Genomic DNA, 55,500 nt, shown 5'->3' on the forward strand with positions numbered 1-55,500 from the left:
CCTTGATAATGGCGATGTAATCTCTGAGGGACAGCTCGTAGTCAGACTTCATGGGGCCACCTGCCTGAAGTTCAGATGTCGGGGTACCTGTACGTCAACGTCAAACCAACGATCGTAGCGGTCGCATCAGCTTCGCGGTCCTGCTGCCGTTCCTTGTACATCAGCGACAGGCGCAGGTCCCAATACGGCGAAAATTCGCGGCTGGCCCACACGCTGTAAGTCTGCAACGTGTTGGGTGACTGGCCTTTGCTGTCCTGCCAGGCAGCGTCGGCTCCCACCCGGGTCAACTCGGTAAGCGCGTAACTCCACACGCCACGCACCTGGTCCAGCTCGGCAAAGCCACCCTCGGCGCTGGCCACCGTGCTGCGCTCGGCGGTAAAACTGGCATCGGCACGGGTACCGGTGTACAGCAATGCAACACCCCCCTCCCCGCGTCGGCCGCCCTCGTCCCCCGACACCTGGTTGACGCCAATGTGCGCGTCGGCACTCAGGCCTTCGGCAAGTTGGTACTTGATGCCCACTGCCGGGGTGTAGCTGTTGGAAGCGGTAGCGGTCAGGTCTTGCTCAGGCTCGTAGCGGCGGGCACCAAAGCGGGTATAGACATCGGCCCGTTCGCTCCAGGCGTAAGTCCAGGTAAAGACGTTCGCCAGTTCGTCGTAACCCGTCAGCGTACTGATGTCATAACGGGCACGGTTGTAGGTCGTTTCGTTGCTCAAGGTGCTGCGCTCGGTCACCGCCTGGCTCCAGTTGCCAGTCAGGGTGTAGAGCTTCTGGGTACCGTCGGTGGTGATGACGCCGGTGTCCAGCACCGTCCCCGACAGCGTCGAGCTTTCGTTATAGCGCGCCAAAAGGCCGAAACGCCCACGCTCGGTGGTGCGCTGCCAGCCTAGGCTGATATCGGGGTCTTCACGGTCATCGACCACATCCGTGTCGGACGAGCGCAACACATTCATGCCCAGCCCCAACCTCAACTCGTCACGGTCGAAAGTACCGATCAGGGTGTAATCGGGCGCAATGATCGTCCGCGTTACGCCCTTCTCCCCCGACGACAGCAGCAAAGGGTTGCTGTCGTATTCGACGGTTGTCGGTACCACCACCGTAGACTGCCAATTTGCCGCCAGGACCGACTCCGTAAACGGCAAGACCAAGATTGCCGTTGCAATGCTAGTTGTTCTAAGAAGAGGCATTAAGTGTTCTTATTAAAGGCAAGATCAAGGGACGACCAGCGTATCGCCAGCCTGAAGTTGGATGTTGGTGGACATGTCCCGCCCAGACACCAGGTCCTTATATCGCACGGGCAGGATTTTTTGGGAAGCGCCGGTACCGCGAACCACCTTGATTTCGCTTTCGTCGGCAAACTTGTCCAGGCCGCCAGACATGCTCAAGGCCTGCAACACTGCAGTAGGGCCTGCCATTTGCACGGGGCCGGGCTTGATCACTTTGCCTTGAACATAAACCAGGTTGCCGGCGATGCTCTTGACGACAACGCTGACATTAGGATCGGGCAGGAATTTTTCCAGTTTGGCAGCCACTTGTTTTTCGACTGCCGTTACATCAAGACCGGCGACATCGATGCGCCCGGCCAGTGGGAAGGTGATACTGCCATCGGGAAGTACGGTGGCTTCTTGACGCAGGCTGTCTTCCTGCCACACCGAAACCATCACGACATCGCCAGGGCTGAGCAGGTAGGTGGAACTGGTCTGATCGGCGTAGCCCGCACCGGACCACACTGACAGCATGCAGAACGCGGCAAATATTGAACGCACCATGAGGGTCCCTCCGGCCAAATGGCCCGACAAAGAGCACTGAATGAGAACAACACACCAACTCTCGCTCCGCTTCGCGGCGTAACCGTGCCGCGATGGCCTCGACCTTCCTGGAGGCCCTTACCTTGACGCTGTGCAGCCTGGGTTGCGATGCCCGGTAACCGTGGACCTTCACGGGGTACTGGGAATATAGCAACGGTTGGGAAATTGACAAGCCAGGTACGGAGCCAATGGCATTACCCGTCAAACAACAAGCTTCAGATTTTTCGGCGGTTGGCCACCGCCACAAAACCCACCACAGCGAACGCGAAGAACCAGCCAGCGGTTGAAACAGGGATGATACTGTTCTGGCTGATATACGAATCCGCTGCGCGCGCAGCGCCGCTCAACAGCACCAGCAAGAACATCGATTTGATTATCAGAGTCGTGCGCATACGCCCTTCCTTTAAATAGGAAAATCAATGAGTTGGTGGCGAGGTGTGGTGGGAGATGTGGTGCTGTTGAATTGAGCTTATGGGCACAGTGACACTACGTCAATGATCCGACACCATAATAAAATTCAATGGGCATCCGGGCGATTCGTCAAAAAATCGGCAGGCAAAAAGTGTAAGGGAGTAGGTATAGCGAGATGTGAGCGTTTCACAGATGAGAAAGTGAACGGTTCAGGCAGGTCACGCGTGGCGACCCCAGGTGATTCACTCGTCGCCGTGGGGCACCACGACCAGCAACTGCGCCGGCTGGGCCCCTACAGCACGCAGCCGATGCGGCGTTTGCGCGCTGAAATGCTGGGGCCGCAGCGCGGCCCCGCCTTCATGGCATCACAGGTGGAACGTACTGCAGCGTGGTTCCCAGCGCCCACAGCAACACCAGCACCAATGGCACATGCACCAGCAACTGCACGAACGAGAAACCGATCAGGTCGCGTGCCTTGAGCCCCAGCACGCCCAGCAGCGGCAGCATGTAGAACGGGTTGATCAGGTTCGGCAAGGCTTCGGCAGCGTTGTAGATCTGCACGGCCCAACCCAGGTGGTACTGCAGGTCATTGGCCACCAACATCACGTAGGGCGCCTCGATGATCCACTTACCCCCGCCCGAAGGGATGAAGAAGCCCAGCACCGCCGAATACACACCCATCAGCAAGGCATAGGTGTCATGGGTGGCGATCTGGGTGAAGAACAGCGAAATGTGGTGGGCCAGGGTCTGCTCATCCACGCCCTTCACTTGAGTCAGAATGGCTGCAATCGAGCCATACAGCGGGAACTGGATCAGCACACCCGTGGTGGTCGGCACGGCACGTGCCACGGCGTCAAGAAAACTGCGCGGGCGCCAGTGCAGCAAGGCACCGAGCATGATGAACAGCAGGTTATAGGTGTTCAGGCCGGAGATCGCGGTAATCGCCGGTTTGGTAGCGAACTCCTGGTACAGCCAGCCGGCAGCGAGGGCCACCAACAGCAGGATCAGGATCGGGCTGTACTCCAGCCACTCACCCGGGCGGGTGCGTTGCGGCGCAGGGGGTGCCGTGAAACTGGGATCGACACCGCAGTCTTCAGCGCTGCGCGCGCTGTTCGGGCCAGGGGCGGTGGCATAGGCGATTACCAGCGAGACAATCACCAGCGCCGCCAGCATCACCCCGGACTGCCAGAGGAAGATGGTTTCGGTGAACGGAATCACCCCGGTAATCGACAGGATCGACGGCGGCAAGCTGGCCGGGTTGGCCTGCAACTGCGCTGCCGATGATGACAGGCCCAGCGCCCACACTGCGCCCAGGCCCAGGTAGGCGGCTGCGCCAGCGGCGCGGTAGTCCATCTTGAGGTCGGTGCGCCGCGCGAGGGCGCGGACCAGCAAGCCACCAAAGACCAGTGACAGCCCCCAGTTGAGCAAGGAGGCCAGCATTGAGATCAGCGCGACCCAGCACACTGCCGAACGGCCATTGGCGGGGATGCGCGCCAGGCGGTCGATCAGCCGTGCGGCGGGTGGGGAGCTGGCCACCACATAGCCACCGATGACCACGAAAGCCATCTGCATGGTGAACGGGATCAGGCTCCAGAAACCATCGCCAAAGGCCTTGGCGGTGTCGGTGGGTTTGGCCCCCATTGCCAGTGCGCCAATGCACACCAGCAGTACCGCCAAGGCGGCGAATACCCAGGAATCGGGGAACCAGCGTTCGGCCCAGTTGGAGCAGCGCAAGGCAAAGCGCGCGGAACGGCTGTCTTGGATTTCAGCGGCCACAGTGGCATTCCTTTTATTGGTTTTATGAGGTGAAGCAGTATTGCCAGGCAACACAAAAACCCTGTGGGAGCGGGTTTACCTGCAAATGCGGTGGTCAATGTACCGTCGCATCCGCGGGTGAACCCGCCCCCACAGGGCAAGATCGGGTGAAGCCTTAGAAAGTCATTTCCTTGACATCATCCGGCACGATCAACTTGCCGGCGGTCTTCTCGATGATCTCCTCGACGCTTACCCCCGGTGCGGTTTCGCGCAGGATGAAGGCGCCGTTTTCGATTTCCAGGTAGGCCAGGTCGGTCAGCACCTTGCGGATGCAGCCGGCGCCGGTCAGCGGCAGGCTGCACTGCGGCAACAGCTTGGACTCGCCATCCTTGGACGCGTGGGTCATGGTGACGATGATATTGTCGGCACCCGCTACCAGGTCCATGGCCCCGCCCATGCCCTTGACCAGTTTGCCCGGGATCATCCACGAGGCGATGTTGCCCTGCACATCCACCTCGAACGCACCGAGTACGGTCAGGTCAACATGGCCGCCACGGATCATGGCGAACGACTGCGCCGAGTCGAATATCGAGGCGCCGCGGCGGGCGGTGACGGTTTGCTTGCCGGCGTTGATCATGTCGGGATCGAGGGTGCTTTCGGTGGGGAATTCGCCCATGCCGAGCAGGCCGTTTTCCGATTGCAGCATCACATCCATGTCGGCGGGTACGTAGTTGGCCACCAGGGTCGGAATGCCGATGCCCAGGTTGACGTAATAGCCGTCCTTCAGTTCACGGGCGACGCGTTGTGCCATCTGTTCGCGGGTCAGTGCCATGGTCAGAGTCTCTTTGTTGTTCTGGTGGATGGCGCTCAGGCCTTGACGGTGCGCTTTTCGATGCGCTTTTCGAAGGTGCCGACGATGACACGGTCCACGTAGATGCCCGGGGTGTGGATTTCGCTGGGCAGCAGCACGCCGGGCTCGACGATCTCTTCCACTTCCACCACGGTGATTTTGCCGGCGGTGGCCGCCAGCGGGTTGAAGTTCTGCGCAGTGTTGCGGTACACCACGTTGCCGTAGTGGTCGGCCTTCCAGCCTTTGACGATGGCAAAGTCGCCGGTGATGGACTCTTCAAGGATGTACTTGCGGCCCTTGAACTCGCGCACTTCCTTGCCATCGGCGACCGGCGTGCCGTAGCCGGTGGCGGTGAAGAACGCCGGGATGCCGGCACCGCCCGCACGCATTTTCTCGGCCAGGGTGCCCTGCGGGGTCAGTTCCACTTCCAGTTCGCCGCTGAGCAGTTGGCGTTCGAACTCGGCGTTTTCGCCCACATAGGAGGCGATCATCTTGCGGATCTGCCGGTCTTCCAACAGCACGCCCAGGCCAAAGCCGTCCACGCCGCAGTTGTTGGAGACCACGGTCAGGCCCTTGACGCCGCGACGCTTGATTTCGTTGATGAGGTTTTCGGGGATACCGCACAGGCCGAAACCACCGGCCAGTACCGTCATGTTGTCGGTCAGGCCTTCAAGGGCCTGTTCATAGGTTGCAACGCGCTTGTCCAGTCCGGCCATGCTGATCCGCCTTTTGTAGTTGTTGAACCGACGAGGTTGTCGGTGAGCGTGTGTAACCATCTTCACCGCAAGCGACTGATTTGTTAATTTTGTTTTCGTCATCGATTGATAACTTTTACAAAACAAACAATAGGCCCGTCATGAACGTCAAGCAACTGCGCGCCTTTGTCGCCGTGGCCAAGTATCAGAGTTTCGCCCAGGCCGGTGAACACCTGCATGTGTCGCAACCGGCCCTGAGCCTGACCATCAAGGCCCTGGAAGAAAACCTCGGCGGTGCCCTGCTCAGCCGCACCACACGCAGTGTCAGCCTTACCGCCGAGGGCGAAGTGCTGCTGCCACTGGCACGGCGACTGCTGGCCGACTGGGACGACACCGAAGAAATGCTGCGCCAGCGCTTCACCCTGCAACTGGGCCGGGTATCGGTGGCGGCGATGCCGGCGTTTGCCGGCAACCTGCTGCCGCATTCGCTCAAGGTGTTTCGCCAGCGCTACCCCAAGGTCAATGTCACCGTGCATGACGTGATCAACGAACAGGTGCAGGAACTGGTGCGCCATCGGCGCGTCGAACTGGGCATCGGCTTCGAGCCGGACAACATCGACGGGCTGAACTTCCATCCGTTGTACATGGACCGCTTCGTCGCGGTGGTGCCCGCCGATTCGCCCCTGGCGCTGCTGCCCCAGGTGAGCTGGGCGCAACTGATGGCCGAGGACTTCGTGGCCCTGCAACGCCCCTCGGCCGTGCGCCTGCTGATGGAGCAGAATGTGGCCACCCAACATGGCAAGCTGGCCGTGGCCTTCGAAAGCCATCAGTTGGCGACCATTGGCCGCATGGTGGCCAGCGGCCTGGGGGTGAGTGCCGTGCCGGCACTGTGCATCAACCAGATGCAGGAACTGGGCGCGCGCTGCGTGACCTTGGTCGAGCCCACCGTCGAGCGGCGGATCGGCGTGATTGCCCTCAGCGAACACAAGCTTTCCACCGCAGCGCAGGCGCTGCTTGAGGTTGTACTTTCCAACACTCGGATCCCGGAGGTGACATGCGTTACGTGAAACTGGCAGGCAGGCGTGTTCCGGCCATCGGCCAGGGCACCTGGTACATGGGCGAAGACCCTGGGCGCAAGGCTGCGGAAGTGGCGGCCCTGCAACAGGGTATCGAGCTAGGCCTGAGCCTGATCGACACCGCCGAGATGTATGCCGAAGGCGGTGCGGAAGAGGTCGTCGGCCAGGCTATTGCCGGGCGCCGCGACCACGTGTTCCTGGTTAGCAAGGTCTACCCGCACAACGCCGGCCGACGCAGCATGGCCGCAGCCTGCGAACGCAGCCTTGCACGCCTGGGCACCGACTGCATCGACCTGTACCTGCTGCACTGGCGTGGCCAGCACCCGCTGGAGGAAACCGTCGAGGCCTTCGAGCGCCTGCGCGAGCAAGGCAAGATCAAACACTGGGGCGTGTCCAATTTCGACGTCGACGACCTGCGCGAACTGCACACCCCTGATTGCGCCACCAATCAGGTGCTTTACAACCCGGCCCAGCGGGGCATCGAGTTTGACCTGCTGCCATGGTGCGAAGCGCATGCACTGCCGACCATGGCCTACTGCCCGTTGGCCCAGGCCGGGCGGTTGCTGCAGCACCCTGTGCTGGCGGAAATCGCCACGCGCCATGGGGCCACACCGGCCCAGGTCAGCCTGGCCTGGGTAACCCGCCACGACGGCGTCATCGCCATTCCCAAAGCTGTGGCGCCGGCGCATGTTCAGCTGAACGCGGCGGCGGGTACGTTGAGCTTGACCCGCGAAGACCTGCGCGCGATCGACCAGGCTTTCCCGGCACCGTCACGCAAGCAGCGGTTGGCGATGGTCTAGCGAATTTTGCGCTGTGCTGTGAGGATGAGCGCCGTGCGGGCGCTCACGACCCATGGAGAAGTCATGGTGGCAAAGCAATCAGCCTAATGAAAGTCTCGGCTACGCACATCCAGCCCCTGCAACAGCGGGCTTACATCCTCCAGTCGCCGGGCGATCAGGTGCCTCACACCATTTTCCTGTTCCAGCCGCCCGCTGACCTTGAGCAGTTGCGAGCCGACCAGCGCCCGCCTTTGCCGCTCGGCAAGCTCGCGCCATACCACCACATTGACCATGCCGTGTTCGTCCTCCAGGGTCACGAAGGTTACCCCGCTGGCGGTCTGTGGCCGCTGCCGCCCCACCACCAGCCCGGCCACCGTGATGCTGTCGCCATGCTCGACGCTGTGCAGCTCGGCAGAACTGCGGCAACCCAGCGCGCGTAGCCGCGAACGCAACAAGGTCAACGGATGCGGCCCTAACGTAGTGCCCAAGGCGTGGTAATCAGCCACCAGATCCTCGCCCACCGTCGGCACCGGCAAGTTCACCGCCACCTCTGGCAAGGCCTGCACATCAGCGAACAGCGGCAGTTGCGCCTGCACCGCCGCCACCTGCCAGCGGGCCTGGTGCCGGTCGCTGGCCAAGGCCCGCAGCGCCCCACTGTCGGCCAGGTGGGCACGGGCGCGGGCATCCAGCCCGGCGCGCAGGCACAGGTCTTCGACGTCGCGCCACGGCCGCTGTGCCCTGGCCTGCTCCAGGCGCCTGACATCGGCTTCGGCCAACCCCCGCACCAGGCGCAAGCCCATGCGCAGGGCCAAGGTGCTTTGCGCATCTGGCTCAAGGGTGCAGTCCCACTCGCTGTGGCAAACATCCACTGGTCGGACCTCGATGCCTTGGCGTCGTGCCTCCTGCAACAGCTGGTCGGGGCTGTAGAAACCCATGGGCCAGCTGTTGACCAGCGCGCAGGTGAAAATCGCCGGTTCGTGGCATTTCAACCAACTGCTGGCATAGCACAGCAAGGCAAAGCTGGCCGCATGTGACTCCGGAAAGCCATAGCTGCCAAAGCCCTTGATCTGCTCGAAGATGCGTTCGGCAAACGCCAGGTCGTAACCATTGCGCAGCATGCCCTGTACCAGCCGCTCGCGGTGCGGCTCCAGGCCGCCGTGGCGCTTCCAGGCGGCCATGCTGCGACGCAACTGGTCGGCCTCACCCGGGCTGTAGTCGGCGGCGACCATGGCCAGCTCCATCACCTGCTCCTGAAACAGGGGCACCCCCAGGGTGCGCTCGAAGACTTCCTGAAGTTGCGGCGACGGGTAGGTCACCGGCTCCTGCTTCAGGCGCCGACGCAGGTACGGGTGCACCATGTCACCCTGGATCGGCCCAGGGCGGACGATGGCTACTTCGATCACCAGGTCATAGAACGTGTTGGGGCGCAGCCGCGGCAACATGGCCATTTGCGCGCGCGACTCGATCTGGAACACGCCCATGGTTTCGGCGCGGCTGATCATTGCGTAGGTGGCCGGGTCTTCGCTGGGGATGGTCGCGAGGGTCAACTGCCGGCCGCGGTGGCGCTGCAACAGGTCGAAGCAGCGGCGCAACGCGCTGAGCATGCCCAGGGCCAGTACATCGACCTTCAGCAGGCCGACCATGTCCAGATCGTCCTTGTCCCACTGGATCACCGTGCGCTCGGCCATGGCGGCATTCTCCACCGGGACCAGTTGGTCGAGCGGTTGCTGGGAGATGACAAAACCACCCGGATGCTGTGACAGGTGCCGAGGGAAGCCGATCAGCTCGCCGGCCAGCACCAGCACCCGCCGCAAGGACGGGTTGCCCGCGTCGAAACCGGCCTCGGCCAGGCGTTGCTCGTCGGGTATGCGGTCGCTCCAGCGGCCACAGCATTTGGCCAGGGCATCGACCTGATCCATCGGCAACCCCAGCACCCGCGCCACATCCCGTACTGCACCAGCGGCATGGTAGGTATTGACCACTGCAGTCAGCGCCGCCCGGTGCCGGCCATAACGGCGGAACACGTACTGGATCACTTCTTCGCGGCGGTCGTGCTCGAAATCCACATCGATGTCGGGCGGTTCGTTACGCTCGCGCGACAGGAAGCGCTCGAACAACAGGCGGTGCGCCATGGGGTCGAGTTCGGTGATACCCAGTACGAAGCACACCACCGAGTTGGCTGCAGAGCCGCGACCCTGGCACAGGATCCGCTGGCTGCGAGCAAAGGCGACAATATCGTGCACGGTCAGGAAGTAGCTTTCGTAACCCAGCTCTTCAATCAGCCCCAGCTCCTTGGCCAGTACCGCGCGCACCTTGTCGCTCGGCCCACCCGGCCAGCGCGAGGGCAAGCCCTGTTCGCACAGTTCACGCAACCAGCTTGCCGGGGTGTGCCCCTCGGGGACCAGTTCGCGGGGGTACTGGTAGTTCAGTTCGCTCAGGTCAAACTGGCAGCGCCGGGCAATGGCCAAGGTCTCGGCCAGCAGGTCGGGCGGATACAGCTCGGCCAGTTGCGCCTGGGTGCGCAGGTGCCGCTCGCCGTTGGCAAAAAGGAAGCGCCCGGCCTCGGCCACCTGGCAGTGCTGGCGGATGGCAGTCATGCAGTCCTGCAGGGCTCGGCGGCCACGTACATGCATATGCACATCGCCACAGGCCACGGCACGGATGCCCAACGCCGCTGCCAGCGCACGCTGCCGCTGCAGGCGTTGGCCATCGTCACTGCCGCGGTGCAAATGCACGGCCAGCCACAGGCGCTCGGCGAACACGCTGCGCAGCCACTGGCCGGTCGCCGTATCAGCGCTGTCATCGGCCACCCACAAGGCCAGCAAGCCTTGATGGTGCTGCAGCAGGTCATCACGCAACAGCTGGTACTCACCCTTTGCCGCCCGCCGCCGGCCCCGGGTGATCAATGCGCACAGGTTCTGGTAGCCGGTCAGGCTTTCAACCAGCAACACCAGCTTGGGGCCGTCGTGCAACTGCACTTCGCTGCCAACGATCAGCCGCATCTGGTGCGTTTTGGCAGACTGCCAGGCACGGACGATACCCGCCAGGGTGCATTCATCAGTGATGGCCAGGGCATCGTAGCCCTGCTCCTTTGCCCGTCGAAACAGCTCGTCAGCGCTCGACGCACCGCGCTGGAAGCTGAAATTGGACAGGCAATGCAGCTCGGCATAACCCGGAGTGCTCATGCGAACCAGCCCTGCAACCACAGCGGCCCCGCCTGGCCCAGGTCGCGATAGGCCCAACCGCGCAAGCCGTCCCGGGTTTCGATGCGGTAATAGTCGCGTCGCACGTCGCCGCCATCCCACCAGCCCGACTCGATGCGCTCCGCCAGGCCCTGTACCTGGTAACCGGCGTCATTCAGCGCCACCGGCGCCTGCAGCAACCAACCCGGGCGACTGCCCGGGGCAACCGGCATAGAGCCCTGGACACCCTGCTCTACCCGCTGCCAGGCGCATTCGGGGCGGTGGTCGGCTGCCGCGCACAAGCCTTTCACGGCCTCATCGCCCAGGCGCGCGCGCAACCGCTCACGCAATTGATCCCAGGGTTGCGCCTGTTGCGGCCGTGGGTCGAACAGCGCCTGGTGCTGCGGCACGAAGGCTGGCAAGTCCTCGGCGACCAGGCGCAGGTTGCGCACCGGTGCCGGGATGCGCAGGGGCTCCAGGCGCCCACGGGCCAGTTCGAACAGCATCGCGGCATCGCGTTCGGCCGCCAGCAAGCCCACCTTGAGCAAGGTATCCGGCCCCTCCACATGCTCCAGGTGCAGGCAGAAGCGCTGCACGCCGCAGTCGCGCCCGGCCAGGAATGCCGCCAGGTCGTTGAGCATTCGCCGCAGCGGGAATAACAGTGCCTGGTGCGATTCGACGTCGAAGTTCAGCTCCAGTCGCGTTTCGAAGCGGTCCGGTGGCTGATAGAAGTCCAACCCCAGGTTACGCAGCCCCAGCAACTGGTCGAGGTGAAGCTGCACCTGCGACGCAAAGCGCCTGGCCAGGGTATCGCGCGGCAAGGCCAGGACTTGGCCCAACTGCCGCAGGCCCATGCGGGCAAAGGCTTCGGTGGCCTCTGGCGGCAGGCCGACCCGGCTGATTGGCATGTGCAGCAGCGCTGCGCGGGTGGTGTCCGCGTCGCTCACGGCCAGCCCGTCGTGCGCATTGGCGAGCATGCGTGCCGCCACCGGGTTGCTGGCCAGCACAATGCGTTGACGCAGGCCGAGCTCGGCCAGTTCCTGGCGCAGGCGTGCTTGCAACAAGGGCCAGGAGCCGAACAGCTGCAGGCTGGAGCCTACTTCCAGCAGCAGTGCCCGTGGGTAATGCAGGCTGACCTGCGCGCTGAAACGGTAGGCCCAGGCTGCCAGCAGCTGCTGCATCTGGTCGATGCGGCCGGGGTCGGTCTCGACGCAGGTGAACCCATCCGCCAAAGCATGCGCTGCCGTCAGGGTTTGCCCGGCCCGCAGGCCAAGTGCCGCCGCAGCTGGGTTGACTGCCTGTAACACGCGCCGTTGGGTCGGCCCGCCAATGAGCACCAAAGGCGTATCGGGATCGTCGCGTTCACGCAGGACGGTGTCCAGCGCCAGCTGCGGCAGCAGGATGCAGGCCCAGAGCATGTTGCATCAGCCCCGCACCGGGCAGGCGATGGGCAGCGCTGGCGCCATGCCGCCGCGGCTTTTCAGCACGCGCCATTGCGCCGGGCGGGTGTCGACGGCAATGCGCAGGGCTGCCGGTGACGGGTTGTGCGCAGCCTGTTGCGGCCTGCAGGCAAAGGCCAGGGCCTGGCCGGTTTCGGCGGCCACCTGCAAGCGCCGCAGGGCACGGTCGTCGGCACGTTCCGGCCAGCACAGCACGGCGGCGCAACTGCCCGAGCGCAGGCACTGTTCGGCAGCCCAAAGGGCATCGGCAGGTTCAGCGTCCACCTGCACCAACCAGCGAAGGTCTACCCCCGCTGCCTGCCAGGCCGGGGCATAAGGAATGAAAGGCGGCGCCACCAGCACCACCCGGCTGGCTTCAGCGCTCAGCCTGGCCAGGGTTGGCCAGAGCAGCTGCAATTCGCCACACCCTGGGCTGGCCAGCAACAATTCGCTCAGTGCTGATGCCGGCCAGCCGCCTTCCGGCAAACGTTCGTCGAGCGCAGCATGGCCGGTCGGCTGCAACCCGAGTGGCCGCGCCTGGGCCTGCCGGCCGCGCCATATCCGGCGCTGGTCAAGCAGCCGGTCGAGGTCGACCACCGCGCCCATCAGTCGCGCCTCAGCAAGCCGCAGAACACGCCTTCGATGAAGAACTCCTGCTCTGGCTGCACATCGATGGGGGCATAGGCCGGGTTGCGGGGCAACAGTCGGTAATGCTTGCCCTGGCGTTGCAGGCGCTTGATGGTCACTTCGCCGTCCAGGCGGGCAACCACGACCTGCCCGTCGCGGGCATCTGCCTGCTGCAGGATACCGACCAAATCACCGTCGAAGATGCCGTCGTCGATCATCGAGTCGCCACGCACCTTCAACAGGTAGTCGGGGGTACGCCGGAACAGGCTGGGGTCGAGCAGCAGCTGCTCGTGGATGTCGACGTCAGGGCCGATGGGGGCGCCTGCCGCCACCTGGCCCAGCACCGGCACTTCGAGGATTTCTGGCCGGCGCAGCGGTGCCGCCAGGCGAATGCCCCGCGCCTGGTTCGGCGTGACATCGATGTAGCCGGCCTGGCACAAGGCCGTGATGTGCTTGCGGGCGACGCTGCGCGAGGCAAAACCGAAGCGCGTGGCGATATCGGCCAGGCTCGGCGGCTGGCCGTGATCGGCGATACGCTCACGGATGAATTCGAAGATGGCGCGGCGTTTGGGGGTAAGGTTGTCCATGGAGCACATTTGTACTCCTTTCGAGGCGTGCTGAACAGCCCCCTTTGTCGTCAGCTTTCGCTATGATCCCCAGGCCTGTATTTTCTTGATCTGGATACCCGATGCTGACTGCCCTGCTGTTCGACCTGGATGGAACCCTGACCGACACCGACACTTTGCACCTGGAGGCCTTTCGCCAACTGCTACGGGAGCAGGACGGCCGCGAGCTGAGCCAGGCACAGTTCGATGCCCAGGTGAGCGGCCGCGCCAATGGTGAACTGTTCGCCGAGCTGTTCAGTGGCGCCAGTCGCGAACAATGCCTGGCCCTGGCCGACCGCAAGGAGGCACTGTTCCGCGACATGTCGCCCTCATTGCAACCGCTGCCGGGCCTGTTGCGCCTGCTGGAGTACGCCCAGACGCGCGCCATCGGCATGTGCGTGGTCACCAACGCACCGCGGCTGAACGCCGAGCACATGCTCAAGGCCATGGGCCTGGGCCAGCGCTTCGAGCATGTGCTGGTGGCCGAGGAACTGGCCCGGCCCAAGCCAGACCCGCTGCCCTACCTTACCGGCCTGCAGCGGCTGGGTGCCGAGGCCCGACAGGCGCTGGCTTTCGAGGATTCTCTGCCGGGCGTGGCGGCAGCCAGTGGCGCGGGGATCTTCACCGTGGGCGTTGCCACCACGCAGACGCCGGAGCGACTACTCGCCGCGGGTGCGCAGCGGGTGATACAGGACTTTACCGACCCAGCGCTATGGGCGTTGATCGAGTCCATGCAGTGAGCCTTCGGGGCCTCTTTGCCGCCCCAGGTTTTCACCTCAACAGGCAAGATTCTGCAATTGCCCACGCTCAGGCCGCCCCATGCTGATCGACGAAGAACTGACCCTCAAAAAACTGGACACCTTCCTCGCGTTCATGCGCACCGGCAACCTTGGCCGCGCCGCCGCCGAACTGTCCACCAGCGCCGTCAGCGTGCACCGCGCCATCCATTCACTGGAAAGCGCGCTGCGCTGCCCGCTGTTCAAGCACGAAGGCCGCCAGCTGATCCCGCTGGAAAGTGCCTACGTACTGGAAAAGAAAGCTCGCCAGCTGATCCAGGACGCTGAACAGATGGTGCGCCAGACCCGCGAAGCCGCCGGTTTCTATGCCGAGCGTTTCCGCCTGGGCGCACTCTACTCGCTCACGGTGAAAACCGTGCCCAAACTGGTCATGGGCCTGAAACTGCGCCGCAGTGAACTCAACATCGACCTGACCCTGGGTTCCAACGTCGACCTGCTGCAGCGCCTGAAGAACCACGAGCTGGAAGCCGTCCTCGTTTCCCTCGACGAAAGTGTCAGCGACCCGGCCTGCGAACAACTGCCGCTGTTCTCCGACGACATCTACCTCGCCGTGCCCACCGACTCGCCCTTCGCCGGGCAGGCCGAAGTGGATCTGGCCGACCTCGCCGACTCCACCTTCATCACCCTCACCCAAGGCTTCGCGACTCATCGCGATGGCGCACGGGTGTTCCAGCAAGCTGGTTTCGAACCGAAGGTGGCCATGCAGGTGAACGATATCTTCACCTTGCTGAGCATGGTCAGCTCGGGGGTTGGCTTTGCCTTGCTGCCCGGGCGCATCGCGGCGGTGTACGAAAACCGCGTCAGGTTGATCGCCTTGCAGCCGCAATATCGCCTGCAGCAGCATATCGGCGTGGTATTTCTGAAGGCGCGGGAGCGGGAGCCGAACCTGCTGGCATTGTTGGCGGAATGCCGCATGTACAGCCTGGAACGCTGAGCTGCCGTGCAGCCTGACGCCCGTGCAGCCATACCGCCAATGCCGCCAGCCCGGCAGGCAGCAGCAGCGCAGCGAAAACCTGGGAGAAGCTCCAGCCCAGCGCCAGCATCTGCGCCCCGGCAAAGGCACTGAGCACGGCGCCGATGCGACCGATGCCACTCATCCAACTGGCCCCGGTCGCCCGCGCTTGGGTTGGATAAAAGGCCGCTGCCAACGCATTCATGCCAACACTTGCGCCATTCAGGCCAAAGCCCACGGCGCTGGCAACCACGCACAGCCAGGCGAAGTCTGTGGCCACCTGGCCAATGGCAAAAATCACCGCACCGCTGAACAGGAAGGTCAGCACCAGCACCCGCTGTGCCGGGTAACGATCCATCGCCCAACCCACCGTAACAGCCCCCAGCGGCCCGCCGATCTGGAAACAGGCCGTGACGATGGCTGCTTCGGACACCGAAAAGCCACCGCCCTCCTTCACCAGCGTCGGCAGCCAACCACTGAACAGATACACCAGGAACAACGCCAGCACGTAGCCGACCCAGAGCATGCAAGTACCAAAGCGATACTGGGGCGACAGGACAGTACCGATCGCACCGCCCGCCGGCAGGCCTTTGCCGGGCATGACAAAGGTACTGTCCGCGTTGACCTGCCCTGGCGCCAGGCGGCGAACGATGTCCAGGATACGTTGGCGATTCGCGCCTTTGCTGACCAGGAAGGTCACCGATTCGGGCAGGCGCCAGTACAGCAGCGGCAAGACCAATAGCGGCAATGCCCCGCCCATTGCCAGCACGCTGCGCCAGCCCAGGTTGGGGATCATCCAGGCGCTGACGAAGCCCCCAAACGCCGCGCCCATGGAGAAGCCGCAGAACGCCAGCGTGATCAACAGCGAGCGGCTGCGTGCCGGGGCATATTCACTGACCAGCGTGCTGGCATTGGGCATGGCCGCCCCCAGCCCCAGGCCGGTGAGAAAACGCAGCGTCACCAAGGTTTCCAGATTGGGGGAAAAGGCTGAGGCCAAGGTGAATGAACCAAACAGCAGGACGCTGCACAGTAACACCGCCTTGCGCCCATGGCGGTCAGCCAAAGGACCCGCGACCAGCGCGCCGAGGGCCAGGCCGATCAAGGCAGCGCTCAATACCGGGCCTAGGCTTTGCGCACCCAGGTTCCAGTCACTTTTCAGTTGCGGGGCAATGAAGCCGATGATGGCCACGTCCAGGCCATCAAGGGCAATGATCAGAAAGCCAAGGAACACCACCCATTTCTGGTAGCGGCCGATGGGTTGCCGATCGATCAGCTGGCGCACGTCAAGCGGGTTGTTCATGGGTATCACCTGTTGTTGTTTTTATGGGGGTGTATCGGGGCCGCGTTGCGGCCCAACCGCCAGCACACGCAACATCACCGCCGACTGAGGCTGGTCAGGTGCGCGGGCCTGATGATCCGCGTTTCCTGCGCCACCACCAGGTCGCGGGTGGCATGCAGGTACGCGGCAAAGTCCGGGTCGGCGTCGCGCGCGGCACTGCGCTTTTCAAAGTCATCGAGGCTGTCGTAGCCCCACAAGTGCACCACCTGGTTCAGCGGGCCGATGCTGCTGGTATAGAACCCCAGTGGTGGGCCGAGATGGCGTAGCAGAATCGGCATCGCCAACCGGTCGAAAGCGTCGAGAAAAGCCGCCATGCCACGCGGGCGGATGGTGTAGATGCGGTGGTCAACCACAGGCTTGTCCATCACGCCACCTCCTGCGCGTTGCCCACCGCTGCCAACCCTTGCTCGACACCTGCCAGGTGGCGCCCGGTGATGTAGCCAAAGGTCATGATCGGCCCCAGGGTGATACCCGCCCCGGGGTAGTTCCCCCCCATGATGCTGGCGCGGTCGTTACCTACGGCATACAGGCCATCGATGGCCTGGCCGTCGGCCGCCAGCACTTCGCCAACCACGCTGGTGCGTAGCCCGTCGAATGTGCCAAGGTCGCCCATGATCACCTTCACGGCAAAGTACGGCCCCTCAGCCACCGGTGCCACGCAGGGGTTCGGCTGCTGCTGCGGGTCGGCCAGGTAGCGGTTGAAGCTAGTGCTGCCCCGCCCGAACTGGCGGTCTTCACCGTGAACTGCTCCGAGGTTGTAAGCGCGCACGGTCTGCTCCAACCCTTGTGCATCGATCCCGGCCTTGGCGGCCAGCTCGGCCAGGGTCTTGCCCTTGAGCAGGTAGCCGTTGCGCAACAACGGCCCCAGCGGCATCGGCGCAGGCTTGGCGTAACCCAGGCCGTACTTGGTCAAGGTGCGGCGGTCGCACACCAGCCACATAGCCGTTTCCGCCTGACCTTCACAGGCCCCGATCAGCGCTGCGCCCACGTCATGGTAGGAATTCGACTCGTTGGTGAAACGCCGGCCCGAACGTAGCACACCGATCACACCGGGTTTGTAACGGTCCAGCAAATGCGGAAAGGCTATATGCCGCCCGCCTGCCACCGGCACCTTCGACACGGGCATCCACGCGGCGGGTGCCTGCAGACGGATATCGACCCTGGCCCCCAACGCCTCGGCCATCCGCGCACCATCACCGGTATTGCCCGCCGGCACCGGAGAAAAATGCTCGCCGCCACGCCGCACATGTGGGTAGGCCTGGCGCAGCCGTTGCACATCGTGGGAGAACCCACCACAGGCCAGCACCACCCCACGCCGGGCCTGGATGCACAGCTCGCTGCCGGCCTGCTCGGCCAAGGCACCTACCACGCGGCCACCTTCTTGCAGCAACCTCCGCGCCGGGGTACCCGTCAGGATTGGTATCCCCAGGTCCAGCGCCGAACGCACCAGCCGCGCCGCCAGGGCATTACCGCTGGTAACCTGGGTGCCACGGCGGTACAGGGCCAGCTCCTTCACATGAGTCATCAGGCGCTTGGCTACATACAGGAACGAGGTGAACGAACGGGTAGCATTGAAGAAGTGCTTGAGGTCGGCATTCGAGGAATTGAACATCATGCCGATGAAGGTGATGGTTTTCAGCGGCGGGCGCAGGCGTGCCATGTCCTGGCCGAGACCGCGAATGTCATAGGGGGCGGCCAGTATCGAACGGCCAACGTCAACGCCTCCTTCGACCTGCGGGTGATAGTCGGGGTATAGCGTAGGCACGAACTTCACGGCCGTCTCGCGCTCGAAAAACGCCACCATTTGTGGGGCGTACTGCAAGAATGCCTCGACACCCTCAGCATCGAAGCACGCGCCTGCTTCGTTGCGCAGGTAGGTCATGGCCGCCGCGTGGCTGTCGCTACCGCCGTGCGGGTTGCCTGGCACCCAGAGCACGCCGCCGGAAAATGCCGTGGTGCCGCCGAAGCAGTCGTCCTTTTCGATGACAACCACCTCCAGGCCAAGTTTTTTCGCCGTGATCGCGGTCGTCAGGCCACCGGCCCCTGCACCTATCACCAGCACATCGCAATGGCGCGTATTCATTGGCCTGCCCCCTCGAAACCCGGGCGCGGGATCAGGGCCATGGGCATGCTCTCCAGCCCGCCATCCACGGTCAGCTCAGCACCGTTGATATAGTCGGCGCGGCGGCTGGCCAGGAACAGCACAGCCTCGGCGATGTCTTGTGGTTCGCCGATGCGTTGATTGGCAGTCATGGCACTGCGTTGGCGCTCCACCGCTGGGTCGGCATAGAACGCCGCCGACAATGGCGTGCGAATCAACCCAGGGCACACCGCATTGCTGCGCACACCGCGCGGCCCCCATTCCACGGCAATCTGCCGTGACAGCATGCTGACGCCGGCTTTGGCCGCGCTGTAGGCGCCGCTGTTGGGCTGCGGATAATGGGCAGCAATCGAGGCCACGTGCACCATGCGGCCTTGGCCGCGGGCCAACATCGAGCGGCCAAAGGCCTGGGCGCATAACAGGTAGCCACTCAGGTTGACCGCGAGCACCTGGTTCCAGTGTTCAAGGCTCAACGTGTCCAGTGCGCCGGGGCGCAGCACGCTGGCATTGTTGACCAGTACATCGCAGCGCCCATGCAGCGCTTGTACCTGGGCGGCGGCCTGCTCCACGCTGGCCGGGTCGGCAATGTCACAGGCCAGGGCAGTGATTTCGCCGGCACTGTGCTCACCCATTGTGGCCGCCAGTTCGCGGCATTTGCCCAGGTCGCGGTCCAGCAGCACCACATGGGCCTGCTGCTCGACCAGCGCAGCAGCCAGCGCCGCACCTATGCCACCGGCCGCGCCGGTAATCACGCAGACGGCCGAATCCAGGCCCAGCCACTGAGAGGGAATCTTGTTGTTGTGCATGCAGCTCTCCAGAGTGTCGCTTGTTCTGGGCCACAGCCTATGGCCGGCAGGCACATCGACAGAATGGACAAAACCTGCAACCCGCACCACATTCCGGTCAATTTTTCCCCGACGCCCTGAAGGTTGCGTGTCGCTGTGGCACAGTGGCCCTGTAGCGGACAGAACAATTACAACAACATGAACAAGATCCCCACTTACGCCCTGTACGGTGAAGCCGCGCAGCCGGTATGGCACGAATCCCTGCATGTGGAGCAGATTTCCAAGCGCTCTGGCGCGCACAACTGGGAAATTGCCGCACACCGTCATGACGGCCTGCTGCAACTGCTGTACCTGCAAACCGGGGGCGGCGAGGTGCTGTTCGACAGTGACCGCCTGCAGGTGCAGGCGCCCTGCGTGGTGTATGTACCGGCGCAGGTGGTGCATGGTTTTCATTGGTCTGGACAGGTCGAAGGCCAAGTGATCACGGCTGCCCAGCACCCGCTGGAAGGCATCGCCCAGGTACTGGCACCCAGCCTCGGGGCGCAGCTGCGCAAGCCGCAGGTGATCGCCCTGCCGCGATGGCCAGCCGACGAAGACCCGCTGCTGCCGCTGTGCCGTGCCCTGCGCGAGGAGTACCACAATCGCGCCCGCGAGCATGTGGCCAGCAGCATGGCGCTGCTGCTGACGCTGGTGATTCAGGTACTGCGTCATGAGCCGCAGCTGCCACAGGCTGAGCTGCGCCCGGTGTCAAGACGCAGCCAGCAGTTGACCGCGTTTCGTGAGCTGGTCGACATGCACTATCGCGTGCATTGGCCACTGGCGCAGTACGCTGCAGAGCTGGGCATGACCCCGGCTACGCTGGGCCGGCTGTGCCAGGAGCACCTGGGCATGACGCCAATGAACGTGATCAATGCCCGGCTGGTGCTGGAGGCCAAACGCATGCTCGGGCATTCGAGCCTGAATGTGAAGGCAATCGCGCACGAGCTTGGGTTTGCCGATGTGGGCTATTTCAGCCGGTTCTTTCGCAAGCAGGCGGGGGTGAGCCCCAGCGGGTTTCGGGAAGGCCAGTGAATGATCAGGCCAAAGCCCGCTGCACCTCGCCCACGGTGCTCGCCAGGCTGTTCAGGTGCAGGTTCAGCACACGCTCGACCGGTGCCTGGTCCAGCGGCCAATGCAAGGCGATGCTCCCGGCCAGGCGCCCTTCGGCATGCACCGGCAAGGCGATGGCACGGATGAGGTGCGGCAGGCGCACCGGGTACTCCCAATGCCCTTCGGTGCGCTGGCCAAAGCCCTTGTGCGCCTCTTCCTCGATGGCGCGCAGCACGGTTTCGTCACCGACCCGCGCATGGGATGCCAGGCGCTTCACTTCATCCACCGCCAGCTCGCCCAGGCAGGCCCGCCCCATCGCCGAATGGAACAGGCTGGCATGGTGCCCGACGATTTGACAGGTGTGCGGGTACCGCTTGCGCAAGACCTGGGGGATGGCGCTTTCCATCACCTCCAGCCGCTCACCGTCGAAACACGACAGGTCCACCACCAGGCCAGTGCGCTCACTCAGCTCCAGCAGCAGTGGCGCAGCGCTTTCCACGAGGCGCCGCTTGAAACGCAGCTGGCGGTCGCCATACAGGCGACGCGCACTCAACCGGTAGCGCCGGTCACTCAGGCCACGGTACACCCAGCCTTGCTCCTGCAAAGTGGCGAGCATACGTGACACCGTAGCCTTGGGCAGCGCGGTCAGGTAATGCAGCTCTTCAAGGCCCAGTGCCTGGTGTTCGCCGAGCAGGTCGACGATGGCCAGGGCCCGTTCCACCGAACGCACGCCGCCATTGTCTGCCGTGATGCCCATGGGTATGACCTCCTTGTAGCGGGATGGTCAGAATAGCCAGCAAGATCCGCGCCTGCATGGCGCTTTCACGGCGCCTGCAGGCCCTGCGGCGGGCAGCGCGGCACCCAACGGGTGAGCTGCTCATGGGCGAATGCCAGCTGCAACACGGCGTGGTCAGCCTGGGCCGGGCCTATGATCTGAAGGCCCATGGGCAAGCCGGCCGCATTGAAGCCAACCGGCACGCTGATGCTCGGCAGGCCGGCCAGGGTCGGCCCGATCACGACCTCCATCCAGCGGTGATAGGTGTCCATCGTCTGCCCCCCGACCACCGTTGGCCAGGCCTGCTGTGCATCGAAAGGGAACACCTGGGCCGAGGGCAACAGCAGGAAATCGTAACGTTCGAACAACTTGGCCAGTGCCCGGTACCAGTCGCTGCGGTCCAGCGAGGCCTGGTACAGCGTCGCCGCACTCAGTTGCAAACCGCCCGCCACCTCCCACTGGGCTTCGGGCTTGAGCAGTGCCCGCTTTTTCGGGTCGGCATAGGCCCCGCCGAGGTTGCCGTGCACCAGGAAATGGCGGTGGGTCAGCCAGCATTGCCACAAACGGGCAAGGTCGAATGCAGGCTGGCAGGCCTCGACCCGACAACCCAGCTCGGTAAAGTCGGCCAGCGCTGCCTCACACAGGTTCATCACCCCGTCGTCCAGCGGCAGGTAGCCGTTGTAATCGCCCAGCCAGCCCACCCGTACGCCACGGCAGTCACGCTGCAGCCCGGCAGTAAAATCGCGCCGCCCTTCACTGAGCGACAAGGGCGCCCGCACGTCGACGCCGGCCTGGATCGACAGCAGGCGCGCCACGTCGGTCACACTGCGGCCCATTGGGCCCTCGGTAGCCAGCTGCTGCACGAACAGCTCCGGTGCCGGCCCGTGCGGCACCCGCCCCTGCGAAGGGCGCAGACCGAACACGTTGTTGAACGCTGCCGGGTTACGCAGCGAACCCATCATGTCGCTGCCGTCGGCTACCGGCAGCAGGCGCATGGCCAGGGCAGCCGCCGCCCCGCCGCTGCTGCCGCCCGCCACACGCTGGTGGTCGTAGGCGTTGGTGGTAGTGCCAAACAGCGTGTTGTAGGTCTGCGAGCCCAGGCCGAACTCGGGCACATTGGTCTTGCCCACGATCAGCGCCCCGCTCGCCCGTACCCGCGCCACACTGATCGCGTCATGCTCGGGAACCTGCTCGGCAAACAACGGCGACCCCATCGTGGTGCGCAGCCCGGCAGTGGCGGCCAGGTCCTTGATGGCCTGTGGCATGCCATGCATCCAGCCGCGCGAATGGCCCAGGGCCAGTTCGCGGTCGCGCTCGTCGGCCTCGGCCAGCAGCGCCTCGGCCGGGCGCATCGACACCAGCGCATTGACCTGCGGGTTGCAGCGCTCGATGTGCGCCAGGTAGGCCTGCATCACTTCCCGGCAGGACAGCTGGCGGGCATGGATGGATTGGGACAACGCCTCGGCGTCAAGGGCCACGATGGGGTCGATGGCTAGCGGCTTCACGGTTTCACTCCAAGGTTGAAGGCGGCAGGTTTGCCCGCACGGGGTGCTTCTTTCAGGCAATAAGTACCCAACAGGGTCAGAAGACAGGCAAACAATACGTAGAACGATGGCGCAACGGGGGTGCCGAGCACTTTCGTCAACCAGGTGACGATCAGCGGGGCGAAACCGCCGAACACCATTACCGCCACGTTATAGGCCACCGAAACACCCGTAGAGCGCACCTCGACCGGGAACTGCTCGGCCAAGGCAGTAGGTGCCGGGCCGAAGAACCCGCCGATGGCCGTGCACAGCAGCAGTTGCATGACCAGCAGTCGCTCCAGGGATGGCGCAGCGGCCACCCACACATACAGGGGGTAGACCATCACGAAGAACGCCAGGGTGAAAGCCATCAGCACCGGGCGTCGCCCCAGCCGGTCAGACAACGCTCCGGCCAAGGGAATGACGATGGTCATCAGCCCTACGGCAAGCATCTGTACCAGCAGCACCTGGTCCAGCGGCAGGCCGAGGCTCTTGTGGGCAAAGGTCGGCATGTTCACCAGCACCACGTAGAACGACACCGTCGCACCACAGGCCAGGCCCATCGACACCAGCAGGCTGCGCCGATGCTCACGCAGCACCTGCATCAGGCTCGGCGACTGGCCTTTGGCCTGGCGACGCGCCTCGATGAACTCCTCGGGGTCTTCCATGTGCTTGCGGATCCAGAGGCCAACCGGGCCGATCAGCAGGCCCAGCACGAACGGGATGCGCCAGCCCCAGCTGTCCAGCGTCTCGGGCGAGCACAGGTGGGTGACCAGCGCCACCATCGTCGCGCCGGAGAATACCGCCAGGCATTGCCCCACCAGTTGCCAGGAGCCATACAGGCCCTTGCGATGGGCCGGCGCGCTTTCCACCAGAAAGGCCGTGGCGCTGGCGTACTCACCGCCAGTGGCAAAGCCCTGCAGCATGCGCGCCACCACGATCAGCAGCGGCGCAGCCATGCCGATCGCCAGGTAGTCCGGAGCAAAGGCGATCATGGCGATCGACACGGTCATCAGGCGGATGATCATCTGCATGGCAGCCTTGCGGCCTCTGCGATCGGAATACATGCCCAGCAACACGCCACCCACCGGGCGCATGAAAAAGCCGACGCCGAAGGTGGCCAATGCCATCAGCAGCGAGGCGTATTCGTCGTCGGACGGGAAGAACTGCCGGGCGATGATGCTGGCCAGAAAGCCGTACACGATAAAGTCATACCATTCCAGGGCGTTGCCGATAACGGCGGCCACCACTTGCCGGGTACGCGACACGCCGGTGCTCGAAGTCTGCATAGGGAACACTCCACACAATGATTGGGTGATCGCCCGGGCGCGGTCGCGCCCAGGTTCCAGCGGCAGTCGTCAGAAAGAGGATCAGATGGGCGCAAGCCACCGCTCTGCCAGCGCGCACCAGTAGGCGGCGCCGGTCAGCAGGATGTCGTCATTGAAGTCGTAGGCCGGGTTGTGCACCATCGGCCGTGATACGCCGTTGCCGATGAACAGGTAGGCGCCCGGGCAGCGCTGCAGCATCCAAGCGAAGTCTTCGCTGCCCATCAGCTTGCGGGTGTTGCCATCCACCGCATCAGCCCCGAGCAACTCGACCCCTACCTGCATGGCGAAGGCGTTTTCCTCGGCATGGTTGACCAGCACCGGATAGGCCGGGCGGTGTTCGATACTGGCGCGGCAGCCAAAGCTTTCGGCTTGGCTGACGATGATCGCCCGCACCCGCGCCAGGGTCTGCGCCCGCACCTCGGCGTTGAGCGCGCGCAGGCTCAGGCGCAGCAGCGCCTGCTGAGGAATGACGTTGGCTGCTTCGCCGGCCTGCAACGCACCGACCGTGACCACCGCAGCTTCTTGTGCATCGATGTTGCGGGCGACCACGGTTTGCAGCGCCATTACCACACTGGCCGCCGCCACCAGCGGGTCGACGGTCAGGTGCGGCATCGAGCCATGGCCACCAACACCGTCGAGCGTGACGGTGAGCAGGTCCTGCGACGCCATCATCGGCCCCTCGCGAAAGCCCAGATGCCCGGCCGGCAACCCCGGCATGTTGTGCATGCCGAACAGGGCATCGCAGGGGAAACGCTCCAGCAAGCCGTCGGCCAGCATCGCCTCGGCGCCGCCCTGGCCCTCCTCGGCCGGCTGGAAGATCAGTGTCAGGGTGCCGTCGAACTGCCGGGTTGCCGCCAGGTAGCGTGCGGCGCCCAACAGCATGGTGGTGTGCCCGTCGTGGCCGCAGGCGTGCATGCAGCCTGGGTGCTGGCTGCTGTATGCCGCGCCCGTTGCTTCGTGGATGGGCAGCGCGTCCATGTCGGCGCGCAGGCCCAGGCGGCGTTGGCTGCTGCCATTGCGCAATACACCGACCACGCCTGTCTGGCCGATGCCCGTGTGCACCTCGTAGCCCCACGCCTCGAGCAACCGGGCAACCAGTGCCGAGGTACGGCTTTCTTCAAAGCCCAGTTCCGGGTGAGCGTGGATATCGTGACGGATTGCGTGCAGGTCGCTGGCCACATCGTTCAGCCAGGCCAGGATGTGCTGGTGTCGGGACATGCAGAGTCTCCTCGCGCGGGTGATTTCCCGTTCTTGTTGTTCGCCTTGAGATCACGACGTGGGGGGCAGGTCGTGCCAGGTCACAGGTTTGCGCGCGTAGCTCAAGAGCACAATTGAATATGGTTCCACCCTGTGGAACATGGCGTGATCCCGTACAGGCATCGCAATTACTGCTACCTTGGGCGGCTCAGCCAGCCAAGGACCGCGTCATGCCCACACGCTCAACCACACCAAGCGGTTTCGTCCGGGTGCGCGGTGCCCGTGAACACAACCTGAAGAACATCGATGTTGATATCCCCCGCGACGCCTTGGTGGTCTTCACCGGCGTGTCCGGCTCGGGGAAGTCTTCGTTGGCATTCTCCACCCTTTACGCCGAAGCCCAGCGCCGCTATTTCGAATCGGTGGCACCCTATGCCCGGCGCCTGATTGACCAAGTGGGTGTGCCAGACGTGGACAGTATCGAGGGCCTGCCGCCAGCGGTGGCCTTGCAGCAACAACGCGGCACGCCGAGTGCTCGTTCCTCGGTGGGTAGCGTGACCACCTTGTCCAGTTCGATCCGCATGCTCTATTCCCGCGCTGGCCACTACCCGGCAGGGCAAGCGCTGCTGTACGCCGAAGACTTTTCTCCAAACACGCCCCAAGGCGCTTGCCCGCAGTGCCATGGCCTGGGGCGTGTCTACGAGGTGACCGAAGCGACCATGGTCCCGGACCCGTCCCTGACCATCCGTGAGCGTGCAGTGGCCGCGTGGCCAATGGCCTGGCAAGGTCAGAACCTGCGCGACATCCTGGTCACGCTGGGCTATGACGTCGATATGCCTTGGCGCGATCTGCCTCAGGCGCAGCGCGACTGGATTCTGTTCACTGAAGATACCCCCACCGCCCCCGTGTATGCCGGCCTGACCCCGGCGCAAACCCGCGAAGCGCTCAAGCGCAAGCTGGAGCCCAGCTATCAAGGCACGTTCATGGGTGCCCGCCGTTACGTGCTGCATACCTTCATGCACTCGCAGAGCGCGCAGATGCGCAAGCGCGTGGCCCAGTACATGCGCCCCAGCCCCTGTCCGCTGTGCCAGGGCAAGCGCCTGAAGCGCGAGGCGCTGGGCGTGACCTTCGCCGGCCTGGACATCGCCGAGCTGTCGCAGCTGTCGTTGCAGGCGCTGGCGGATGTGTTCCGCAAGGTGGCGGCAGCGGACTACCTGACCCGAAAACAGGACCCGCTGACGGTAGAAAAGCGCCTGGCAGCCCAACGCATCGCCAACGAGTTGCTCGAACGCATCGATACCCTGCTCGAGCTTGGCCTGGGTTATCTGGCCTTGGAGCGCAGCACTCCGACCCTGTCTTCTGGTGAGCTGCAACGCCTGCGCCTGGCCACCCAGCTGAATTCACAGCTGTTCGGCGTGATCTACGTGCTCGACGAACCTTCGGCCGGTTTGCACCCCGCCGACAGCGAAGCACTGTTCGCAGCCCTGCAGCGCCTGAAGCACGCTGGCAACTCGGTGTATGTGGTGGAGCATGACCTGGACACCATGCGCCGCGCTGATTGGCTGGTGGATGTCGGGCCAGCGGCCGGTGAGCATGGCGGCACCATTCTGTACAGCGGGCCACCCGCAGGCCTGGCCGAGGTCGAGCCGTCACGCACTCGCGCCTACCTGTTCAGCGCGCCGGCCCGGACCACGCGTCAGCCCCGCCAGGCCCGCGACTGGCTGAAGCTTGAAGGCATCACCCGCAACAACCTGCACAACGTCAGCGCCGCCTTCCCGCTTGGCTGCTTTACCGCCGTTACCGGTATTTCCGGCTCGGGCAAGTCCAGCCTGGTCAGCCAGGCCCTGCTGGAACTGGTGGGCGCGCACCTGGGCCATGTCGAGCAACGGAGCGAGGCCGAAGCACAGAGCCTGGAAGACGCGCCGGAACAGGCCAGCAGCGGCCATGTGAGTGCGGGCCTTGGCAGCATCAAGCGCCTGGTGCAGGTCGACCAGAAGCCGATCGGCCGCACGCCCCGCTCCAACCTGGCCACCTACACTGGCCTGTTCGACCATGTACGCAAGCTATTCGCCGGCACCGAACACGCCAAAGCGCAAGGCTTCGATGCCGGGCGGTTTTCCTTCAACGTCGCCAAGGGCCGTTGCGCCAACTGCGAAGGCGAAGGTTTCGTCAGCGTCGAGTTGCTGTTCATGCCCAGTGTCTACGCACCCTGCCCGACCTGCCATGGCGCCCGCTACAACCCCGAAACCCTGGCGGTGAGCTGGCAGGGCATGAACATCGCGCAAGTGCTGCAGCTGACCGTCGAACAGGCACTGGCAGCATTTGCCGACCAGCCTCCCGTGCGGCGTTGCCTGCAGGTGCTGCAGGATATCGGCCTGGGTTACCTGCGCCTGGGCCAGCCTGCCACCGAACTGTCCGGTGGCGAAGCGCAGCGCATCAAGCTGGCGACCGAACTGCAGCGCACGGCCCGAGGGGCCACGCTGTATGTGCTGGATGAGCCTACCAACGGCTTGCACCCGCAGGACATCGACCGGCTGCTGGTGCAGCTCAACCACCTGGTCGAGGGGGGCCACAGCGTGGTGGTGGTCGAACATGACATGCGGGTGGTGGCGCAGAGTGACTGGGTGATCGATATTGGCCCGGGGGCTGGGGATTCCGGGGGCAAGGTGGTGGTCAGCGGCACCCCGCAGGTGGTCGCCAGGTGCAGGGCAAGCCGCACGGCCGAGTTTCTGGCCAAAGCGTTGTAGCGGGCGGCGCCCGATCTCGACCCCAGCACAAAAACCAAAGGACGCACCTAGCAGCACCAAGCGCCGCTAAAGTAAAGTCTGCCGATGGATAAATACGCCCCCCGCCAGTGGCTCCCCCACGAAAAGCCCAGCCTGCCAGGCTCCCCTTCCACGCCCCTGCATTCGCGAGCCAAGCGCCTGGCCTACGGCGTGGTCGGCCTGCTGGTGGCAATCACCGGTGGCCTGGGCAACGCGCTGGTCACCGCCAACCTGGTGTTCCTGCAAGGCGCCCTGGGTGCAACCACCGCGGAAATGGCCTGGCTGCCGGCCGCCTATGTGATGACCAACGTCTCCATCAACCTGCTGTTGGTGAAGTTCCGCCAACAGTTTGGCCTGCGTGCCTTCACCGAAGTGTTTCTGGTGCTGTACGTGCTGGTCACCTTCGCCCACCTGCTGGTCAACGACCTGAACTCTGCCATCGCCGTTCGCGCGGCCCACGGCATGGTCGGCGCGGCGCTCAGCTCGCTGGGGCTGTATTACATGATTCAGGCCTTCCCCGCGCAGTGGCGGCTCAAGGCCATGGTACTGGGCCTGGGCGCCTCGCAGCTGGCGCTACCGCTGGCACGGATCTTTTCCGAAGACCTTCTGCAAATCGCCGAATGGCGCGGGTTGTACCTGTTCGAGCTGGGCCTGGCACTCACCGCACTGGGTTGCGTACTGCTGCTGAAATTGCCGCCCGGTGACCGTTTTAAAACATTCGAACCCCTCGACTTCCTGACCTTCACCTTGATCGCCAGCGGTACCGCACTGCTCTGCGCCGTACTGTCACTGGGGCGCATCGACTGGTGGCTGGAGGCGCCGTGGATCGGCGTGGCACTGGCGGCGTCGATCGCGCTGGTCTTCAGCGGCCTGGCCATCGAGCACAATCGCCGCAACCCCTTGTTGATGACCCACTGGCTGGGCAGTGGCGCCATCATACGCCTGGCCCTGTGCGTGGTGCTGATCCGCATGGTGACCTCGGAACAGTCCACCGGCGCGGTCGGTTTCCTGCAGGCGCTGAACATGGGCAGCGAGCAGATGCGCACGCTGTACTGGATCATGCTGTTGGGCGCTGTCGCAGGCCTGGCCAGCAGCGCCCTCACCATCAACCCCAACCACTTGGTGATCCCGCTGTTCGTCTCGCTATTGGCCATGGCCGCCGGCGCCTTCATGGACAGCAGTTCCAGCAACCTCACACGCCCGGCTCAGATGTACTTGAGCCAGTTCCTGCTGGCCTTCGGCAGCACCTTCTTCCTCGGCCCATCGATGGCTCTGGGCATCAGCCATGTGCGCGCCAACCCGCGCAACCTGGTCAGTTTTTCGGTGTTGTTCGGCATCTGCAACAACCTCGGCGGCCTGATTGGTGCGGCGTTGCTGGGCACCTTCCAGACCTGGCGGGAAAAGTTTCACTCCAGCCACCTGATGGATCGCCTCAGCTACCTGGAACCCCTGGTCAATGCCCGCGTTCAAAGCGGGGGTGCCGGTTACGGCGGCATCATTGCCGACCCTGCCTTGCGCAGTGAAGCCGGCATGCGCCTGCTGGCCAGCGCTGCTACCCGTGAAGCGAACGTCATGGCCTACAACGATGTGTTCGTGCTGATTGGCAGCATCGCTATCCTGACCATGATCTGGATCTGTATCCGCAGCACCTGGCTCTGGCATGAGAAACGTCAGGCCACCCTTACCGAATCTACCCCCGGCGCGCCCACCCGATGACCGACGACACCCGCACCACGACCACCACCGCCATCGCTGAAACCCCGGAGGGCGTCACACCGCCCAGTGAACCAACCAGCCCGGTACGCACGCGGCGGGTACGCATCCTGTCATCCATCAGCTTCGCCGCCGTGGCCTTGGCCGGCATCCTGCTGGTGCTGTATGCCTGGCGCCTGCCGCCATTCAGCAGCGCCATCGAAAGCACCGAGAACGCCCTGGTGCGGGGCCAGGTGACCATCATCGGCCCGCAGCTCAGTGGCTACGTCGTCGATGTACCGGTGCATGACTTCCAGTTCGTCAAGGCCGGCGACCTGCTGGTGCAACTGGACGACCGTATCTACAAACAGCGCCTTGCCCAGGCCAGCGCCCAGCTGCAACAGCAGTTGGCGGCCCTGGCCAACAACCAGCAGCAGCGCAAAAGCGCCGAAGCCACCATTGCCCAGCGCCAGGCCGCCATCGGCGATGCTGCGGCCCAGGCGGCCAAGGCCAAGGCTGACCTCGGCCGCAACCAGGCGCTGGTCAACGATGGCTCGGTGTCGCGCCGCGACCTGGACCTGGCCCGTGCCAGTGCGGCCGCTGCCGTCGCCAGCCTGGCCCAGGCCAGGGCGGCGCTGGAAATCGCCCGCCAGGACCGTGAGACCGTGGTGGTCAACCGGGCCGCACTCGAGGCCTCGGTGGAGAACGCCAAGGCCGCCGTGGAGCTGGCACGCATCGACCTCGACAACACCCGCGTCACGGCCCCGCGCGATGGCCAGCTGGGGCAGATCGGCACCCGCCTGGGTGCTTATGTCAACTCCGGCGCGCAGCTCATGGCGCTGGTGCCCGACACCCTTTGGGTGATTGCCAACATGAAGGAAACCCAGATGGCCAATGTGCGTATCGGCCAGCCCGTGAGCTTTACCGTAGACGCGCTGAACCACCTGAAGCTACGGGGCCATGTGCAGCAGATTTCGCCGGCCACCGGCTCTGAATTCGCCTTGCTGCAGGCGGACAACGCCACTGGCAACTTCGTCAAGATCGCCCAGCGCATACCGGTGCGCATCACGGTGGATGCCGACCAGCCGACTGCCAGGCATCTGCGCCCAGGGATGTCGGTGGTGGTCAGTATCGACACCCGGGGCGAACAGTGATGTAACCCCGGCAGCCCCTACAGGGATGCCGTCGTGCCACGATTGCGCCGCTCTAACCCGTGGGTTTTAATCGCGCACGATCCGTCGCCAAGGAAGTTTCACCATGTACAGGAAGATCGTGCCACTGGCACTGCTGGCAACACTGGCCGGTTGCTCCGACAGCCAGGACACCATCAAGGCCAGTTTCCACAAGGCTGCCCAGGCCTCCCTGGATACCCGGTACCCACACTGTTTCGTCATCAGCTCGTTCCCTACCAAGACCCAGGACTTCGACGTGCACGGCACCAACAAGGCGTTGCACGCCCTGGCGCAGGTAGGCGTGGTCAGCGAGAAGGAAATTTCGCGCACCGAAATACCGGCCCGGCTGTGGTCGCCGGCACGCACGGATATCTACTACGCCTACGACCTGACCGATGAAGGCCGCAAATACTACAAGGCAGGCGCCGGGCTGTGCTTCGGCAAGGCGCAAGTGACGGCGATCGAGCAGTTCAGTGAGCCGAGCGAGGCAACCGGGCAGAAGCTGTCGAATGTGACCTATGCCTACAAGATCATCGAGTTGCCGGCGTGGGCCGCCAATGATCAGGTGAAGGCCAGCATCGCCGGCCTGGGCCAGGCGGTGGCCAGCAATGCTGCCCCGCTCAAGGAAACCCGAACCCTGGTGCTGACCAGCCAAGGCTGGGTGGATGACCAGTTGCTGGCCCAGTAGCCCGAAGCCTGTACCGGCACTACCGTCGGTACAGGCCTACATCCACCAGGCCAGGACCACCGGCAACCAGGCAAACGACAGCACCGTCGAGCACATCACCAGGTTCGCCACCTGCTCCGGTTCACGGTTGGCGCGCACCGCCATCAGGTAGTTGAAGACAGCCACCGGCATCGCCGATTGCACCACCAGCACTGCACGCTCAAGGCCGTCCATGCCCAGTGCCGCGCCCACCGCCCAGCCCACCGCAGCGCCCAGCCCGATACGCAACCCGCCCAGCAGCATGCCGCTGCCGACATGGCGCAGACGAATGCTGGCCAGCGACACCCCCAGTGTCAGCAGCATCAGCGGGATCGTCATGCCGCCCAGCAAGTCCGCCGTGTTGGCCAACCAGCGCGGGGGCTCGAAACCCAGGAAAATGATCGGCATGGCGCCGGCCAGGCTGAGCACGATGGGGTTGTGCAGCAATGCCTTGAGCGAAGCGGCGGTGCCGGAAATGGCCATGCCAATGGTGAACTGTACAATCGACAACGTCAGGAAGAAGGCTACGGCCAGCGCCAGGCCATGTTCACCGAAGGCGTACAGGCTGATCGGCAGGCCCATGTTGCCGGTGTTGGGGAACATGAAGGCCGGCAACAGCACCCGCCAGTGCATGCCCGAGGCACGGCACACCAGCAACGCGGCCAGGGCCATGCCCAAGGTGCACAGCAGGCAGGCCATGGCCATGCTGGTGAAGGCATTCGGGTCGAGTTCGGTGCGGCTCAGGGTGGACAGCACCAACGACGGGGTGCCGACCGTCATCACCAGCCGGGCGATGAAGTCGGTGGGGTAGGCCAGGCCCTTGCGGGCCCAGGCATAGCCGATGCCGGCGACAATGAACACCGGGGCCAGGACTGCGAACAGCGACGCGAACATGGAATGCCTTCCTTCGGGTAGGGCCTGCATTATGCAGCATCCCAAGGCCGCGCCTGCACAACCCGAACCGGCCGCAGGATGTCTGCCCAGGACACCTGCATGTCTTCCCCAGACTGCGGCGTCTCGTCGCATACCCAGGCCCCTTGGGCAAATGCTTGCAAGCCCGTAGAATCGCGCTTCCTTTTCGCCCGTCGCCTTGAACGGTGGCAACCGGCAGCAACGACAGAGTCCGTGCCTGAACACATGAACGCACATGTGAAATAGGCTCAACCCTCCCCGCCCGGCCCATTTCCCAAGGGCCCAGCGGTTGAGTCTTGCCCAGGTCGCATCCGTGCAGCTACTCGCCCCTTGTCGGGGTGAGCCCGTGTGCGCGTCCGAGAAGGCGCTCATTCCGCTCTTCCAACCAGAGGTACCTATGTCTCCGCGTTTGCTGGCCATGGCGCTGGCGCCCCTGCTCGGGCTGTTCATCATCGCCTTGGGCAACGGCTTCATGTCTTCGCTGACCACCCTGCGCCTGGGCGCTGCCGGTGAGTCTGCCACCACTATCGGGATCGTGTCGTCGACCTACTTCATCGGCCTGACCCTCGGCGCCATCTTCAACGACCGGTTGATCTTGCGCATCGGCCACATCCGCGCCTACACCAGCTTCGCCTCGCTGATCGCCGTGACTATCCTGCTGCAAGGGCTGTTCTACGACGTGACCTGGTGGTCGGTACTGCGCCTGATCAACGGCTGGGCCGCAGTGGGCGTGTTCCTGGTGATCGAAAGCTGGCTGCTACTGGCCGGTGACGCGAAAATCCGCGGGCGCTTGCTCGCGCTGTACATGATCGCCTTTTATGGCGCAGGGGTGATCGCCCAGGCTGGCCTGGGCGAAATCACTCAGCTGGGTGACACCGCCCCCTTCATGCTGGCCGGCGTGCTTGCTGCGCTGTCAGTGCTGCCCATCGTGATCCTGCCGCGGGTGTCACCGTTGCTTGACCAGGTCGAACCCCTCAAACCCCGCCAGTTGCTGGGCGTGGCCCCCTCAGGCCTGGTCGGCTGCTTCGGTTCGGGCGTGGCCATTGCCGGTATCTATGCCCTGCTGCCGCTGTACCTGCAACGTATTGGCCTGGAGGTGGGTGAGGTCGGCAACATGATGGCCTGGGTGATCCTTGGCGCGATGCTGCTGCAATACCCGGTCGGGCGCTGGTCCGACCGCAAGGACCGCCTCGATGTGCTGCTCGCCCTTGCCGGGTTGTGCGTTGTGCTGTCGCTCGTAACGGTATTCCTGCCATCGGACTCGTTCCTGCTGCCGGCCACGCTGTTCCTGCTGGGGGGCGGTGTGTTCACCCTGTACCCGGTAGCGGTCAGCCATGCAGCCGACCGGGCGCCGTCCGATGCCCTGGTGCCGATGATCCAGGGCCTGCTGCTGATCAACTCGCTGGGCTCGGCCATGGCACCGGTCGCTATCTCGCCAATGATGACCGAGTTTGGCGAGGCTGGGCTGTTCTGGGCGTTTGCCGTGGTCAACCTGGCCATGGTGTGCTTCTTCATGTGGCGCCGCGGCAAACGCCCGGCGGCAGAGCACCCGGCGCCGTTCACCGCTTCGACCACCTTCTCGCCCACCGGCGCCGAGTTGCGGGTGACCGAAGACCTGATGCATGCGGCGCAGGAGCATCCGCCGCTGGAGCCAGCCGAGCCATTGCAGGCCTCACGCAGCGAAACCCACTGAGCCAGGGGGCCGCTGTGCGGCCCTGGGCCAAACGACCACTCGTCGCCTGGAACGCACCCCGCCAGCAGCCCCTAGCCAAACGAATGACAGATCATCCGCAAAGGAGCCACCCCATGATCCGCATTCGTCCGCTCTCGCTGTGCCTGGCCCTGGCCTTGGCCTCCCTCACCGGCACCAGTTTTGCCGCTACCGACACCAACACTGATAGCCGCCCGCAAACCGACCAGTCCGGGGGCAAGACCGCCGGTGAAGGCAGCAGCGTCAACAGCCCCGGCAGCGGCAAAAGCAACGACGCGAGTGATACCGGTAGTAGCACCGATGCCGCCGATGGCGCCAGCGGGGGCTCCAACAGCACCGGCGAAGCCACCGGTTCCGGCGCCGGGCACACGGGCGGCACCGCCGAGGATCAGGACAGCCACTGAAGCGGGCCTGGGCTACACTGCGGTCCATCGCCCTGCCAAGGATTCGCCATGAACCTCACACCCTGGCTGCTCGCGGCCCTGCTGCCGTGCACTGCGCTGGCCGCCGGCAGCAACCAAGGCGCGTTGTCGATAAGCTCCTCATCGTTCACCGATGGCGGGGTCATTGCCCTGCAACAGGTCGGCCTGGACCCGGCCTGCGGTGCTGGCGAAGAACGTACTCCACAACTGAGCTGGGACAACCTGCCCGAGGGTACCCGGTCGCTGGCACTGATCATGTTCGATCCGGACGGTAGCAAGGGGCTCGGCGTGGTGCACTGGCTCGCCTACAACATCGACCCGGAGCACGAAGGGCTCAAGGAGGGGGCGGCCGGGCTTAGCGGGCAGTACGTGACTGTAGGCCGCAACTCGCGTGGCACCCTGAGCTACCGTGGCCCCTGCCCGCCCGCCGGCGACAACCCGCACCACTACGCACTGACCCTGATCGCCACCGACCTGCCGCTGGGTACGCTGCCCGAGGGCCTGGACCGCAGTGGCCTGCTGCAGTTGCTGCAAGGCCACGCGCTGGGCGCTCAGAGCCTGGTCGGGCGCTACGGCCATTGAACCAACTAGTACAAAAATAAATGATTCACCCCATCGCATTTATCCATTGAATGGCCCGTACCAACTGAAGTAAGCTCGGGCTCATTCACTGGAGAGCAACATGCCGAAACACACCTGCAACCACGCCAACAACACCGGTCGCCACCTGCGTCCTGTGCTGGCTGTTGCCGGCTGCGTGGCACCTGCCAGCTATTACTTTGGGTATTGGTTTAGCCACTAGGCGCCGATACCCATCCGGCGCCCACCTTCGAGGGGCCGCCGAACATGAGAATACTCAAACCCCCGGTCGGCTCCCCGACCGGGGGTTTTGCTTTTCCGGCCTTTGAACAACACCGATTCACATTGAGGACAGATTGATGAACTACGCCACTTATTACGACGCAAACACCTATGCCTGGCGATTTAGCCAATCCCGTTCGGGCCAGCCTGCCGCCTCCGATCGGTCTTCCACCGGTGGCAATGCAGCAGCCGATACGCACTCAACGATCTGTCGAACACCTCGATAGGGCCGACCGTGCGGGCCAGAACCCGCCGTCCGCCCAGGGAAAAACGCCATGCAAGCTTCCAGCCTCGCCCTGCCCCTGACCCAGCCGCAAGCGGCCAATACCACCGTCAGCAAGCGCCTGCCCAGCCCGCACCTGCTCAAGCAGCAAATGCCGCTGCCCAGCGAACTCAGCCAGCAAGTCCAAGCCCACCGCCGGGCCATCCGCGACATCCTTGAAGGTCGCGATCAGCGTTTGCTGGTCATCGTCGGCCCGTGCTCGATCCACGACCCACGCTCGGCCCTGGAATACGCCGACCGCCTGGCCGCCCTCAGCCGTGAAGTCGATGACAAACTGCTGCTGGTGATGCGCGCCTACGTCGAAAAACCGCGTACCACGGTGGGCTGGAAAGGCCTGGCCTACGACCCGCATCTGGATGGCAGCGATGACATGCATTCAGGGATCGCCCTGTCCCGAGGGCTGATGCTGAGCATGATCGAACGCGGCCTGCCGATCGCCACCGAGCTGCTGCAACCGGTAGCTGCCGGTTACTTCGATGACCTGCTGGCCTGGGCCGCGATCGGCGCGCGTACGACCGAATCGCAAATCCACCGCGAAATGGTCAGCGGCCTGGAACTGCCGGTCGGCTTCAAGAACGGCACCGACGGCGGCATTGCCATCGCCAGCGACGCCATGCGCAGCGCCGCGCACCCGCACCGCCACTTCGGTATGGATGCGCAGGGCCACCCGGCAATCATCGAAACCCTGGGCAACCCAGACACCCACCTGGTGCTGCGCGGCGGCCACAAGGGCCCGAACTACGATGCCACCAGCATCGCCATGGCCCGCCAGGCGCTGACCAAGGCCGGTTTGCAGGCCCGGATCATGGTCGACTGCAGCCACGCCAACAGCAACAAGGACCCGGCGCGCCAGCCTGCAGTGTTCACCGAGGTGCTGGAACAGCGCCTGGCTGGCGACCGCTCCCTGGTAGGGGTAATGATCGAGGGGCACCTGTTCGACGGTTGCCAGGCGCTGGGCAAGGGCGCGTTGAAGTACGGCGTATCGATCACCGACGGCTGCCTGGGCTGGGCGACGACCGAAACCCTGTTGCGCGAAGCGGCACAAAAACTGTAAGCCGATGGTTGCAAGCCTGGCGAGACAGACCCCGGACAAGTGCGCTAGGCTTGCCTTTTTACCCCAAGGAGCAGTACCCATGGCCCGTGCAACCGCCCGCCACATCCTCGTTGCCAGCGAAGACAAGTGCAACGAACTGAAAGCCCAGATCGAAGCAGGCGCCGACTTCGGCGAAGTCGCCAAAGCCAACTCCACCTGCCCATCCAGCCGCCAGGGCGGTGACCTGGGCTCGTTCGGCCCCGGCCAGATGGTCAAGGAGTTCGACACCGTGGTGTTCAGCGCCCCGGTCAACACCGTGCAGGGCCCGGTGAAGACCCAGTTCGGCTACCACCTGCTGGAAGTGACCAGCCGTCAGGACTGATTCACCCCTCCCGGTGATCAGCCCCCCTGTGGGAGCGGGTTTACCCGCGAAGAGGCCAGACCAGACAACCTCGTTGCCTGCTCCGACGCATTCGCGGGTAAACCCGCTCCCACAAGTATTGTGGGGGCTTGTATTTTCGTGCATGGGCTTTACGGTCCAGGCCGCTCCTACCCACGCCCTCACCGTCTACGGCGAAGCCCCCCGCTACCCCGCCAGCTTCCAGCATTTCGACTACGTCAACCCTGACGCCCCCAAAGGCGGCATCCTGCGCCGCTCGGCCATCGAGATCGGCCAGTTCGACCATGTCCTGCCGTACATCGATAAAGGCATCGGCGTCAGCGAGGTGGATGGCTTGCTATACGCGCCGCTGGCGGTGCGTTCATTCGACGAGCCTTACACCGTCTACGGCCTGATCGCCCGGCGCATGGAGCGCGGCCCTGGGGATGCCTGGCTGCGTTTCGACATCGACCCCCGCGCCACGTTCGCCGACGGCAAGCCCGTGCGCGCGCAGGATGTGCGCTTCACCTATGAACTGCTGATGAGCAAGGGCAGCCTCAAGTTTCGCACCCAGTTCGTCGACGTCACCGGGGTAACCGTAGAAAGCCCGCACAGCGTGCGCTTCGACTTCAGGCCCGAGCACGGTCGCACGCTGGCACTGGACCTTGCCAGCTTGCCGGTGCTGCCCGAGCACGACTGGCAGCAGCGCGACTTCGCCAACGGTGGCGGGTTTGACAAGCCGGTCGGCAGTGGGCCTTACCGCATCGGTCGGATCGACAACGGCCGCAGCATCACCTTTGAGCGCGACCCCACCTGGTGGGCGCGTGATCTACCGGCCAGCCGCGGTCGTTACAATTTTGCCAAGCTGCGCATCGAGTATTTCGGCGACACCGAAGTGGCCCGCCAGGTGCTCAAGGGCGGTGGTTACGACTACAACCGCGAGTTCTCAGCCACCGCCTACACCCTGGGCTACAACGGCGCACAACTGGACGACGGCCGCTTGCAACGCGCCCACCTGGGCCCGGCCAAACCGCAAGTGGCTCAGGGTTTTGTGTTCAACCTCGACCAGCCGCAGTTCAAGGATCGCCGTGTGCGGCAGGCGCTGGGTATGTTATGGGACTTCGAGTGGAGCAACCGGCAGATGATGCGCAACCTGTACATCCGCCAGCAAAGCGTGTTCTCCAATACCCCTTTGGCCGCTCGCCAGTTGCCGGATGCGGGTGAGTTGAAGCTGCTCGCCCCCTTGCGCGGCCAAGTGCCAGATGAAGTGTTCACCACGGTGTTCACGGCCCCGGTCACCGATGGCTCGGGGATCATCCGCAAGCAGCAGTTGCAGGCCCTGGCCCTGCTCGAACAAGCTGGCTGGCACCCCGATGGCGACCGCCTGGTCAACAGTGAAGGCGCGCCGCTGGCGTTCACCTTCCTCAATGGCCAGGCCGGCATGGAGCGCCTGCTACTGCCGTGGAAGCGCAACCTGGCCCAGATCGGCGTGACCCTGAATATCCGCAATGTCGACTCGGCGCAGTACGTCAACCGGCTGATGGCCCGCGATTACGACATGATCGTCACCGGCTACCCGGTCACCCTGTCGCCAGGTGCCGAGCTGTACAACTACTTTGGCTCGGCAGCCGCCCGCGACCCCGGTTCGAATAACCTGATGGTGCTGCAGGACCCGGCCGTGGACCGCCTGATCGACGGCCTGGTCCGTGCCAGTACCGAGGCCGACATGCTGCACCATGCCCATGCCCTGGACCGGGTCCTGCAATGGAACTACTACTGGATCCCCAACTACTACCCGCCGGGCAGCTCCACCGTCTGGTGGAACCGCTTCGGCCTGCCCAAGGTCCAGGCCACCTATGATGAAGGCCTGGACACCTGGTGGGAGGTCAGCCCTGCGGCGCTGACCAATGACCAAATGGCCGAACGCCGGAAATCAGCCCCATGACCAGCTACCTGCTGCGCCGCCTGCTGTTGATCATCCCGACCCTGCTGGCGATCCTGCTGGTCAATTTTGCCATTGTCCAGGCTGCGCCGGGCGGCCCGGTCGAACAAGCCGTGGCGCGCCTGCAAGGCATCGGCGGGAGCGCGCCGGGCGCACGGGCCGAGGTGGTCCATGGCGAATCGCGTGCCACCCGTGGGCTGGACCCGAAACTGATCGAAGAGATCAAGCGCCAGTACGGTTTTGACAAATCCGCCCCCGAACGCCTGTGGCTGATGCTCGGCCAGTACGCCCGGCTGGACTTCGGCGACAGCTTCTTCCGCGGCGCCAAGGTCACCGACCTGATCCTCGACAAGTTGCCGGTGACCTTGTCACTGGGTTTGTGGGCCACCCTGATCACCTACCTGGTGTCGATCCCGCTCGGCATCCGCAAGGCCGTGCGCCATGGCAGCCGCTTCGATGCCTGGAGCAGTGCATTGATCGTGATCGGCTACGCCTTGCCCTCGTTCCTGTTCGCCCTGCTGTTGATCGTGCTGTTCGCCGGTGGCACTTCGCTGAACTGGTTCCCGGTACGCGGCCTGGTCTCGGACAATTTCGACGAGCTCAGCCTGCTGGGCAAGGTCGCCGACTATTTCTGGCACCTGGTCCTGCCGGTCGGGGCATTGGTGATCGGCGGCTTCGCCACCCTCACCCTGCTGACCAAGAATGCCTTCCTCGACGAAATTTCCCGCCAGTACGTGGTCACCGCCCGGGCCAAGGGCCTCAGCGAGCGCCGGGTGTTGTATGGCCACGTCTTGCGTAACGCCATGCTGCTGGTGGTGGCCGGCCTGCCGCAGGCACTGATCACGGTGTTTTTCGCCGGTTCGTTGCTGATCGAGGTGATCTTCTCGCTGGATGGGCTGGGCCGGATGAGCTACGACGCCGCCGTATCGCGGGATTACCCGGTGGTGTTCGGCACCTTGTTCATCTTCACCCTGGCAGGTTTGCTGATCCGCTTGATCGGTGACCTGTCGTACACCCTGCTGGACCCGCGCATCGACTTCGACACGAGGGCGCACTGATGCTGTCGCCTGTCTCGCGCCGCCGCCTGCAACGCTTTCGTCGCAACCGCCTTGGCTGGATATCGCTGTGGCTGTTTGCCGGCTTGCTGGTACTGAGCATGGGCGCCGAGCTGGTGGCCAACGACAAGCCGCTGCTGCTGAGCTACAAGGGAGCACTGTATGTGCCTGCGCTCAAGCGTTATACCGAACAGCAGTTTGGCGGCCAGCTGCCCTTCCAGCCAGACTACCGCAGCACCTATGTCCGCCAGCTGATCGAGGGCCAGGGCGGCTGGATGCTGTTCGCCCCCATCCCGTTCAGCGCCGACACCCCCAACTACGACCTGCAAGTACCCACGCCCAGCCCGCCCAGCGCCAGCAACTGGCTGGGCACCGACGACCAGGGCCGCGATGTGCTGGCGCGGGTGCTGTATGGCACGCGGGTGTCATTGCTGTTCGCCTTCGCCTTGACCGTGGTCAGCGTGCTCATCGGCGTAACGGCGGGTGCCCTGCAGGGCTACCACGGCGGCTGGGTCGATCTGCTCGGTCAACGCTTGCTGGAGGTGTGGTCGGGGTTGCCGGTGCTGTACCTGCTGATCATCCTCAGCGGCTTCGTCGAGCCGGATTTCTGGTGGCTGTTGGGGATCATGGCGCTGTTCTCGTGGCTGACCCTGGTCGATGTGGTGCGCGCCGAGTTCCTCCGTGGGCGCAACCTGGAGTATGTGAAAGCGGCCAGGGCGCTGGGCTTGCCGGACAGCCAGGTGATGCTGCGGCACATCTTGCCCAATGCCCTGAATGCCACGCTGACGTATGTGCCGTTCATGCTCACGGGTGCGATTACCACGCTTACCGCGCTGGACTTTCTTGGTTTCGGGATGCCGGCCGGTAGCGCCTCGCTGGGTGAACTGGTGACCCAGGGCAAGCAGCACCTGGAAGCGCCCTGGCTGGGTTTTACCGCGTTTTTTGCACTGGCGCTGATCCTGTCACTGCTGGTGTTCATCGGGGATGCCCTGCGTGAAGCGTTTGACCCTCGCGGATGAGGATTCAGGCGCTGCACCGTGCATTTTGGTTTTACCCTGATCAAGACCCTGGCAGTGTGCGTGGTCATCGCCACGTTCTACGCCACAGGCATTGTCCAAGGAGCATTGCATGACCCTCAACGGCAAGACTGCACTCGTCACCGGTTCCACCAGCGGTATCGGCCTGGGTATCGCCCTGGTCCTGGCCCGGGCTGGCGCCAACATCGTACTCAATGGCTTTGGCGACCCGGCAGCGGCGCTGGCCGACATCGCCCGGCACGGGGTGAAGGTGATCCACCACCCGGCAGACCTGTCGGATGTAGCCCAGATCGAGGCACTGTTCGCCCTGGCCGAGCGTGAGTTCGGTGGTGTCGACATCCTGGTCAACAACGCGGGTATCCAGCATGTGGCGGCGGTCGAGCAATTCCCGGTGGAAAGCTGGGACAAGATCATTGCCCTCAACCTGTCTGCCGTTTTCCATGGCACGCGCCTGGCGCTGCCGGGCATGCGCACGCGCAACTGGGGTCGCATCATCAACATCGCCTCGGTACATGGCCTGGTCGGCTCGACCGGCAAGGCCGCTTATGTGGCGGCCAAACATGGCGTGGTCGGCCTGACCAAAGTGGTCGGCCTGGAAACCGCCGCCAGCCCGATCACCTGCAACGCCATCTGCCCGGGCTGGGTGCTCACCCCGCTGGTACAGAAGCAAATTGACGATCGTGCTGCCAACGGTGGCGACCCTCTGCAAGCTCAGCATGAGCTGCTGGCAGAGAAGCAACCGTCGCTGGCCTTCGTCACCCCTGAACACTTGGGTGAGCTGGTATTATTCCTGTGTAGCGAAGCCGGTAGCCAGGTTCGCGGCGCTGCCTGGAACGTTGATGGTGGCTGGTTGGCCCAGTGACGGGCGGCCTGGGCCTGGTGGTGGTTTCGCATTCGTTTATCTGCAAGGAGGCCTTATGCGCCCTACCCCAATCACCGCGATCCTGGCCCTCACCCTGGCGGCGGCTGCGCCCGCTTCAGCCGCCAGCCTGAAGGACGTCGCGCCTTACCCCGAGGCGGAAAAAGGCTTCACGCGCCAGGTCATCCACCTGCCGGCCCAGGCTGACGAATCGGCCTACCAACTGGAAATCCTCGCCGGCAAAACCCTGGAGGTGGACTGCAATCACCAGCGCCTGGGCGGCAGCCTCGAGGAACGTACACTGGAAGGCTGGGGCTACAACTACTACCGCCTGGACAAGGTCAGCGGCCCGGTCAGCACCCTGATGGCCTGCCCGGACAGCAAGAGGTCCAAAGCCTTCGTCCCGGTGGTTGGCGAAGGCTTCATGCTGCGTTACAACAGCAAGCTGCCCGTGGTGGTGTATGTGCCCAAGGACATCGAGGTGCGCTATCGCGTGTGGTCGGCATCGCAGGACGTGCAACAGGCTAACGTAGAGTAACGCGCAGCCCCCCGTGACCGGCGGGCGTCTACGCGACCCGCCCGCCCCGCAGGAGATTGCAAGGTTGTACGCCTGCGCTTTGGCGGTGGGATGCCGCTGGGCGCGGGATTAGGCATAATGCCCCCTTTTCTGCCCCAAGAAGCACAGGTACCCCAATGAAAGCCCAAGCCCGCCACATCCTGGTAAAGACCGCTGACGAAGCCGAAAAGCTCAAGCAGCGCATCGCCAACGGCGAGGCTTTCGACGTGCTGGCGAAAAAGTTCTCCACCTGCCCCTCGGGCAAGCGTGGTGGTGACCTGGGTGAAGTCCGCCCCGGGCAGATGGTCGGAGCCATCGACCAGGTCATTTTCAAGAAGCCGCTGCGCGTGGTACACGGGCCCATCAAAAGCAAGTTCGGCTACCACCTGGTGCAAACCTTTTACCGCGACTAACGCACTGGCCCTGTGCCACCTGACATTTTTGCCAGTTGTGGCCTTGACGCACACCTCTATACAACCCCGCTAACCCTGCGTGCGCTGTATGACGCGCGGGATTCTCTGGAGAATGGAGGCTTTCCCGATGCGTCTACGCCTGATGCTGACCCTTGGCTCACTCCCATTGCTGGGCATGGCCCTGCCTGCCGCTCAAGCGGCCTGTACCTTTACGCCCACCGCCGGTAACGATACGTACACCTGTGACAGCGGCAGTACACCCTCGCTGGTGGACACCAATGGCGATAACCGCCTGGTGTTCCCGGCATCCGGTAGCGGAACAATTGCCGGCGATGTCACCTTCGGTGCTGGCAAAGACAGCATCGACATGGCCGCCGGCAGTGTCGGTGGCAGTGTCACCCAGGGCTCTGGTATCGATGATTTCGTCATGAGCGGCGGCGTCATCGAAGGTAACCTCAACCAGGGCGATGGCCTGGACACTTTTCACATGAGCGGTGGCTGGATCAAAGGTACGTTCGACAGCGGCGACCATGCCGAAATGGACGGCGGTCGAATCGGCAACGTCAACATGCGCCTCGACGAGAACACCTTCATCATGCGGGGCGGCAGCGTGGACCGGAACGTCATCACCGCCTTCGACAAAGACTACGTGGAAATCTTCGACGGCAGCATCGGCGGCAACATCAGCGTCAGCGGCGGCGATGACCAGGTGTTGGTACATGGCGGCCAGGTAGGTGGGGATGTGTTACTGAGCACCGGCAATGACCGCTTCAGCTGGGACGGTGGTCGCATCGCCGGGCGAGTTGATGCCGGGCCGGGTGATGACAGGGCTTTGCTCAAAGGGCTCGACACTGAGGCGCTTGCCATCACCCTCGATGGCGGCGACGGTGACGACAGCCTCACCTTCGCGGCCAGCCAGGCAACGGGGGGCGCACGCTATGCGAACTGGGAGCGACTGGCGTTGAACGACAGCAGCCGGCTCGCACTGGATGACACGCTGGTGCTGGGTGACAGCAACAGCGGCACTGGCAGTATCGCCATCGACGCCAGCAGCACCATCACCTCGCGACAAGGCGCAATCACCCCGTTCGCCACGGGGGCGCGTGTCTCGGTCAGCAACGCTGGTACGCTCGACCTTACCAGCGGCAATGATGCCCAAGGCCGCCTGAACATCCAGGGCGACTACACCGGCAACAACGGCACCCTGCGCCTGAACAGCGTGCTGGCCGGTGATGGCGCCGCCTCCGACCGCCTGGTCGTCAGCCGCGGTGCCATTGGCGGCACCACCCAGCTGCTCATCAACAACCTCAATGGCGCTGGTGCAGCGACTGCTCAGAATGGCATCCAGGTGGTCGAAGCCCGTGATGGCGCCACCAGCACCACCACGGCCTTCGTCCAGACCCAGACCCTGTCGGCTGGGGCCTACGACTACCGGCTGTTCAAAGGGGGCGTGACCGCGGGCAGCGAAAACAGCTGGTACCTGCGCTCGACCCTGGTCGCAACTCCCGCCCCTGCCCCAGTGCCCGAACCGGGCGAGCCGACCCAGCCGACCGAACCGGGCGAGCCCCCCGTCATCGCCCCAGCCGTCACCCCACCGGTCGCGGCACCGGCACCCGGCCAGGCCGACCTGCCGGCTCCGGTACCCGGCGAAAGCCTGCCGCTGTATCGTCCGGAAGTGCCGGTGTATGCCGCTGCGCCAAGGGGCGCCGCGATCATCGCCCGCCAGGCACTGGGCACGTTCCACCAGCGCCAGGGCGACCAACAGTTAATGCAAGGCCAAGGCGCTCTGCCCGCCAGTTGGGGCCAGGCGTACGGCGGCACGCTGCGCCAGAAATGGAGCGGCACGGTCAGCCCGAGCCTGGATGGCGACCTGTACGGCTTCAAGGTTGGCCAGGACCTGTATGCCAAGGTTGGCGAAAGCGGTTATCGCCAGCACGTCGGTCTCTATGTCAGCCATAGCCGCCTGGACGCCGACGTCAAAGGGTTCGCGCTGGCCGTACAGGACCGCAGTGTCGGCGACCTGAAGCTCGAGGGCGACAGCGTTGGTGGCTACTGGACGCTGGTCGGGCCGCAAGGCGCGTACCTGGATGCCGTGGTGCAGTACACCCGCCTCGACGGCCGGGCCCGTTCCGAGCGGGGCGACAAGCTGAACATCGACGGCCATGCCGGGACCGCTTCGCTGGAGGCCGGGTACCCCATTGCCTTGTCCGAACGCTGGAGCCTGGAACCGCAGGCCCAGTTGGTTGCGCAAAAGGTCTCGCTCGACAGCGCCAACGACAGCGTCTCGCGCGTCAGCCATGATGCGCAGGTGGAGCTGACCGGCCGGCTGGGGATGCGCCTGGAGGGCACGTTCAAAGGGAGCAGCGACCGCCTGTTGCAGCCCTATGCGCAGGTCAACCTGTGGCACGGCGACGGTGGCCGCGACACCCTGACCTTCGATGACGTCGACAAGATCAAGACCGACTACCGCTACACCTCGGTACAACTGGAAAGCGGTGTAGTGGCGCAGGTCAATCCGGCGCTTAGCCTACAGGGCGGCGTGCAATACACCGCCAACCTGGACAGCCGCCAGCAGGAAGCCAGCGGCGTGAACCTGGGCCTGCGCTGGCAGTTCTAGCGACGCGCTGCCAGCAGACCGAGGCCGGCGCAGCCCAGCAGGGCGGCGCTGACCCGGTTGAACATGCGCCGTGGGCCAGGCTGGCTGAACCAGCGCTGCAGGTAGGCGCCCAGGCCGGAGTAGATAGCGATGGCCGCCCACTCCAGCAACAGGAACAGCACGCCCAGCCAGAGGAACTGCTCACCCACAGGGGTAGCACTGCCGACCGAAACGAACTGTGGCAGGAAGGCGGTGAAGATCAGGATAGCCTTGGGGTTGCCAGCCGCGACCCAGAATTCCTGACGTGCCAGGCGCCAGGTGCCGCGCGGGTGATCACCTGCGATCACGGCCTCACCGACCGGTGCGCGCCACAGCTGCCAGGCGATATAGAACAGGTAAGCCGCGCCTGCCACCTTGATGACCAGGAACAGGTATTCGCTTGTGTGCAGCACCACGGCCAGGCCCATGGCCGCCAGGGCAATCATGCCGCTGAAGGCCAGGATGCGCCCGCCGCCGGCCACGCAGGCGGTACGCAGGCCGTACCGGCTGGCGTTGTGCAGCGACAGCAGGTTGTTCGGCCCCGGCGCCATGTTCAGGGCAAAGCAGGCAGGGATGAAAAGCAGCAGGCTTGAAAGGTCCATTGTTGTTTTCCTCGTGCAACAGGCGTCTATTTCGGCGTTGCCGGGCCATGGGGTCAAGCTACAGCCAGCGACAAAAACTGTACGGGTACCTGGTAGCTGTTACGCTGGCACCGCCACCGAGGACCCTATGATGCCCCGTTCCCATGCCTTGATTTGGCGTGACCCAGCCCTGCCGCATGTCGAAAGCCGTCGCGCCTGCCACAGCCGCGCCTGCTACAAGGCCCACAGCCACCCAACATTTTCCATCGGCGCGGTGGACGCTGGCCTGAGCCATTTCAGCGGTGCGGGCGACGGGCAGGAGCGCTTGACACCCGGCACCCTGGTGCTGGTTCCGGCTCACCGTGTGCACGCCTGCAACCCTGCCCCTGGGCACGCGTGGAGCTATCAGATGCTGCATGTGGATGCCGCGTGGCTGACGCAATTGCGCCTGGAGTCGGGGTTGCGCGGTGCCGGGGCGGGCGAGCCAGCGCGTATCTGCCGGGAGCCCGGCGTGTACAGGCAGTTCTGTGAGCTGAACAGCTTGCTGTTTTCCGGCGCCAGCCACAGCGAGAAAGACGCCGCACTGATTGCCTTTCTAGGGGATTTGGACTATTCCGCACAGCCGCCGCTGCCGCCTGCGCCGGCATTGGCGGCGACGGCCTTGAGCGGGATGATCGCGCGGCTCGAAGGCCAGGACCCGGCGCAGCTCAGCCTGGAGCTTTTGGCACGGGGCGCCGGGCTTGGACGTTATCAGCTGATCCGTGCGTTTCGTGCGGCCACCGGATTTACCCCGCATGCCTTCCTCCTGAACGCGCGGATCAACCGTGGTCGGCAGCTGCTGGGTGAGGGGCAGGCCCTGGCGGATGTGGCCTGCCAGCTCGGGTTCGCCGACCAGAGCCATTTCCAGCGGGTGTTCAAGGCGCATGTGGGCGTAACGCCGGGGCAGTATCGGGGTTTACCTCGATAGGGCTGCGCAGCCGCCGCGCAACCCCATGCAATTTTCTTCAATACACCCAACCGGCCGGGCAGCAGACTGCGGTTTTCCCGCAGAGCAGCCCGGCCCATGCAACAGTTCCTGATCATCGCCCTCGCCCACTTCCTCGCCCTGCTCTCGCCAGGCCCGGACTTTTTCCTGGTCGCACGCACCTCGGTCAACAGCGGCTGGCGTATCGCCAGCGGCGCCTGCCTGGGGATCGCCCTGGCCAATGCCGCGTTCATCGCCATGGCCTTTGCCGGCCTGTCGGTACTGCAAGAGGGCAGCCTGCTGTTCACCACCTTGCAACTGGCCGGCGCCGCTTACTTGCTGTACATCGGCGTGCTGTTCCTGCGCCATGCCGGGCAGACCAGCCTGGGGGCAGTCGCCGGCAAGCAAGCGGTTCAGGGTTGGTGGCAAGGGTTTGCCATGGGTTTGCTGTCTGGCATCCTCAACCCCAAGAACGCGCTGTTCTATGCCAGCCTGGCCAGCATGGTCGCCAGTGCCAGCGTCGCCTGGAAAGCGACCTACGCCCTGTGGATGTTCGGGGTCGTGCTGCTGTGGGACCTGTTGGTGGCCATGGCCATCGGCAACCAGCGGGTACTTACGCGTTTCGCCCGCAGCCTGGCGTGGCTGGAGCGGGCCTCCGGGGTCATGCTGGTGCTGTTGGCGGTGGTGCTGCTGGGTCACCTGGCCCTGGGGTGACCAGCTGCAGGGTGCGCATGTCCATCAAGGTAAAATGCCCACTGGCCCAGCCACCGGTGTCCAGGTGCCAAACGTTACCCAGCAGCTTGGCCTCCCGCACCGGCGTGTGGCCAACCAGCAAGGCGCGCAGCCCCTGCACCGGCGCGCTATCCTCCACCTTCAGGCGTCGTCGCGACCACTGGCACACTTCCCTTACTTTGGGGTCGTCATGCAGTTCAAGCCAGTGTCGCAATTCGGCCCAATCGGCAAACGGGCTATCGGCATGCAGCAGGCCCACCAGCCCCGCCGCACTTTCAACCTCTATCGCAACCGGCAACTGCTCGAAGCGCTCGACGAAACCCAATTGCTCGCTGCGCGGCAGGTCAAGAAACCATCCGCCCCCTGCGGCGCGGTACATGTCCAGGTCGAGCCGCCCGCCGCGTACGCGGGTAATGGCCAGCGCCTCATGGTTTCCTTGCACGGCGTGGAACCACGGCTGCGCCAACCATTGCAGTGCCGCCCCGCTGTCCGGCCCACGGTCAACCAGGTCGCCCACGCTGAACAGGCGGTCTACGGCCGGATCGAAGCCCACCGCATCCAGGCATTGCTGCAGGCGCTGGAAGTGGCCATGGATATCGCCCACTGCAAGGTCCCTTCCGCGCAGGTTGGCCATCAGACGCCGAAACCGTCCCATTACAATCTTCCTCTGCTGGCGCCACCACGGCAGGGGTAAAATGAAGGCTCACGCAATCTGCCCCGGAGGTACATCATGCGTACCGCCTTCGTGTGTGCCGTGCTCTTGGCGCTGTCACTGGACAGCATGGCACAAGCTGCCCCGCCCGCGCAGGTCGAGGTGCGTTTCGACCACCCGGAAACATTCCGTGATGCCAGCCTCGACAGCCACGGATACGCCCGCGGCGCCGACGACTATGTCATGAAAACCCTTGGCCAATACCTGCAGAAGCTCGGCCAGCGCTATCTCCCCGCCGACGAACGACTGGTCATCGTGATCCGCGACATCGACCTGGCGGGGCGCTTCGAGCCATGGCACAGCCAGGCCTACGATGTACGCTTCATGCGCGAGATCACCTGGCCGACCATCGAGCTCAGCTACACCCTCAGCCAGCCAGGCAAGCCCGACCAGCAGGCTGAGGAACGCGTCAGCGACAAGATGTACCTGAGCCGCCCGGGCCGTGCTGCCAGCAGCAGCGACCGGCTGTTTGCGGAAAAGGCCATGCTCGACGACTGGTTCCGCCAACGCTTCGGCGCCCACGCGGCTTCCTGAAAAAGCCTTCACTGGAACAGGTGTTGGTGCCGATAGTATGCTCGGCCCTTCAACCTGTACCAGGGAATGGTCCACATGAAACTTTGCGCCGTACAACTGGCGTCGCTCAAAGGCGACTTGCCTGGCAACCTGCAGCGCCATCTGGCTTGCGTCGAGCAGGCAGCAGCACTGGGGGCCGAACTGGTGGTATTCCCCGAATTGTCGCTGACCGGTTATGAACCAGGCATCGCGCGCCAGGTCGCGTTGCCGATCACGTCCACACGTCTGGACCCGTTGCAGGCAGCCTGTGATCGCCTGGGCATTACCATTGCGGTGGGCCTGCCACTGCCATCACTCGACGGCATACGTATCGGCATGCCGATATTCAGCCCCGGCGCGCCGCGTCAGGCCTATACCAAGCGGCGCCTGCATGACGATGAGTTGCCTTGGTTCACCCCTGGTAACCAAGCCTTGCTGCTGACCGTGGGCCAGCACTGCATCGCACCTGCCATTTGCTACGAATCCATGTTCATGGCGCATGCTGCTGCGGCGCATGAACACGGCGCCGACCTGTACCTGGTCAGCGTGGCAAAAACCGCCAAGGGCATACACGAGGGATATGCGCATTACCCCGAGGTGGCGCGCGAGCTGGGCATGCCGGTACTGATGGCGAACTGCGTGGGGCCGGCCGACACGTTCATTGGCGCGGGCGGCTCGGCGGCCTGGGACAGCCAGGGCCGGTTGCTGGCCAGCCTGGATGACCAGAATGAAGGGCTGGTCATGCTCGACACCACCGCTGCCAGCGCAGTGGCCCTGCCCATGGCCCCGCACCCGGCATGATCTATCTGATTCTGGCGTTGCTCAGTTATGCCTGTACCTACTACCTGGTCGGCTTGATCATTCAGGGGCAACTGGCCGATGTGGCCGATGGCTTGCGCCACCGGCCCGATGCGCCCACGCCTGGCGAATACCTGCGCGAAGTCAGTGCCCATGCCAGGCGGGCCCACCGGCAATACACCCTGATGGCAGGCTCGGCGCTGGCGATCGTGGCCTGCCTGCTCGCCAGCGGGTTCGGCTGACGGCTTACAGGTCCAGTGCCAGGCTTTGCCGGCCCTCCAGCGCCAGCAGGTACTGCTTGGCCGCCAGGCCACCGGCAAAGCCGGTCAGGCTGCCCGACGCGCCGATGACACGGTGGCAGGGTGCGATGATCGAGATCGGGTTGCGGCCATTGGCAGCGCCCACCGCACGTACCGCGCTGGGGTTGCCGATCTGCCGGGCGATGTCGCCATAGCTACGGGTTTCGCCAAAGGGTATCGCCAGCAGCGCGGCCCACACCTGGCGCTGGAAGCCAGTGCCGGCAAAGTCCAGTGGCAACTCGAAACGCTGGCGCTTGCCGGCGAAGTATTCACCCAGTTGGCGAGCAGTTTCCAGCAGTACCGGGCACCCGTCGTCACGGTGCAGCGCGCCCAGGCGCACGCGGTTTTCCCGCTCCTCCTGCCACAGTACGGCAGCCAGGCAATTGCCGCGGGCCACCAGGGTCAGCGTACCGACCGGTGATTGCATGAAGGTGAATGCGCTGGACATCGGCGGGCTCCCGCAGGTTGCGATGAACCCACTGTACGCATCCACAGTCTTTCCTGCATCCGCTTTCTTGCTCAACCCATCGCGCAGCCGGCGATGCGTCGCGCCTGGCTCAGGTTGACCTTGGGGATCAACTCGGCGGGAATGCGCGAAGTCGCCGACAGGTTGTAGACATGAAAGTGCTCGTTGACCACCTCGCGGGCCATCAGCGTCAGCGAAGGCAGGATGCGGCTGTCCCAGTGCTGGTCAAGCCCGCAGGGCGAGCTTTGGCCCTGGTTGTTTTCATAGAAGCGCCCGGCGCTCTGGTCAAGGTCTACCCCCACCAGCAACACTTTTTCGAAGCCCAGGTGATAGGCCAGTTGCAAGGCCACATACGCCACCGTACGGGCATCGAAGAAACCCTGGGCAAGGTCCTTGCTGAAGGCAATCGAGCGGCTGCGTTTGCTCCACAGCGCGCGGTTGCAGACGCAACTGTCACCATGGCCGCGCAAACCGTCCAGCAGGCCCGGCGTTTCGGCTTTGTGCAACGCGTAACACTCAGTGGCTGCTGGCACTTCGATACCCGCATACTGCTCGGGCCACAGTGCCAGGCGTTCGCTGTCGCGCACGGCAGTGGCGAACAGGGCCGGCTGTTGTTCGCGGAAGCTCTTGTCGGTGCACACATAGAAGAACGGCTTGATGCCATGTTCGGCGGTCATGGCGACCGAGCCATTCATGGCGATGATGGGCAGATGCGCGAACTCGCGCAATGGGAAATGCTTGGCAGAAGCGCCCGAGGCCAGTATGACCACGGGGCCCTGCTGAGTATTACGACACGCCTCGAAACTGGAGAACGCCCCGCGTTCAGCACGTGGCTGCGACGGAAGTATGTTTATCAATGGCATCTTCAACAGCACAGTGCAAACCACAATCATGGCATCTTGAACTGGGCAGTGCAAACCGCAGTGGTGTGCCGTGTATATGCCGTGGCCGCTTTTACCCAACTTTACCAGGCTGGACGTTAATCAACCGCCAATTCCTTGATTGGCGGGATTTGTGGGTGATGAAGGCCGACAACCCCCAGCCAGGCGACGGACGGCCGCTGGCAACCCGTTATTTTCAGCGCCATCCAGCTGACCCGCCTGTCGAAGCCGTCAATTATTCATGAGCCAGCTTGATGCCTACCCAGGGTGAGACTAATACTTAAGTCTCTGCCTGGGGAGGCACGAAACATGCAACCAAGATTCGTTATCGTTCCCGCTGTGCCGATCGAAAAGGAGTCGTTCCGGATCGGCAGCCGGTATTACGCCGCGACTGTCTGTGGCGGGTTCGACATCTACGACAATCAAGCCAAGGAACGACTCAAACCCAGCTATCCGAGTCGGACGGATGCGCAGGTACAGTGTGAGCAGATGAACAGACGGGACAGGTGATCAACCGTCGGAGCGCCCACACGATGGGCGCCACGGTTCATTTACCTATTGACCTTGAAGTTGACTTCAAGCTTAGCCTTCTCCGGAACCTGGCCCACGCACTGCGTGGCAGCCCTTTTCCGGAGATCGCCATGACGCCGTTCCAGCCGCTGCACCTGCCCAATGGCAGTATCATTCCCAACCGCATCGCCAAGGCGGCGATGGAAGAGAACCTGGCCGACCCGGACCAGACCCCTTCCGACCAACTGTTGCGCCTGTACCAAGCCTGGGCCGAAGGCGGTGCCGGGCTGTTGCTGACCGGCAACGTGATGGTCGACCCCAGTGCCATGACTGGCCCTGGCGGGGTGGTGCTCGACGCCAGCCAGCCGCTGCAGCGTTTTCGCGAATGGGCGCGGATAGGCCGCGCCCACGGCGCGCAGTTCTGGATGCAGATCAACCACCCAGGGCGGCAGATGCAGGCCAACCTTGGCCAGCCCACCGTGGCGCCATCGGCCGTTGCCCTCGATATGGGCGGCTTGTCCCGGTTGTTCCCACTGCCCAGGGCGCTGGACGAGGTCGAGATCTCAGCCGTGATCCAGCGTTTCGCGCAGACCGCTGCACTGGCCGAACAGGCCGGCTTCAGTGGTGTGCAGATCCATGCCGCGCACGGCTACCTGCTGAGCCAGTTCCTGTCGCCCTTGAGCAACCAGCGCCAGGACCGCTGGGGTGGCAGCCTGGAAAACCGCGCACGACTACTGCTGGAAGTGGTCAGGGCCGTCCGCAAGGTGGTGTCACCCGGTTTTGGCGTGGCAGTGAAGCTGAATTCGGCAGACTTTCAGCGTGGTGGCTTCGAACCGGCGGATGCGCGCCAGGTGGTGGTGTGGCTGAATGAGTTGCCGGTGGACCTGGTGGAGCTCTCAGGCGGCAGCTACGAAGCACCGGCCATGCAGGGCGACGCACGCGATGGCCGCACCTTGGCGCGCGAAGCCTACTTCCTGGAGTTTGCCCGGGAAATCGCCGCCATCGCCAGGATGCCGGTCATGGTCACCGGCGGTATTCGCCGCCTGGCGGTGGTCGAACAGGTGCTCGCGAGCGGCGTGGCCATGGCCGGCATGGCCACGGCACTGGCTGTCGAGCCTGCCCTGCCCCGGCGCTGGCACAATGGCGAGACGACCGCCAGCGCTGGGCTGCAACCCATTCGCTGGAAACGCAAGGCACTGGCTGCCCTGGCCTACATGGCCCTGGTGAAGCTGCACATGCGCCGGCTGGCCGCAGGCAACAGGCCCAAGGCGCAGGCGTCGCCCCTGCGGGCCTTGCTGCTAGAGCAGACCTGCACCTGGCTGCGGGTAAGGCAGTACAGGCACAGGATGAAAAGCCGAGTCGGTTGAATAGAAACCGGGGCGCTCTGCGCCCCGATCGCGACGCAACCCCCGCCTGCCTCAGTCCAGGCATTCCTTGGCAGCCTGGCGCAGTTTGTCGCCAGACAGGAAGCTGCCCTTATAGAAGGTCGCGCGGCTACCCTCGCGAGCGTCGACCACGTCCAGCACATCGTCACTTGCCACGGCACTGGAGGCGGTCAGCCGATAGCCGTGGGCAATCGACTTTTGCGTGGCTTGGGGGGCCAGCGCCTGCCATTTTGGCAGGACACAGGCGGCGTACTGCTGGGGTGACTTTTTGGTTAGCTTGCTGGCAGTAGGTTTGCCTGGGGTTGCGCAGCCGGCAAGGCTGGTGATGAGTGCAGAAGCAATCCAGATACGAAAAATAGACATTTGCAATTGGCCGTCAAGAATAGGCTGCATTCTAGCGGGGGTTGCGCCAAGTTTCTAATCCACCAATGTCTTACTGCAACCTTTGCGCGCAATTCACATAAAAACGACCACCTGACGACACCGCGGCGAGTTCACTACAACCCTGAAACAGCCATTATTTGGTTCAACGTTGGGAACGAAATGAAGTTGCCCTGTTTCTGATTAGCAATAGCTCCAGGCAATGGCTGGCCAGCCTGGTGATTTCATCGACCCGCGCGCTCGTTTCCCAGGAGAATCCCATGCTGTGGTGGCTGGAACTACTCGCCCAATATGCAACCGCCACCGGCCTTGCCGTGTGCTGCATCTTCGTATTCTGGGCCTTTTGCCTGGCGTTCGGCAGCACCTACATGAAGCTGCTCTCAGTCCTGCTGGCCGCCATGTTGCTGCTGATTGCCGGGTTCCCGCATGGCGTGGACTTTGCGTTGGGCAAGCACCTGGTGCCTGGCGATACCAACGCCCTGCGGCTGTTCCTTGCCGATGCCTTGGGTGTCATCAGCGCGGTGATGGTCGCCTCGTTTTTCTTCAGCCCAGAGCGACTGCTGGACGAAGCCTGAGCCTGGGTGACACGGCCACCTGATATTTCTGCCAGTAGCGTAGACCCATAACGCCTGGGAAAGTGGTAGCTCCACTGACCTGCCCAGGACCCCGCGCATGAATACTGAACCCAAGATGACGCGTTTTTTTTATAACAACGACAGTCTCGCAACGGTGGGTGACGTCACTGTGTTCAGAGGGCTGGACAACATCCCCGTAGCCGAAGTGAAAACACAAGCGAAGCCAAGCGTTGGATTGCTGGCGATTGATGGCAGCAGCTCTGTTACCGCTGTGCTGGACAATGACCTTTCCCCTGACCCGCGCCCTTGAATGCTGGGGCCGAGCCCCGCCGATAGGGGGCATCGCCAATGACTTCGCTGCGGGTTATTCAATGCTGAAGGTTTGTACAAAATAGTTGCGCCCGCACCTGCCCTGAGGCGATGCTCACAGGCTCGTTGAAGCAACTATCAAGGAAGGCCTTTAGCACCATGGAAACGCTTCACAGCATCAAGTCGGACCTGGTGAAGACTGCTGACCACCTGGAACAGCTCAGCCAGGCCATGAGCGGCCACGCCAAATTCATGGAGGCCCGCGGAAGTTCACAAAGTCAAATCGACGTCACGGCGCACATCAAGTCAATCGATGGGGTTGCGGACGAGTTGCGCACCGTCGCCGCACGCATCGATGACATCGAGGGAGTTTGATCCCCGACAGCGCTGATCTACCCGGTATGGGGGGCGCATCCCCCATACGCGGGCAGATGCCTTGCCTTAACTGAACTTGAGCTTCACGACCTTGCTCAGCGCCCAGCCGCTGAATACATAGAACGCATCCAGGTAAAAGCGCCCTGCATAGTTGGGCAACGGTGCGTGATTCAACAGCACGTCAGGTTCGGGCGCTGGCGGAAACAAGGCATACAAGCCGTTGGGCAACACAGCCAGCGCCACCAGCAACAGGTACGTAGAGGCTTGCAGCAAGGTGGCGCGGCTGCGGAACCTTGCGGACAACTTCAGGCCATAGAAGGCGACCAGGCCAGCAACCGGCAGCACCCAGAAATGCGTCGGCATCCCGATGAACATTTCGGCAACAACGCTTCTTGCTTCCACCCGCTGTTCTCCATCCAAATGAGCGGATTATT

Annotated in this window: 56 protein-coding genes and 2 pseudogenes (1 of these 58 only partly in view); 31 read left to right on the forward strand and 27 right to left on the reverse strand. The window is 64.1% G+C overall.

From position 1 onward, the window contains the following. The 8 genes and pseudogenes from E8E68_RS17005 to E8E68_RS17040 form a co-directional block, all read right to left on the reverse strand. Positions 1-52, reverse strand: partial view of a Wzz/FepE/Etk N-terminal domain-containing protein gene (locus E8E68_RS17005; protein ID WP_266029614.1) — the start only. The gene continues 1,511 nt to the left of window position 1, outside the view; 52 of the gene's 1,563 nt are visible here — the first part of the coding sequence; it begins with the start codon at positions 50-52; its stop codon lies off the left edge, out of view. Positions 53-71: 19 nt separating this feature from the next. After that, a complete protein-coding gene (locus E8E68_RS17010; protein WP_266029612.1) occupies positions 72-1,187 on the reverse strand; it encodes a hypothetical protein in 1,116 nt (371 codons plus the stop codon). A 24-nt stretch (positions 1,188-1,211) separates the two neighbouring features. Continuing rightward, positions 1,212-1,769 carry a polysaccharide biosynthesis/export family protein gene (locus E8E68_RS17015; protein WP_266029611.1) on the reverse strand — a complete coding sequence of 186 codons (558 nt, stop codon included), beginning with the start codon at positions 1,767-1,769 and terminating at the stop codon, positions 1,212-1,214. A gap of 254 nt (positions 1,770-2,023) precedes the next feature. Then, a complete protein-coding gene (locus tag E8E68_RS17020) occupies positions 2,024-2,200 on the reverse strand; it encodes a hypothetical protein (RefSeq protein WP_009682731.1) in 177 nt (58 codons plus the stop codon). 261 nt (positions 2,201-2,461) lie between these two features. Next, positions 2,462-2,551 (reverse strand): annotated as a pseudogene (locus E8E68_RS17025) (DNA-binding protein); the annotation flags it as partial. Positions 2,552-2,576: 25 nt separating this feature from the next. Beyond that, positions 2,577-3,995, reverse strand: coding sequence for a TIGR00366 family protein (locus E8E68_RS17030; protein WP_266029610.1), 1,419 nt, complete (start codon positions 3,993-3,995; stop codon positions 2,577-2,579). A gap of 154 nt (positions 3,996-4,149) precedes the next feature. Next, the gene (locus E8E68_RS17035) at positions 4,150-4,806 is read right to left on the reverse strand and encodes a CoA transferase subunit B (protein ID WP_266029609.1); all 657 of its coding nucleotides are present in this window, start codon (positions 4,804-4,806) and stop codon (positions 4,150-4,152) included. 35 nt (positions 4,807-4,841) lie between these two features. Beyond that, entirely contained in the window at positions 4,842-5,540 is a 699-nt protein-coding gene (locus E8E68_RS17040; protein ID WP_266029607.1) for a CoA transferase subunit A, read from the reverse strand. Positions 5,541-5,680: 140 nt separating this feature from the next. Between E8E68_RS17040 and E8E68_RS17045 the strand changes: the two genes are divergently transcribed. Beyond that, on the forward strand, positions 5,681-6,586 hold the full coding sequence (locus E8E68_RS17045) for a LysR family transcriptional regulator (RefSeq protein WP_266029606.1): 906 nt from the start codon (positions 5,681-5,683) through the stop codon (positions 6,584-6,586). Next, positions 6,574-7,395, forward strand: coding sequence for an aldo/keto reductase (locus tag E8E68_RS17050; RefSeq protein WP_266029604.1), 822 nt, complete (start codon positions 6,574-6,576; stop codon positions 7,393-7,395). The genes E8E68_RS17045 and E8E68_RS17050 overlap by 13 nt, the downstream gene beginning before the upstream one ends. Positions 7,396-7,478: 83 nt before the next feature. Here E8E68_RS17050 and E8E68_RS17055 read toward each other — a convergent pair whose 3' ends face one another. The 4 genes from E8E68_RS17055 to lexA are packed head-to-tail and all read right to left on the reverse strand — an operon-like array spanning position 7,479 to position 13,218. After that, positions 7,479-10,559, reverse strand: coding sequence for an error-prone DNA polymerase (locus E8E68_RS17055; RefSeq protein ID WP_280343050.1), 3,081 nt, complete (start codon positions 10,557-10,559; stop codon positions 7,479-7,481). Beyond that, entirely contained in the window at positions 10,556-11,974 is a 1,419-nt protein-coding gene (locus tag E8E68_RS17060) for a DNA polymerase Y family protein (RefSeq protein ID WP_266029601.1), read from the reverse strand. Before E8E68_RS17060 ends, E8E68_RS17055 begins: the two co-directional genes overlap by 4 nt. Before the next feature lie 6 nt (positions 11,975-11,980). Then, positions 11,981-12,601 carry a translesion DNA synthesis-associated protein ImuA gene (gene imuA, locus E8E68_RS17065; RefSeq protein ID WP_266029599.1) on the reverse strand — a complete coding sequence of 207 codons (621 nt, stop codon included), beginning with the start codon at positions 12,599-12,601 and terminating at the stop codon, positions 11,981-11,983. Next, positions 12,601-13,218, reverse strand: a complete 618-nt coding sequence (gene lexA / locus E8E68_RS17070) for a transcriptional repressor LexA (protein ID WP_110745312.1) — start codon at positions 13,216-13,218, stop codon at positions 12,601-12,603. The genes imuA and lexA overlap by 1 nt, the downstream gene beginning before the upstream one ends. A 92-nt stretch (positions 13,219-13,310) precedes the next feature. Between lexA and E8E68_RS17075 the strand changes: the two genes are divergently transcribed. Both E8E68_RS17075 and E8E68_RS17080 read left to right on the forward strand, forming a co-directional pair. After that, entirely contained in the window at positions 13,311-13,967 is a 657-nt protein-coding gene (locus E8E68_RS17075) for an HAD family phosphatase (RefSeq protein ID WP_280343055.1), read from the forward strand. A 79-nt stretch (positions 13,968-14,046) separates the two neighbouring features. Then, positions 14,047-14,958 (forward strand): LysR substrate-binding domain-containing protein, encoded by a 912-nt coding sequence (locus E8E68_RS17080; RefSeq protein WP_110745314.1) that lies wholly within the window; start codon positions 14,047-14,049, stop codon positions 14,956-14,958. Here the strand turns inward: E8E68_RS17080 and E8E68_RS17085 are convergent. The 4 genes and pseudogenes from E8E68_RS17085 to E8E68_RS17100 all read right to left on the reverse strand — a co-directional run. After that, positions 14,894-16,276 (reverse strand): annotated as a pseudogene (locus E8E68_RS17085) (aromatic acid/H+ symport family MFS transporter); the annotation flags it as partial. The gene E8E68_RS17080 and the pseudogene E8E68_RS17085 overlap by 65 nt on opposite strands. 74 nt (positions 16,277-16,350) lie before the next feature. Beyond that, positions 16,351-16,680: an NIPSNAP family protein gene (locus tag E8E68_RS17090; protein WP_266029596.1), complete on the reverse strand. Its 330-nt coding sequence runs from the start codon at positions 16,678-16,680 to the stop codon at positions 16,351-16,353. Continuing rightward, entirely contained in the window at positions 16,680-18,398 is a 1,719-nt protein-coding gene (locus tag E8E68_RS17095) for an FAD-dependent oxidoreductase (RefSeq protein WP_280343059.1), read from the reverse strand. Before E8E68_RS17095 ends, E8E68_RS17090 begins: the two co-directional genes overlap by 1 nt. Then, positions 18,395-19,222, reverse strand: a complete 828-nt coding sequence (locus tag E8E68_RS17100; RefSeq protein ID WP_110745318.1) for an SDR family oxidoreductase — start codon at positions 19,220-19,222, stop codon at positions 18,395-18,397. Before E8E68_RS17100 ends, E8E68_RS17095 begins: the two co-directional genes overlap by 4 nt. A 177-nt stretch (positions 19,223-19,399) precedes the next feature. On the opposite strand from E8E68_RS17100, the gene E8E68_RS17105 reads away from it, so the two are divergent. After that, positions 19,400-20,272, forward strand: a complete 873-nt coding sequence (locus E8E68_RS17105; protein ID WP_280343062.1) for a helix-turn-helix domain-containing protein — start codon at positions 19,400-19,402, stop codon at positions 20,270-20,272. Between the two features lie 4 nt (positions 20,273-20,276). Here E8E68_RS17105 and E8E68_RS17110 read toward each other — a convergent pair whose 3' ends face one another. The 4 genes from E8E68_RS17110 to E8E68_RS17125 all read right to left on the reverse strand — a co-directional run bounded on the left by E8E68_RS17110 (position 20,277) and on the right by E8E68_RS17125 (position 25,134). Further along, entirely contained in the window at positions 20,277-21,047 is a 771-nt protein-coding gene (locus E8E68_RS17110; RefSeq protein ID WP_266029593.1) for a helix-turn-helix domain-containing protein, read from the reverse strand. A gap of 65 nt (positions 21,048-21,112) precedes the next feature. Continuing rightward, positions 21,113-22,570, reverse strand: coding sequence for an amidase (locus E8E68_RS17115; protein ID WP_266029592.1), 1,458 nt, complete (start codon positions 22,568-22,570; stop codon positions 21,113-21,115). Next, complete coding sequence (locus E8E68_RS17120; RefSeq protein WP_280343066.1) at positions 22,567-23,877, reverse strand: citrate-proton symporter; 1,311 nt, start codon at positions 23,875-23,877, stop codon at positions 22,567-22,569. Before E8E68_RS17120 ends, E8E68_RS17115 begins: the two co-directional genes overlap by 4 nt. Positions 23,878-23,958: 81 nt before the next feature. Further along, positions 23,959-25,134, reverse strand: a complete 1,176-nt coding sequence (locus E8E68_RS17125; protein ID WP_266029590.1) for a M20 aminoacylase family protein — start codon at positions 25,132-25,134, stop codon at positions 23,959-23,961. Positions 25,135-25,343: 209 nt separating this feature from the next. Between E8E68_RS17125 and E8E68_RS17130 the strand changes: the two genes are divergently transcribed. The 4 genes from E8E68_RS17130 (at position 25,344) to E8E68_RS17145 (ending at position 31,430) form a co-directional block, all read left to right on the forward strand. Continuing rightward, on the forward strand, positions 25,344-27,860 hold the full coding sequence (locus E8E68_RS17130; protein ID WP_280343069.1) for an excinuclease ABC subunit UvrA: 2,517 nt from the start codon (positions 25,344-25,346) through the stop codon (positions 27,858-27,860). 84 nt (positions 27,861-27,944) lie between these two features. Further along, positions 27,945-29,594, forward strand: coding sequence for an MFS transporter (locus tag E8E68_RS17135; protein ID WP_280343072.1), 1,650 nt, complete (start codon positions 27,945-27,947; stop codon positions 29,592-29,594). Then, a complete protein-coding gene (locus E8E68_RS17140; protein ID WP_266029587.1) occupies positions 29,591-30,724 on the forward strand; it encodes an HlyD family secretion protein in 1,134 nt (377 codons plus the stop codon). Before E8E68_RS17135 ends, E8E68_RS17140 begins: the two co-directional genes overlap by 4 nt. Positions 30,725-30,827: 103 nt before the next feature. Further along, positions 30,828-31,430, forward strand: a complete 603-nt coding sequence (locus tag E8E68_RS17145; protein ID WP_266029585.1) for a hypothetical protein — start codon at positions 30,828-30,830, stop codon at positions 31,428-31,430. 36 nt (positions 31,431-31,466) lie between these two features. Here the strand turns inward: E8E68_RS17145 and E8E68_RS17150 are convergent, their stop codons facing one another. Beyond that, positions 31,467-32,342 (reverse strand): AEC family transporter, encoded by an 876-nt coding sequence (locus E8E68_RS17150; RefSeq protein ID WP_280343077.1) that lies wholly within the window; start codon positions 32,340-32,342, stop codon positions 31,467-31,469. Positions 32,343-32,757: 415 nt separating this feature from the next. On the opposite strand from E8E68_RS17150, the gene E8E68_RS17155 reads away from it, so the two are divergent. The 12 genes from E8E68_RS17155 (at position 32,758) to E8E68_RS17210 (ending at position 45,528) form a co-directional block, all read left to right on the forward strand. Next, positions 32,758-34,053, forward strand: a complete 1,296-nt coding sequence (locus tag E8E68_RS17155) for an MFS transporter (protein WP_266029583.1) — start codon at positions 32,758-32,760, stop codon at positions 34,051-34,053. Positions 34,054-34,166: 113 nt separating this feature from the next. After that, positions 34,167-34,475: a hypothetical protein gene (locus E8E68_RS17160; protein WP_266029582.1), complete on the forward strand. Its 309-nt coding sequence runs from the start codon at positions 34,167-34,169 to the stop codon at positions 34,473-34,475. A gap of 48 nt (positions 34,476-34,523) precedes the next feature. Further along, positions 34,524-35,075, forward strand: coding sequence for a YbhB/YbcL family Raf kinase inhibitor-like protein (locus E8E68_RS17165; protein WP_266029581.1), 552 nt, complete (start codon positions 34,524-34,526; stop codon positions 35,073-35,075). Positions 35,076-35,629: 554 nt separating this feature from the next. Continuing rightward, complete coding sequence (locus E8E68_RS17170; RefSeq protein WP_280343081.1) at positions 35,630-36,691, forward strand: 3-deoxy-7-phosphoheptulonate synthase; 1,062 nt, start codon at positions 35,630-35,632, stop codon at positions 36,689-36,691. Positions 36,692-36,770: 79 nt separating this feature from the next. After that, positions 36,771-37,052, forward strand: coding sequence for a peptidylprolyl isomerase (locus E8E68_RS17175; RefSeq protein ID WP_110745333.1), 282 nt, complete (start codon positions 36,771-36,773; stop codon positions 37,050-37,052). Positions 37,053-37,194: 142 nt separating this feature from the next. Further along, on the forward strand, positions 37,195-38,994 hold the full coding sequence (locus tag E8E68_RS17180) for an extracellular solute-binding protein (RefSeq protein WP_280343085.1): 1,800 nt from the start codon (positions 37,195-37,197) through the stop codon (positions 38,992-38,994). Continuing rightward, entirely contained in the window at positions 38,991-40,049 is a 1,059-nt protein-coding gene (yejB, locus tag E8E68_RS17185) for a microcin C ABC transporter permease YejB (RefSeq protein WP_266029578.1), read from the forward strand. The genes E8E68_RS17180 and yejB overlap by 4 nt, the downstream gene beginning before the upstream one ends. After that, a complete protein-coding gene (locus tag E8E68_RS17190) occupies positions 40,049-41,065 on the forward strand; it encodes an ABC transporter permease (protein ID WP_280343090.1) in 1,017 nt (338 codons plus the stop codon). The genes yejB and E8E68_RS17190 overlap by 1 nt, the downstream gene beginning before the upstream one ends. 109 nt (positions 41,066-41,174) lie before the next feature. After that, positions 41,175-41,945: a 3-hydroxybutyrate dehydrogenase gene (hbdH, locus tag E8E68_RS17195; RefSeq protein WP_280343093.1), complete on the forward strand. Its 771-nt coding sequence runs from the start codon at positions 41,175-41,177 to the stop codon at positions 41,943-41,945. A gap of 55 nt (positions 41,946-42,000) precedes the next feature. Next, complete coding sequence (eco, locus tag E8E68_RS17200; RefSeq protein WP_280343096.1) at positions 42,001-42,480, forward strand: serine protease inhibitor ecotin; 480 nt, start codon at positions 42,001-42,003, stop codon at positions 42,478-42,480. A 155-nt stretch (positions 42,481-42,635) separates the two neighbouring features. Continuing rightward, entirely contained in the window at positions 42,636-42,911 is a 276-nt protein-coding gene (locus tag E8E68_RS17205; protein WP_009686637.1) for a peptidylprolyl isomerase, read from the forward strand. Between the two features lie 112 nt (positions 42,912-43,023). Then, positions 43,024-45,528, forward strand: a complete 2,505-nt coding sequence (locus tag E8E68_RS17210) for an autotransporter outer membrane beta-barrel domain-containing protein (RefSeq protein WP_280343099.1) — start codon at positions 43,024-43,026, stop codon at positions 45,526-45,528. Here the strand turns inward: E8E68_RS17210 and E8E68_RS17215 are convergent. After that, on the reverse strand, positions 45,525-46,148 hold the full coding sequence (locus E8E68_RS17215) for a LysE family translocator (protein WP_280343101.1): 624 nt from the start codon (positions 46,146-46,148) through the stop codon (positions 45,525-45,527). The two genes, E8E68_RS17210 and E8E68_RS17215, sit on opposite strands and share 4 nt — an antisense overlap. Before the next feature lie 130 nt (positions 46,149-46,278). Here E8E68_RS17215 and E8E68_RS17220 point away from each other — a divergent pair, with 130 nt between their 5' ends. Together E8E68_RS17220 and E8E68_RS17225 are read left to right on the forward strand one after the other, a co-directional pair. Next, complete coding sequence (locus tag E8E68_RS17220; RefSeq protein WP_280343104.1) at positions 46,279-47,094, forward strand: AraC family transcriptional regulator; 816 nt, start codon at positions 46,279-46,281, stop codon at positions 47,092-47,094. Between the two features lie 96 nt (positions 47,095-47,190). Then, on the forward strand, positions 47,191-47,805 hold the full coding sequence (locus E8E68_RS17225) for a LysE family transporter (RefSeq protein ID WP_266029569.1): 615 nt from the start codon (positions 47,191-47,193) through the stop codon (positions 47,803-47,805). Here E8E68_RS17225 and E8E68_RS17230 read toward each other — a convergent pair. Further along, positions 47,753-48,478 carry a metallophosphoesterase gene (locus tag E8E68_RS17230; RefSeq protein WP_266029568.1) on the reverse strand — a complete coding sequence of 242 codons (726 nt, stop codon included), beginning with the start codon at positions 48,476-48,478 and terminating at the stop codon, positions 47,753-47,755. The genes E8E68_RS17225 and E8E68_RS17230 overlap by 53 nt on opposite strands. A gap of 75 nt (positions 48,479-48,553) precedes the next feature. On the opposite strand from E8E68_RS17230, the gene E8E68_RS17235 reads away from it, so the two are divergent. The 3 genes from E8E68_RS17235 to E8E68_RS17245 all read left to right on the forward strand — a co-directional run bounded on the left by E8E68_RS17235 (position 48,554) and on the right by E8E68_RS17245 (position 50,127). After that, positions 48,554-49,069 carry a DUF3016 domain-containing protein gene (locus E8E68_RS17235; protein ID WP_266029567.1) on the forward strand — a complete coding sequence of 172 codons (516 nt, stop codon included), beginning with the start codon at positions 48,554-48,556 and terminating at the stop codon, positions 49,067-49,069. Between the two features lie 75 nt (positions 49,070-49,144). Continuing rightward, entirely contained in the window at positions 49,145-49,888 is a 744-nt protein-coding gene (locus E8E68_RS17240; RefSeq protein WP_280343108.1) for a carbon-nitrogen hydrolase family protein, read from the forward strand. Then, positions 49,885-50,127 (forward strand): hypothetical protein, encoded by a 243-nt coding sequence (locus E8E68_RS17245; protein WP_266029565.1) that lies wholly within the window; start codon positions 49,885-49,887, stop codon positions 50,125-50,127. The genes E8E68_RS17240 and E8E68_RS17245 overlap by 4 nt, the downstream gene beginning before the upstream one ends. A 4-nt stretch (positions 50,128-50,131) precedes the next feature. Here E8E68_RS17245 and E8E68_RS17250 read toward each other — a convergent pair whose 3' ends face one another. Together E8E68_RS17250 and E8E68_RS17255 are read right to left on the reverse strand one after the other, a co-directional pair. Continuing rightward, positions 50,132-50,632: a methylated-DNA--[protein]-cysteine S-methyltransferase gene (locus tag E8E68_RS17250; RefSeq protein WP_266029564.1), complete on the reverse strand. Its 501-nt coding sequence runs from the start codon at positions 50,630-50,632 to the stop codon at positions 50,132-50,134. 71 nt (positions 50,633-50,703) lie between these two features. Next, positions 50,704-51,504 (reverse strand): lipopolysaccharide biosynthesis protein, encoded by an 801-nt coding sequence (locus E8E68_RS17255; RefSeq protein ID WP_266029657.1) that lies wholly within the window; start codon positions 51,502-51,504, stop codon positions 50,704-50,706. 336 nt (positions 51,505-51,840) lie between these two features. On the opposite strand from E8E68_RS17255, the gene E8E68_RS17260 reads away from it, so the two are divergent. After that, complete coding sequence (locus E8E68_RS17260; RefSeq protein WP_266029563.1) at positions 51,841-52,041, forward strand: hypothetical protein; 201 nt, start codon at positions 51,841-51,843, stop codon at positions 52,039-52,041. 131 nt (positions 52,042-52,172) lie between these two features. Continuing rightward, positions 52,173-53,408, forward strand: coding sequence for an NADH:flavin oxidoreductase/NADH oxidase family protein (locus E8E68_RS17265; protein ID WP_266029562.1), 1,236 nt, complete (start codon positions 52,173-52,175; stop codon positions 53,406-53,408). 51 nt (positions 53,409-53,459) lie between these two features. Here E8E68_RS17265 and E8E68_RS17270 read toward each other — a convergent pair whose 3' ends face one another. Next, positions 53,460-53,819 (reverse strand): hypothetical protein, encoded by a 360-nt coding sequence (locus tag E8E68_RS17270; protein WP_266029561.1) that lies wholly within the window; start codon positions 53,817-53,819, stop codon positions 53,460-53,462. 248 nt (positions 53,820-54,067) lie between these two features. Between E8E68_RS17270 and E8E68_RS17275 the strand changes: the two genes are divergently transcribed. From E8E68_RS17275 to E8E68_RS17285, 3 genes are all read left to right on the forward strand, one after another. Further along, positions 54,068-54,382, forward strand: a complete 315-nt coding sequence (locus tag E8E68_RS17275) for a hypothetical protein (protein WP_266029560.1) — start codon at positions 54,068-54,070, stop codon at positions 54,380-54,382. 97 nt (positions 54,383-54,479) lie between these two features. Continuing rightward, positions 54,480-54,692, forward strand: coding sequence for a hypothetical protein (locus tag E8E68_RS17280; RefSeq protein WP_266029559.1), 213 nt, complete (start codon positions 54,480-54,482; stop codon positions 54,690-54,692). A 158-nt stretch (positions 54,693-54,850) separates the two neighbouring features. Continuing rightward, entirely contained in the window at positions 54,851-55,066 is a 216-nt protein-coding gene (locus tag E8E68_RS17285) for a hypothetical protein (RefSeq protein WP_266029558.1), read from the forward strand. A gap of 66 nt (positions 55,067-55,132) precedes the next feature. Here the strand turns inward: E8E68_RS17285 and E8E68_RS17290 are convergent, their stop codons facing one another. Further along, positions 55,133-55,441 (reverse strand): hypothetical protein, encoded by a 309-nt coding sequence (locus E8E68_RS17290; protein WP_266029656.1) that lies wholly within the window; start codon positions 55,439-55,441, stop codon positions 55,133-55,135. Positions 55,442-55,500: the final 59 nt, after the last annotated feature.

Source organism: Pseudomonas sp. BN607 (assembly GCF_029871175.1).
In the GTDB taxonomy this organism is placed as follows: domain Bacteria; phylum Pseudomonadota; class Gammaproteobacteria; order Pseudomonadales; family Pseudomonadaceae; genus Aquipseudomonas.

Bases quoted from the DNA above. Each gene is read 5' to 3' on its own strand.
- E8E68_RS17275 (WP_266029560.1), top strand. From the start codon at position 54,068: ATGCTGTGGTGGCTGGAACTACTCGCCCAATATGCAACCGCCACCGGC.
- E8E68_RS17130 (WP_280343069.1), top strand. From the start codon at position 25,344: ATGCCCACACGCTCAACCACACCAAGCGGTTTCGTCCGGGTGCGCGGT.
- lexA (WP_110745312.1), bottom strand. From the start codon at position 13,218: ATGTGCTCCATGGACAACCTTACCCCCAAACGCCGCGCCATCTTCGAA.
- E8E68_RS17210 (WP_280343099.1), top strand. From the start codon at position 43,024: ATGGAGGCTTTCCCGATGCGTCTACGCCTGATGCTGACCCTTGGCTCA.
- E8E68_RS17175 (WP_110745333.1), top strand. From the start codon at position 36,771: ATGGCCCGTGCAACCGCCCGCCACATCCTCGTTGCCAGCGAAGACAAG.
- E8E68_RS17190 (WP_280343090.1), top strand. From the start codon at position 40,049: ATGCTGTCGCCTGTCTCGCGCCGCCGCCTGCAACGCTTTCGTCGCAAC.
- E8E68_RS17015 (WP_266029611.1), bottom strand. From the start codon at position 1,769: ATGGTGCGTTCAATATTTGCCGCGTTCTGCATGCTGTCAGTGTGGTCC.
- E8E68_RS17260 (WP_266029563.1), top strand. From the start codon at position 51,841: ATGCAACCAAGATTCGTTATCGTTCCCGCTGTGCCGATCGAAAAGGAG.
- E8E68_RS17010 (WP_266029612.1), bottom strand. From the start codon at position 1,187: ATGCCTCTTCTTAGAACAACTAGCATTGCAACGGCAATCTTGGTCTTG.
- E8E68_RS17290 (WP_266029656.1), bottom strand. From the start codon at position 55,441: ATGTTCATCGGGATGCCGACGCATTTCTGGGTGCTGCCGGTTGCTGGC.
- E8E68_RS17095 (WP_280343059.1), bottom strand. From the start codon at position 18,398: ATGAATACGCGCCATTGCGATGTGCTGGTGATAGGTGCAGGGGCCGGT.
- E8E68_RS17040 (WP_266029607.1), bottom strand. From the start codon at position 5,540: ATGGCCGGACTGGACAAGCGCGTTGCAACCTATGAACAGGCCCTTGAA.
- E8E68_RS17120 (WP_280343066.1), bottom strand. From the start codon at position 23,877: ATGCAGACTTCGAGCACCGGCGTGTCGCGTACCCGGCAAGTGGTGGCC.
- E8E68_RS17220 (WP_280343104.1), top strand. From the start codon at position 46,279: ATGCCCCGTTCCCATGCCTTGATTTGGCGTGACCCAGCCCTGCCGCAT.
- E8E68_RS17080 (WP_110745314.1), top strand. From the start codon at position 14,047: ATGCTGATCGACGAAGAACTGACCCTCAAAAAACTGGACACCTTCCTC.
- E8E68_RS17105 (WP_280343062.1), top strand. From the start codon at position 19,400: ATGAACAAGATCCCCACTTACGCCCTGTACGGTGAAGCCGCGCAGCCG.
- E8E68_RS17240 (WP_280343108.1), top strand. From the start codon at position 49,145: ATGAAACTTTGCGCCGTACAACTGGCGTCGCTCAAAGGCGACTTGCCT.
- E8E68_RS17155 (WP_266029583.1), top strand. From the start codon at position 32,758: ATGTCTCCGCGTTTGCTGGCCATGGCGCTGGCGCCCCTGCTCGGGCTG.
- E8E68_RS17050 (WP_266029604.1), top strand. From the start codon at position 6,574: ATGCGTTACGTGAAACTGGCAGGCAGGCGTGTTCCGGCCATCGGCCAG.
- E8E68_RS17270 (WP_266029561.1), bottom strand. From the start codon at position 53,819: ATGCAGCCTATTCTTGACGGCCAATTGCAAATGTCTATTTTTCGTATC.
- E8E68_RS17090 (WP_266029596.1), bottom strand. From the start codon at position 16,680: ATGGACAAGCCTGTGGTTGACCACCGCATCTACACCATCCGCCCGCGT.
- E8E68_RS17265 (WP_266029562.1), top strand. From the start codon at position 52,173: ATGACGCCGTTCCAGCCGCTGCACCTGCCCAATGGCAGTATCATTCCC.
- E8E68_RS17055 (WP_280343050.1), bottom strand. From the start codon at position 10,559: ATGAGCACTCCGGGTTATGCCGAGCTGCATTGCCTGTCCAATTTCAGC.
- E8E68_RS17205 (WP_009686637.1), top strand. From the start codon at position 42,636: ATGAAAGCCCAAGCCCGCCACATCCTGGTAAAGACCGCTGACGAAGCC.
- E8E68_RS17280 (WP_266029559.1), top strand. From the start codon at position 54,480: ATGAATACTGAACCCAAGATGACGCGTTTTTTTTATAACAACGACAGT.
- E8E68_RS17160 (WP_266029582.1), top strand. From the start codon at position 34,167: ATGATCCGCATTCGTCCGCTCTCGCTGTGCCTGGCCCTGGCCTTGGCC.
- E8E68_RS17245 (WP_266029565.1), top strand. From the start codon at position 49,885: ATGATCTATCTGATTCTGGCGTTGCTCAGTTATGCCTGTACCTACTAC.
- E8E68_RS17230 (WP_266029568.1), bottom strand. From the start codon at position 48,478: ATGGGACGGTTTCGGCGTCTGATGGCCAACCTGCGCGGAAGGGACCTT.
- E8E68_RS17165 (WP_266029581.1), top strand. From the start codon at position 34,524: ATGAACCTCACACCCTGGCTGCTCGCGGCCCTGCTGCCGTGCACTGCG.
- E8E68_RS17045 (WP_266029606.1), top strand. From the start codon at position 5,681: ATGAACGTCAAGCAACTGCGCGCCTTTGTCGCCGTGGCCAAGTATCAG.
- E8E68_RS17250 (WP_266029564.1), bottom strand. From the start codon at position 50,632: ATGTCCAGCGCATTCACCTTCATGCAATCACCGGTCGGTACGCTGACC.
- hbdH (WP_280343093.1), top strand. From the start codon at position 41,175: ATGACCCTCAACGGCAAGACTGCACTCGTCACCGGTTCCACCAGCGGT.
- E8E68_RS17075 (WP_280343055.1), top strand. From the start codon at position 13,311: ATGCTGACTGCCCTGCTGTTCGACCTGGATGGAACCCTGACCGACACC.
- E8E68_RS17170 (WP_280343081.1), top strand. From the start codon at position 35,630: ATGCAAGCTTCCAGCCTCGCCCTGCCCCTGACCCAGCCGCAAGCGGCC.
- imuA (WP_266029599.1), bottom strand. From the start codon at position 12,601: ATGGGCGCGGTGGTCGACCTCGACCGGCTGCTTGACCAGCGCCGGATA.
- E8E68_RS17215 (WP_280343101.1), bottom strand. From the start codon at position 46,148: ATGGACCTTTCAAGCCTGCTGCTTTTCATCCCTGCCTGCTTTGCCCTG.
- E8E68_RS17035 (WP_266029609.1), bottom strand. From the start codon at position 4,806: ATGGCACTGACCCGCGAACAGATGGCACAACGCGTCGCCCGTGAACTG.
- E8E68_RS17060 (WP_266029601.1), bottom strand. From the start codon at position 11,974: ATGCTCTGGGCCTGCATCCTGCTGCCGCAGCTGGCGCTGGACACCGTC.
- E8E68_RS17135 (WP_280343072.1), top strand. From the start codon at position 27,945: ATGGATAAATACGCCCCCCGCCAGTGGCTCCCCCACGAAAAGCCCAGC.
- E8E68_RS17235 (WP_266029567.1), top strand. From the start codon at position 48,554: ATGCGTACCGCCTTCGTGTGTGCCGTGCTCTTGGCGCTGTCACTGGAC.
- E8E68_RS17285 (WP_266029558.1), top strand. From the start codon at position 54,851: ATGGAAACGCTTCACAGCATCAAGTCGGACCTGGTGAAGACTGCTGAC.
- E8E68_RS17180 (WP_280343085.1), top strand. From the start codon at position 37,195: ATGGGCTTTACGGTCCAGGCCGCTCCTACCCACGCCCTCACCGTCTAC.
- E8E68_RS17110 (WP_266029593.1), bottom strand. From the start codon at position 21,047: ATGGGCATCACGGCAGACAATGGCGGCGTGCGTTCGGTGGAACGGGCC.
- E8E68_RS17145 (WP_266029585.1), top strand. From the start codon at position 30,828: ATGTACAGGAAGATCGTGCCACTGGCACTGCTGGCAACACTGGCCGGT.
- E8E68_RS17125 (WP_266029590.1), bottom strand. From the start codon at position 25,134: ATGTCCCGACACCAGCACATCCTGGCCTGGCTGAACGATGTGGCCAGC.
- yejB (WP_266029578.1), top strand. From the start codon at position 38,991: ATGACCAGCTACCTGCTGCGCCGCCTGCTGTTGATCATCCCGACCCTG.
- eco (WP_280343096.1), top strand. From the start codon at position 42,001: ATGCGCCCTACCCCAATCACCGCGATCCTGGCCCTCACCCTGGCGGCG.
- E8E68_RS17140 (WP_266029587.1), top strand. From the start codon at position 29,591: ATGACCGACGACACCCGCACCACGACCACCACCGCCATCGCTGAAACC.
- E8E68_RS17150 (WP_280343077.1), bottom strand. From the start codon at position 32,342: ATGTTCGCGTCGCTGTTCGCAGTCCTGGCCCCGGTGTTCATTGTCGCC.
- E8E68_RS17225 (WP_266029569.1), top strand. From the start codon at position 47,191: ATGCAACAGTTCCTGATCATCGCCCTCGCCCACTTCCTCGCCCTGCTC.
- E8E68_RS17020 (WP_009682731.1), bottom strand. From the start codon at position 2,200: ATGCGCACGACTCTGATAATCAAATCGATGTTCTTGCTGGTGCTGTTG.
- E8E68_RS17100 (WP_110745318.1), bottom strand. From the start codon at position 19,222: ATGCACAACAACAAGATTCCCTCTCAGTGGCTGGGCCTGGATTCGGCC.